General features: G+C 48.1%; 45 protein-coding genes, 1 tRNA gene and 1 pseudogene. 24 read left to right on the forward strand and 23 right to left on the reverse strand.

Features of this window, described 5'->3' with window-relative positions; translation table 11 throughout:
* Positions 1-137: 137 nt before the first annotated feature.
* The 13 genes and pseudogenes from HED67_RS01755 to HED67_RS01815 form a co-directional block, all read left to right on the forward strand.
* Positions 138-221, forward strand: a pseudogene (locus HED67_RS01755) (Maff2 family mobile element protein); the annotation flags it as partial.
* A 20-nt stretch (positions 222-241) separates the two neighbouring features.
* Positions 242-1,111 (forward strand): VirB6/TrbL-like conjugal transfer protein, CD1112 family, encoded by an 870-nt coding sequence (locus tag HED67_RS01760; RefSeq protein ID WP_221717342.1) that lies wholly within the window; start codon positions 242-244, stop codon positions 1,109-1,111.
* 14 nt (positions 1,112-1,125) lie between these two features.
* A complete protein-coding gene (locus HED67_RS01765; RefSeq protein WP_221717343.1) occupies positions 1,126-1,560 on the forward strand; it encodes a PrgI family protein in 435 nt (144 codons plus the stop codon).
* The gene (locus tag HED67_RS01770) at positions 1,478-3,907 is read left to right on the forward strand and encodes a VirB4-like conjugal transfer ATPase, CD1110 family (RefSeq protein ID WP_221717344.1); all 2,430 of its coding nucleotides are present in this window, start codon (positions 1,478-1,480) and stop codon (positions 3,905-3,907) included. Before HED67_RS01765 ends, HED67_RS01770 begins: the two co-directional genes overlap by 83 nt.
* Positions 3,900-4,073: a hypothetical protein gene (locus tag HED67_RS01775; RefSeq protein WP_221717345.1), complete on the forward strand. Its 174-nt coding sequence runs from the start codon at positions 3,900-3,902 to the stop codon at positions 4,071-4,073. Before HED67_RS01770 ends, HED67_RS01775 begins: the two co-directional genes overlap by 8 nt.
* A complete protein-coding gene (locus HED67_RS01780; protein ID WP_221717346.1) occupies positions 4,066-5,088 on the forward strand; it encodes a DNA cytosine methyltransferase in 1,023 nt (340 codons plus the stop codon). The genes HED67_RS01775 and HED67_RS01780 overlap by 8 nt, the downstream gene beginning before the upstream one ends.
* Positions 5,085-7,064 carry a C40 family peptidase gene (locus tag HED67_RS01785; RefSeq protein ID WP_221717347.1) on the forward strand — a complete coding sequence of 660 codons (1,980 nt, stop codon included), beginning with the start codon at positions 5,085-5,087 and terminating at the stop codon, positions 7,062-7,064. Before HED67_RS01780 ends, HED67_RS01785 begins: the two co-directional genes overlap by 4 nt.
* Positions 7,065-7,090: 26 nt before the next feature.
* On the forward strand, positions 7,091-7,363 hold the full coding sequence (locus HED67_RS01790) for a DUF4315 family protein (RefSeq protein WP_119221491.1): 273 nt from the start codon (positions 7,091-7,093) through the stop codon (positions 7,361-7,363).
* Positions 7,353-8,429, forward strand: a complete 1,077-nt coding sequence (locus HED67_RS01795) for a CD1107 family mobile element protein (protein ID WP_246612072.1) — start codon at positions 7,353-7,355, stop codon at positions 8,427-8,429. The genes HED67_RS01790 and HED67_RS01795 overlap by 11 nt, the downstream gene beginning before the upstream one ends.
* Positions 8,422-10,521: a type IA DNA topoisomerase gene (locus HED67_RS01800; protein ID WP_221717349.1), complete on the forward strand. Its 2,100-nt coding sequence runs from the start codon at positions 8,422-8,424 to the stop codon at positions 10,519-10,521. The genes HED67_RS01795 and HED67_RS01800 overlap by 8 nt, the downstream gene beginning before the upstream one ends.
* Before the next feature lie 4 nt (positions 10,522-10,525).
* The gene (locus tag HED67_RS01805) at positions 10,526-10,987 is read left to right on the forward strand and encodes a hypothetical protein (RefSeq protein WP_246612073.1); all 462 of its coding nucleotides are present in this window, start codon (positions 10,526-10,528) and stop codon (positions 10,985-10,987) included.
* Between the two features lie 12 nt (positions 10,988-10,999).
* Positions 11,000-12,826, forward strand: a complete 1,827-nt coding sequence (locus tag HED67_RS01810; protein ID WP_221717350.1) for an antirestriction protein ArdA — start codon at positions 11,000-11,002, stop codon at positions 12,824-12,826.
* On the forward strand, positions 12,823-13,020 hold the full coding sequence (locus tag HED67_RS01815; RefSeq protein ID WP_221717351.1) for a hypothetical protein: 198 nt from the start codon (positions 12,823-12,825) through the stop codon (positions 13,018-13,020). The genes HED67_RS01810 and HED67_RS01815 overlap by 4 nt, the downstream gene beginning before the upstream one ends.
* Before the next feature lie 159 nt (positions 13,021-13,179).
* Here HED67_RS01815 and HED67_RS01820 read toward each other — a convergent pair whose 3' ends face one another.
* The 5 genes from HED67_RS01820 to HED67_RS01840 form a co-directional block, all read right to left on the reverse strand.
* A complete protein-coding gene (locus HED67_RS01820) occupies positions 13,180-14,058 on the reverse strand; it encodes a BRO-N domain-containing protein (RefSeq protein ID WP_176924325.1) in 879 nt (292 codons plus the stop codon).
* 242 nt (positions 14,059-14,300) lie between these two features.
* Positions 14,301-14,633, reverse strand: coding sequence for a DUF6050 family protein (locus tag HED67_RS01825; RefSeq protein ID WP_221717352.1), 333 nt, complete (start codon positions 14,631-14,633; stop codon positions 14,301-14,303).
* A 71-nt stretch (positions 14,634-14,704) separates the two neighbouring features.
* Complete coding sequence (locus HED67_RS01830) at positions 14,705-16,048, reverse strand: relaxase/mobilization nuclease domain-containing protein (RefSeq protein ID WP_221717353.1); 1,344 nt, start codon at positions 16,046-16,048, stop codon at positions 14,705-14,707.
* Positions 16,009-16,338, reverse strand: coding sequence for a MobC family plasmid mobilization relaxosome protein (locus HED67_RS01835; protein ID WP_021632164.1), 330 nt, complete (start codon positions 16,336-16,338; stop codon positions 16,009-16,011). Before HED67_RS01835 ends, HED67_RS01830 begins: the two co-directional genes overlap by 40 nt.
* Before the next feature lie 251 nt (positions 16,339-16,589).
* A complete protein-coding gene (locus tag HED67_RS01840; RefSeq protein ID WP_221717354.1) occupies positions 16,590-16,955 on the reverse strand; it encodes a helix-turn-helix transcriptional regulator in 366 nt (121 codons plus the stop codon).
* 219 nt (positions 16,956-17,174) lie between these two features.
* Between HED67_RS01840 and HED67_RS01845 the strand changes: the two genes are divergently transcribed.
* The 9 genes from HED67_RS01845 to HED67_RS01885 all read left to right on the forward strand — a co-directional run bounded on the left by HED67_RS01845 (position 17,175) and on the right by HED67_RS01885 (position 26,421).
* A complete protein-coding gene (locus HED67_RS01845; RefSeq protein ID WP_221717355.1) occupies positions 17,175-17,867 on the forward strand; it encodes a response regulator transcription factor in 693 nt (230 codons plus the stop codon).
* A complete protein-coding gene (locus tag HED67_RS01850) occupies positions 17,864-18,895 on the forward strand; it encodes a sensor histidine kinase (protein WP_221717356.1) in 1,032 nt (343 codons plus the stop codon). The genes HED67_RS01845 and HED67_RS01850 overlap by 4 nt, the downstream gene beginning before the upstream one ends.
* Before the next feature lie 177 nt (positions 18,896-19,072).
* A complete protein-coding gene (locus HED67_RS01855) occupies positions 19,073-19,738 on the forward strand; it encodes an ABC transporter ATP-binding protein (RefSeq protein ID WP_221717357.1) in 666 nt (221 codons plus the stop codon).
* A 14-nt stretch (positions 19,739-19,752) separates the two neighbouring features.
* On the forward strand, positions 19,753-22,254 hold the full coding sequence (locus HED67_RS01860) for an ABC transporter permease (RefSeq protein WP_221717358.1): 2,502 nt from the start codon (positions 19,753-19,755) through the stop codon (positions 22,252-22,254).
* Positions 22,255-22,258: 4 nt separating this feature from the next.
* Positions 22,259-22,963: a M15 family metallopeptidase gene (locus HED67_RS01865; protein ID WP_221717359.1), complete on the forward strand. Its 705-nt coding sequence runs from the start codon at positions 22,259-22,261 to the stop codon at positions 22,961-22,963.
* Positions 22,964-23,622: 659 nt separating this feature from the next.
* Entirely contained in the window at positions 23,623-24,057 is a 435-nt protein-coding gene (locus HED67_RS01870; RefSeq protein ID WP_005541445.1) for a sigma-70 family RNA polymerase sigma factor, read from the forward strand.
* Between the two features lie 4 nt (positions 24,058-24,061).
* Positions 24,062-24,298: a helix-turn-helix domain-containing protein gene (locus tag HED67_RS01875; protein ID WP_117579798.1), complete on the forward strand. Its 237-nt coding sequence runs from the start codon at positions 24,062-24,064 to the stop codon at positions 24,296-24,298.
* 501 nt (positions 24,299-24,799) lie between these two features.
* Positions 24,800-25,006 carry a helix-turn-helix domain-containing protein gene (locus HED67_RS01880; protein ID WP_005541444.1) on the forward strand — a complete coding sequence of 69 codons (207 nt, stop codon included), beginning with the start codon at positions 24,800-24,802 and terminating at the stop codon, positions 25,004-25,006.
* A gap of 20 nt (positions 25,007-25,026) precedes the next feature.
* Positions 25,027-26,421, forward strand: coding sequence for a site-specific integrase (locus HED67_RS01885; protein ID WP_172680789.1), 1,395 nt, complete (start codon positions 25,027-25,029; stop codon positions 26,419-26,421).
* Positions 26,422-26,607: 186 nt separating this feature from the next.
* Here the strand turns inward: HED67_RS01885 and HED67_RS01890 are convergent.
* From HED67_RS01890 to trxA, 11 genes are all read right to left on the reverse strand, one after another.
* Positions 26,608-26,684 (reverse strand) — tRNA-Arg (locus tag HED67_RS01890).
* A gap of 427 nt (positions 26,685-27,111) precedes the next feature.
* Complete coding sequence (locus HED67_RS16980) at positions 27,112-28,668, reverse strand: helix-turn-helix transcriptional regulator (protein WP_246612074.1); 1,557 nt, start codon at positions 28,666-28,668, stop codon at positions 27,112-27,114.
* The gene (locus HED67_RS01900; RefSeq protein ID WP_215633360.1) at positions 28,646-28,939 is read right to left on the reverse strand and encodes a PqqD family protein; all 294 of its coding nucleotides are present in this window, start codon (positions 28,937-28,939) and stop codon (positions 28,646-28,648) included. Before HED67_RS01900 ends, HED67_RS16980 begins: the two co-directional genes overlap by 23 nt.
* 188 nt (positions 28,940-29,127) lie before the next feature.
* On the reverse strand, positions 29,128-29,904 hold the full coding sequence (gene trpA / locus HED67_RS01905) for a tryptophan synthase subunit alpha (RefSeq protein WP_221717360.1): 777 nt from the start codon (positions 29,902-29,904) through the stop codon (positions 29,128-29,130).
* Positions 29,897-31,081 carry a tryptophan synthase subunit beta gene (trpB, locus tag HED67_RS01910; RefSeq protein WP_215633358.1) on the reverse strand — a complete coding sequence of 395 codons (1,185 nt, stop codon included), beginning with the start codon at positions 31,079-31,081 and terminating at the stop codon, positions 29,897-29,899. Before trpB ends, trpA begins: the two co-directional genes overlap by 8 nt.
* Complete coding sequence (locus HED67_RS01915; protein WP_215633357.1) at positions 31,078-31,719, reverse strand: phosphoribosylanthranilate isomerase; 642 nt, start codon at positions 31,717-31,719, stop codon at positions 31,078-31,080. The genes trpB and HED67_RS01915 overlap by 4 nt, the downstream gene beginning before the upstream one ends.
* Positions 31,720-31,789: 70 nt before the next feature.
* Complete coding sequence (gene trpC, locus HED67_RS01920) at positions 31,790-32,587, reverse strand: indole-3-glycerol phosphate synthase TrpC (RefSeq protein WP_221717361.1); 798 nt, start codon at positions 32,585-32,587, stop codon at positions 31,790-31,792.
* A gap of 62 nt (positions 32,588-32,649) precedes the next feature.
* Positions 32,650-33,663, reverse strand: a complete 1,014-nt coding sequence (gene trpD, locus HED67_RS01925) for an anthranilate phosphoribosyltransferase (protein WP_221717362.1) — start codon at positions 33,661-33,663, stop codon at positions 32,650-32,652.
* Positions 33,664-34,233, reverse strand: coding sequence for an anthranilate synthase component II (locus tag HED67_RS01930; RefSeq protein WP_221717363.1), 570 nt, complete (start codon positions 34,231-34,233; stop codon positions 33,664-33,666).
* Positions 34,230-35,705, reverse strand: a complete 1,476-nt coding sequence (gene trpE, locus HED67_RS01935) for an anthranilate synthase component I (RefSeq protein ID WP_221717364.1) — start codon at positions 35,703-35,705, stop codon at positions 34,230-34,232. The genes HED67_RS01930 and trpE overlap by 4 nt, the downstream gene beginning before the upstream one ends.
* A gap of 424 nt (positions 35,706-36,129) precedes the next feature.
* Positions 36,130-36,438 carry a thioredoxin gene (gene trxA, locus HED67_RS01940; RefSeq protein WP_221717365.1) on the reverse strand — a complete coding sequence of 103 codons (309 nt, stop codon included), beginning with the start codon at positions 36,436-36,438 and terminating at the stop codon, positions 36,130-36,132.
* 198 nt (positions 36,439-36,636) lie between these two features.
* Here trxA and HED67_RS01945 point away from each other — a divergent pair, with 198 nt between their 5' ends.
* The gene (locus HED67_RS01945; protein ID WP_215633354.1) at positions 36,637-38,016 is read left to right on the forward strand and encodes an MATE family efflux transporter; all 1,380 of its coding nucleotides are present in this window, start codon (positions 36,637-36,639) and stop codon (positions 38,014-38,016) included.
* A gap of 47 nt (positions 38,017-38,063) precedes the next feature.
* Here HED67_RS01945 and HED67_RS01950 read toward each other — a convergent pair whose 3' ends face one another.
* The gene (locus tag HED67_RS01950; protein WP_178441853.1) at positions 38,064-38,390 is read right to left on the reverse strand and encodes a helix-turn-helix domain-containing protein; all 327 of its coding nucleotides are present in this window, start codon (positions 38,388-38,390) and stop codon (positions 38,064-38,066) included.
* Between the two features lie 120 nt (positions 38,391-38,510).
* Between HED67_RS01950 and HED67_RS01955 the strand changes: the two genes are divergently transcribed.
* Entirely contained in the window at positions 38,511-38,684 is a 174-nt protein-coding gene (locus tag HED67_RS01955; RefSeq protein ID WP_178441854.1) for a hypothetical protein, read from the forward strand.
* 226 nt (positions 38,685-38,910) lie between these two features.
* Here HED67_RS01955 and HED67_RS01960 read toward each other — a convergent pair whose 3' ends face one another.
* The 6 genes from HED67_RS01960 to HED67_RS01985 form a co-directional block, all read right to left on the reverse strand.
* Complete coding sequence (locus HED67_RS01960; protein ID WP_221717366.1) at positions 38,911-39,786, reverse strand: DUF3881 family protein; 876 nt, start codon at positions 39,784-39,786, stop codon at positions 38,911-38,913.
* Positions 39,787-39,807: 21 nt separating this feature from the next.
* A complete protein-coding gene (gene serS, locus HED67_RS01965; protein WP_330656617.1) occupies positions 39,808-41,154 on the reverse strand; it encodes a serine--tRNA ligase in 1,347 nt (448 codons plus the stop codon).
* A 106-nt stretch (positions 41,155-41,260) separates the two neighbouring features.
* A complete protein-coding gene (dut, locus tag HED67_RS01970; protein WP_178441856.1) occupies positions 41,261-41,704 on the reverse strand; it encodes a dUTP diphosphatase in 444 nt (147 codons plus the stop codon).
* A gap of 18 nt (positions 41,705-41,722) precedes the next feature.
* A complete protein-coding gene (gene nrdG / locus HED67_RS01975) occupies positions 41,723-42,277 on the reverse strand; it encodes an anaerobic ribonucleoside-triphosphate reductase activating protein (RefSeq protein ID WP_221717370.1) in 555 nt (184 codons plus the stop codon).
* Between the two features lie 135 nt (positions 42,278-42,412).
* A complete protein-coding gene (locus tag HED67_RS01980; protein ID WP_246612076.1) occupies positions 42,413-43,531 on the reverse strand; it encodes a DNA/RNA non-specific endonuclease in 1,119 nt (372 codons plus the stop codon).
* On the reverse strand, positions 43,528-43,929 hold the full coding sequence (locus HED67_RS01985; RefSeq protein WP_221717367.1) for a hypothetical protein: 402 nt from the start codon (positions 43,927-43,929) through the stop codon (positions 43,528-43,530). Before HED67_RS01985 ends, HED67_RS01980 begins: the two co-directional genes overlap by 4 nt.
* Between the last annotated feature and the right edge of the window lie 1,206 nt (positions 43,930-45,135).

Here is a 45,135-nt window from a genome sequence, read left to right on the forward strand (position 1 = left end):
ATTTTAATCTCAAACCCATCCCGGAGGTGGAACAGGTCACTGCCTGACCTGTCCCGCCGGGACGGTTCTCTTAAAAACACCATATAGATTTTTTGTACGCCGCCGCCCGCCATCGAGCAGAGTTTTACACCTAATTGGGGATAAAACAGTTGATGGCTGGCGGCGGTGTCGCCCTCATCGGCATCACTCTTGTACCTCTGCTCTCCGGCCTGTTCGGTTGATCGTCCGGCGGTGATCGCTTATGGGCGGCATACTCGACAAACTCGATGAATGGCTCCGAGGGCTGCTCATCGAGGGAATCACGGGAAACCTGTCGGGCATGTTCGATACGGTCAATACCAAAGTAGGCGAGATCGCCGGTGAAGTAGGACAGACGCCGCTGGCATGGAACAGCGGCGTCTTTTCTATGATCCGAAACCTCTCTGAAACGGTGATCGTTCCAATCGCCGGGGTTATCCTGACATTCGTAATGTGTTATGAGCTGATCCAGCTTGTGACAGAGAAAAACAATCTGCACGATGTAGACACCTGGATGTTCTTCAAGTGGATTTTCAAAACATTCTGTGCCGTTCTCATTGTGACGAACACATGGAATATCGTCATGGGTATCTTCGATGTAGGGCAAAGCGTTGTGAACAGCAGCGCAGGCGTCATCATCTGGAATACCTCCATTGATATCAGCAGCGTTATCACGGATATGGAGGCGCAGCTTGAAGCCCTGGGCACGGGAGAATTGTTCGGGCTGTGGTTCCAGTCTCTTTTCGTGGGACTTACCATGAACGCCCTTTCCATCTGTATCATGCTTGTCATCTACGGCCGCATGATCGAGGTGTATTTGACAACTTCCGTTGGACCAATTCCGCTTGCCACTATGACGAACCGGGATTGGAGCCATACAGGACAGAACTACTTGAAATCCCTGTTTGCATTGGCGTTCCAGGCATTTCTAATCATGGTGTGCGTGGGAATCTACTCTGTTTTGGTACAGAGTATCGCCACGGACGGAAATATCTCAGGCGCGATATGGGCCTGCATGGGCTACACGGTCCTGCTGTGCTTCGCCCTGTTCAAGACCGGCAGCCTCTCTAAGAGCCTGTTCGGAGCGCATTAAGGAGGCTTGATAAATTGGCGTATGTAACCATTCCAAAGGATTTGACGAAAGTAAAATCCAAAGTGCTGTTTGGGCTTACCAAACGGCAGCTTATATGTTTCGGATCGGCGGCACTCATCGGAGTACCGCTTTTCTTTTTGCTCAGACGCACGGCCAGCAACAGCGCCGCCGCGTTCTGCATGATTATCGTCATGCTCCCGTTCTTTCTGCTCGCCATGTATGAGCGGCACGGCCAACCCCTGGAGGTGGTGGCCGGACAGGTCATCCGCTGTATGTTCCTGCGGACGAAGGATCGGCCTTATCAGACAAACAATTTCTACGCAGCCTTGGAGCGGCAGGCCCAGGCGGAAAAGGAGGTGAAAGCCATTGTTCAGAAAGCGAAAGCCAGAGCCGCAGGCACGGCAGGCGGCAAAAGCCGCGGTAAAACTGACCGCCGCAGAAAAGCGTGAGATCAGCCGTATCCTGGAAACCGCCAGAGGCGACGGCAAGGTGCATTCCGCACAGGACACCTTACCGTTCCGCCAGATGTACCCGGACGGCCTGTGCAAGCTGGACGATCACACCTGGGCGAAGTGTATCGAGTTCGAGGATGTGAATTATCAGCTTGCAAAGCCTGACGACCAGACGGCGATCTTTGAAGCCCTCTGCGATATGTATAACGCCCATGACGCTTCTATCGGGATGCAGCTATCTCTTGTGAGCCGCCGCATGAACCGGGAGGATTTTGTAAAGCGTATCGAGATCGCGGCACAGGGAGATCACTTCGACCATATCCGTGAGCTTTACACGCAAATGCTCCGCAAGCAGCTTGAACGTGGCAACAACGGTCTTATCAAAACGAAGTATCTGACCCTCACCATCGAGGCACGGGACAGCAAAACCGCACGGGCACGGTTTTCCAGGATCGTCATGGACGCCCTTAACCATTTCAAGGTCATGGGTGCTCTGGCGAAGGAACTTGGCGGCAAGGAGTGGCTGGAAATGCTCCACGGCATCCTGCACCCGGACGGGGAACGGTTTGCCTTTGAATGGAGCTGGCTTGCCCCTTCCGGCCTGTCGGTCCAGGATTTTGTCGCACCTTCTTCTTTCCGCTTCGGTGAAGCACGGAAGTTCACGATGGCGGATAAATTCTGTGCCGTGTCCTTTCTGCAGATCAGCGCACCGGAAATGGATGACCGTATGCTCACCGAACTGCTGGATACAGACAGCGGGCTGCTTGTCAGCCTCCATATCCGCAGCATGGATCAGAACGAGGCGATCAAGACGGTCAAGCGGAAGATCACTGACATTGACAGTATGAAGATCGACGCACAGAAAAAGGCGGTGCGGGAAGGTTTCGATATGGATATCATCCCCACCGACCTTGCCACCTACGCAGGCGAGGCAAAGAACATCCTCCGTGATCTGCAAAGCCGGAATGAGCGAATGTTTTTGATGACCTTTCTGGTGGTGAATTTTGCAGACAGCAAGCAAAAGCTGGAGAATGACCTTCTCCGTGCGGCAAGCGTGGCGCAGAAATATAACTGCTCCCTGGTGCGGCTGGACTTTCAGCAGGAGGACGGTTTCGTATCGGCTCTGCCCCTGGGTGTCAACCGCATTAAGATACAGCGCGGGCTTACCACTTCGGCGGTGGCGGTGTTCGTTCCCTTCACCACACAGGAAATTTTCCACGGCGGCGAAGCTCTCTACTACGGGCTCAATGCTACTTCCGGCAACATGATCCTTGCCGACCGTAAAAAGCTGAAAACGCCCAATGGCATGATCTTAGGTACGCCCGGCAGCGGCAAGAGCTTTTCCGCAAAGCGCTCCATCGTGGGTGTGTTCCTGAACACAAAGGACGATATCCTGATTTGCGACCCAGAGGCGGAGTATTTTCCGCTGGTGAACCGTTTGGAAGGTCAGGTCATCAAAATCTCTCCAACCAGCACGCAGTATGTGAACCCTATGGATATCAACCTCAATTACAGCGAGGATGATAACCCGCTGGCGTTGAAATCTGACTTTATCTTGTCGTTCTGCGAACTGGCGGCAGGCGGACGGAACGGTCTGGAGCCGGTGGAAAAGACGGTCATTGACCGTGCTGTGCGGATCGTGTACCGCCCCTATATCGCAGACCCCCGCCCGGAGAATATGCCGCTGCTGGAAGATTTGTATAACGAGATCAAGCGGCAGCCGGAGCCGGAGGCACAGCGGATCGCGGCAGCGCTGGAACTGTATGTGCATGGCAGCCTGAATGTTTTTAACCACCGTACCAACGTGGATATCAACAACCGCATTGTCTGCTTCGATATCAAGGAGCTGGGAAAGCAGCTCAAAAGCCTGGGTATGCTGGTGATCCAGGACCAGGTATGGAACCGTGTTTCCCAGAACCGGGATCAGGGTAAATCCACCTGGTATTTCGTGGACGAGTTCCACCTTCTGCTGCGCGGCGAGGTTGGTTCCTGGAGCGTAGAGATTTGGAAACGCTTTCGCAAATGGGGCGGTATCCCCACTGGAATTACGCAGAACATCAAGGACCTGCTTTCCTCCCCGGAGATCGAGAACATCTTTGAAAACAGCGATTTTGTGTACCTTCTGAACCAGGCCAGCGGAGACAGAAAAATCCTCTGCGAGCGCTTGAATATCTCCAACCAGCAGGCGGCGCATATCAGCAACGCAGGCCCCGGCGAGGGGCTGATCTTCTTCGGCAATGTGATCCTGCCTTTTGTGGATGACTTCCCGAAGGACAACGAACTTTACAGCATTATGACGACAAAACTTGGTGAAACCGGGAAAGGAGAAAACGAACATGAATGATCCCCGCTATTTGCATACGGAAGAAAAACAGGATGGCGAAACCTTCTTTGATGTGATGAACCGGCTGATTGCCAGAAGCAAGGCAGTTACGGCGGATATGGAGGCGGTCCTTGCGGAGCTGGAAAGTGAGATCGAACCGTTCCGTGCGCCGAAGAACCATGAATAAACTGACCCATGTGAGCCTGTTTTCCGGCATTGGCGGTCTGGACCTGGCGGCGGAGGCTGCCGGGTTTGAAACCGTCTGCCAGTGTGAGTGGGCGGATTTTCCGCACTCCGTCCTCTCCGCACGATGGCCGGATGTTCCCAGGTTCCGGGATATTACTACTTTTACGAAGGAGGCGTTTTTTGAAAAAACAGGACTTGAAACAGTTACCGTTATCTCAGGCGGCTTTCCCTGTCAGCCCTTCTCCACCGCCGGAAAACGGAAGGGCTTTGCGGATGAACGCTACCTGTGGCCGGAAATGTGCCGCGTTATTACCGAGCTGCGGCCCCGTTGGGTGCTTGGGGAAAATGTTGCTGGCTTCATCAATATGGGGCTCGACAAAACGATCTTTGACCTGGCAAAAGCGGGATACGCTGTTCTCCCATTCGTATTTCCGGCTTGCGGTGTCGGCGCATGGCATGAGCGCCAGCGAACTTTTATCGTCGCGGCTGATGTTTCCCACACCCCTTGCCTCCGACAACAACACCGCCAGGGACGCGGCAAGCCTGGATGTGTTCCTGTCGGACAATGGGATATTCCGCAAGAGGAACCGAAACGGGGCGATCTGGAGCCTCAGCCTGTCGGCGGCGGTATTCTATCTGACCCCGGTGGCGTCGGACGGTTTCCGCTCGACCTTGAAGCCATCGGCCTTCGATCCGGCGAAGAAGGACGGGAACCTGTCGGCACAGATCATCTCCCAGGAACAGCCAGTGTCCGAAACGGCGGCGTTGAACCCGGATTGGGTGGAATGGCTCATGGGCTTCCCGAAAGGATGGACGGACGTATCCTCTGGGCCGCCGAACCGGAAGGAATCCCCCGCATGACCGAGCGCATGGATGACCGGGCGCTGCGGCTGAAAACATTAGGAAATGCGGTCTGCCCGCCCCAGGCCTATCCCATTTTTCGCTATATCGCCATGATCGAGAATGGCACCTGCGGCGACTTCTGCCCCTATGGAAAGGAAGGTGACTGCCTATGAGGGAACTGAAAGCAACCGATAAGATCACGCAGAAAATGACCCGTGACGGTGCGGTATCGGAAAACCTTGCCACGGGAGAGGTGGAACATATCAGCAGCCGGGAACCGGAAACGGAGCTGTCCGCTTCTTCGGAAGAATCCGCTGATGCTGCGGCTGACCTCGCCCTGCGTGCGGCGGAACACCATGAGAAGAAAAGCGCACGAAAGGCGGAAAAGGCTGACACCCAGGCGGTGCGGGATGGTTCTGCCGCAAGGCAGCGCCCGTCCTCCCGCCTGCAATTTACCGAGGAAGAACGTGCCGATCCCGTACTTGGAAAGTACATCGACCGTTCCGACCGTGCGGCGGACAGGCTGGACGCGGCAAAAGCCGCTATCCCCACAAAGAAAGTTCTCCGTACCGAGCGTGTTTTTGACGAGACAGCCGGAAAAGGCAAAACGCAGCTTCACTTTGAAGAAGTGGAGAAACGCCCCAATGGACGCCTGCGGCACAATCCGCTTTCCCGGCCGGTCCATGAGATCGTCCACGCTGCCCATGCGAAGGTGCATGAGGTAGAGCAGGAAAATGTGGGTGTTGAGGCTGGACACAAGGGCGAGGTGCTGACGGAGCGTGGGCTTGCCTACGGAAAAGGCAAAGTCCGTGCCGCCGTCCACCATCACCGCACAAAGCCCTGGCGTGATGCGGCGAAGGCAGAGCAGGCTTCTTTTAAGGCAAACGCCGACTACCTTTACCAAAAGGCACTGCATGATGATCCTGCATTGGCGGCTTCTAACCCGGTATCCCGCTTTCTGCAGAAACAGCGGATCAAGCGGAACTATGCAAAGGAGCTGCGACAGGCAGAGAAAACCGCAAAGAACACAGCGGCCACGGCGAAAAGTGCGGCGCAGAAAGCAAAGGACGCCTTCAAGGAAACATTCCTCTACATCAAACACCATAGCCGGGCGGTGCTGTTGGTGATCGGCATTGGCGCCTGTGTTGCTCTGCTGTTTGGCGGGGTATCTTCCTGTTCCATGATGGCAGGCTCCGGCGTGGGCGGTGTATTTACTTCTTCTTATCTCTCCGAGGATGCGGATATGCTGGCTGCGGAGGCGGCCTACTGCGAGTTGGAGCAGGAACTCCAATATGAGCTGGACCACTATGAGGCTCTGCACCCCGGATATGACGAATACCGTTTTGATCTGGATGAGATCGAGCATGACCCTTATGTGCTGATCTCCATTCTCACGGCGTTCCATGAAGGGGTGTTCACCATCGACGAGGTTCAGACGGAGCTGCAAATGCTCTTTGAAAAGCAGTACATTCTGACGCAGACCGTGGAAGTGGAGGTGCGCTATCGGACTGAGACACGGACAGACAGCGAAGGAAACGACTATGACGTGGAAGTACCGTACAACTACTATATTTGCAATGTGAAGCTGGAAAACTTCGACCTTTCCCATGTGCCGGTCTACATCATGGACGAGGAAATGCTTTCCCTGTATGCGGTCTATATGGCAACGCTGGGAAACCGGGAAGATTTGTTTCCTGGCTCCGGCTATGTAGATAAGTACACCAAACCGCCCACCACCTATGATATCCCGCCTTCCGCACTGGAAGATGAAACCTTTGCGGCGCTCATTACCGAGGCGGAGAAGTACATCGGCTATCCCTATGTATGGGGCGGCAGCAATCCGAACACTTCTTTTGATTGCTCCGGCTTCGTATCCTGGGTGCTGACGCAAAGCGGCGTCTGCAACACGGGCAGGCTGGGAGCCCAGGGGCTTTACAATATTTCCACTCCGGTATCCTCTGCCAACGCAAGACCCGGCGACCTGATCTTTTTCGTCGGCACTTACGATACACCGGGCGTTTCCCATGTAGGGATCTATGTGGGCGGTGGAAAAATGCTGCACTGCGGCGATCCCATCCAGTATGCGGATATCAACACAAGCTACTGGCAATCCCACTTTTACGCTTTCGGGCGACCGCCCTACAACTAAAAAACGATATGGAGGTAATTTGATTTATGGCAACGACACAGAAGATCCGCAATGATATTGCGAAAACCAAAGAAAAGATCGCGGAACAGCAGAAACGCCTTCGTGCGCTGGAGGCGCAGCTTGCTGAGGAAGAAAATCTGGAAATTGTCCGCATGGTGAAAGCCGTGAAAATGGACAACAAGGAGCTGACCGCCTTCCTGAAGGCCTATGCCAGCGGTATGATCTCCCTGCCGGAAGGTATGCTGCAGGAGGCCAGCACTGAGCATGAGGAAACGGAGGGATATGAGGATGAAGCATAACTTTATGACAAAAATGGTATCGGCTCTTTTGGCGGTGGTGCTCAGCACTGCCGCTTTTTCTGTCACCGCCTTTGCCAGCGGCGGCGAGGAAACCACGGAGCCCGTGGCTGAACAGGAAACGGCTGGGGATGTTTCTGATCTGCTTTCCGCTCTGGCAGGCAGCCAGGTCACGGTATCCGTCACCGAGAACGGTATCCAGTTCAGTTCCGGTGAAAATGACTCCGGGCAGACCGGTACTGTCACCACGGGCGGCGGCAATTTGAATGTCCGCACGGGCGCGGGAATGGATTATACCGCCTTCACCCAGCTTCCAAACGGAACGACCGTGAAGGTGATCGGCACGGACGGAGACTGGCTGAAGGTCATCCTGCCGGAGAAAGTCGGCTATGTCTATTCCGGCTACATGACGGTAAGTGACGGCGAGGCTGGTTCTGGGGAAGGTTCTTTCTCTCTGGATGCGGAAACGCTGGAAAATCTGCTGGGTATGCTGGGCGGTGGTTTGAATGGCGGTGCCGCCTTGACACCGGATGGGAACCTGTCGCTGATCGACGATATTGGCAGCCCGACAGCCAGTGGCAAACAGTTTATCACAGTAGAAACGAAGGACGGCAATGTGTTCTATCTCATTATCGACCGTGACGACGAGGGCGAGGAAACCGTGCATTTTCTGAACCAGGTGGATGAAGCCGATCTCATGGCGCTCACGGAGGATGGAGAAAAGGCGGAAACACCTATTGTCTGCACCTGTACGGAGAAGTGCCAGGCCGGAGCGGTCAATACCGCTTGCCCGGTCTGCGTAAAAAACCTTAGTGAATGTATTGGCACAGAACAGAAAGCTGCGGAGCCCACCGAACCGGAGAATCCGGAACCCGAAAAGAAAAGCAATACCGGGGCGATCCTGACGGTGCTGCTGATCCTTGCAGCCGGAGGTGGTGCGGCGGTCTATTTCCTGGTGCTGAAACCGAAGCAGGGCAAGAAAGTTCCCGCTGATCTGGATGATTTCGACCTGGAGGATGAAGAAGAATATCTAACCGAGGACGAGGAAACGGAGGAAAAGAATGAGTAAACTGATTATTGCGGAAAAACCGAGCGTGGCAAAATCCATCGCGTCGGCCCTGGGTGCTTCATCCAGGGCCGATGGCTTTTATGAAGGCAACGGCCTTCTCATATCCTGGTGCGTGGGACACCTGGTATCTCCGATGGATGCTGGCGGCTATGACGAGCGTTTCAAGAAATGGCGCTATGACGATCTTCCCATTCTGCCGGAGCCGTTCCGCTATGTGCTGGCGCCGGGCAAGGAGGACACTTTTGAAAATCTCCGCGCCCTGATGGACCGCCCCGACGTGGATACCGTTGTCAATGCCTGTGACGCCGGGCGCGAAGGGAAGCTGATTTTCCGACTGGTGTATGAAATGGCTGGATGCCGCAAGCCGGTCCTCCGTCTTTGGATTTCCTCGATGGAGGACAACGCCATCCGGGAGGGCTTTTCTGATCTGCGCCCTGGCGCCGATTATGAAGCATTGTATCAATCAGCCCTGTGCCGCCAGAAAGCGGATTGGCTGGTGGGGATCAATGCCACGCGCCTTTTCTCCGTCCTCTATCACCGCACCCTGAATGTAGGCCGTGTGCAAACCCCCACGCTGGCAATGCTGGCGGAGCGTGACGCAAAGATCACGCTGTTTCACAAGGAAAAATATCATTTGCTGCGCCTGACGCTGGATGGAGCCGAGGCAGTGTCGGAGAAATTCACCGATTCGGCAGCGGCGGAACAGGCAGCGGCTATGTGCAAGGGTGCGGCCGTCACCTGTACCTCTGTCACGAAAGAGCAGAAAAAAGAACAGCCTCCGAAGCTCTATGACCTTACCACCTTGCAGCGTGAGGCAAACCGCCTGTTCGGATACACGGCAAAGCAGACCTTAGATTACGCACAGAGCCTCTACGAAAAGAAACTGCTGACCTATCCCCGCACGGACAGCCGGTATCTGACCTCAGATATGGCGGAAACAGCCTCCTGCGTCATCCATCTGGCGGCGAACATGCCGCCCTTTGACGGGATCAGCAATTTCTTCCCGCTGGTGGAGACCATGATCTCCGACAAGGATGTATCCGACCACCACGCCATTATCCCCACGATGGAGATTGAAAAAGCGGATATCAAGGCTCTGCCCTTGGGCGAGCGCAATTTGTTCCTCCTGGTCTGCTGCAAGCTGCTGTGTGCATCGGCGGAGCCGTATGTGTATGAGGCAGTCACGGCAATTTTCGACTGCGGTGGCCATTCCTTCACTGCAAAGGGTAAGCACATCCTCTCCGAAGGCTGGCGGGAGATCGACCGCATTTTCCGCGCCTCCCTGAAAGAAAAGCCTGCGGACGGGGACGGCGGTGCGCTGCCGGACTTCATCGAAGGACAAGTTTTTGACGGCGCGGAGGTTTCCGTTACCGAGCATTTCACACAGCCGCCGAAGCCTTATACCGAAGATACCCTCCTGTCCGCTATGGAGAACGCAGGCAAGGATGATATTCCCGATGAGGCGGAGCGAAAAGGTCTTGGCACGCCTGCGACCAGGGCGGCAATCATCGAGAAGCTGGTGGCAGCCGGATTTGTGGAACGCAAGGGCAAGAGCCTGATCCCCACAAAAGCCGGTATCAACCTTGTCACGGTCCTGCCGGAGCCGCTGAGCTCTCCCATGCTGACAGCGGAATGGGAACAGAAATTGACGGAGATCGCAAAGGGCGGCGCTGACCCGGATACCTTCATGGATGGTATCCGCACGATGGTTCAAGAGATCGTGTCCACCTATTCCTGCATTTCCGAGGATGGCAAAAAGCTGTTTGCCCCGGAGAAGGAAGTAATCGGTACCTGCCCTCGCTGCGGCCAGCCGGTTTATGAGGGCAAGAAGAACTTTGCGTGTTCGGATCGGTCCTGCGGTTTCGTTCTCTGGAAAAATGACCGCTTCTGGACGAGCCGTAAGAAGGAGCTGACAAAGAAGATGGCAACGGACCTTCTGAAAAAGGGACGTACCAATGTCAAGGGAATGTGGTCTGAAAAGAAACAGGCTGCTTATGACGCTGCGGTGATTCTGGACGATACGGGTGGCAAGTACATCAATTTCAAGCTGGAATTTCCAAAAAGAAAGGGTGGTGCTGATGGCAGAAAATAAGACTTTGGAACATTTACCCGAAGTGAGGGCGGCGGTGGCTGCCCTCTCCCCGGAGGACCGGGAGCTACTAATGGCGGTGCAGGCATCGCCCTTCAAGCTGACAGCACCGGAGCAGTTCAAGGAGTTTGCGGACAACATCGACTATTTCGTATTTGAGCCCAATATCCACGATCTGAACGATCTGGGCTGGCGGTATCTGGCACAGCACATGGATATGCTGCTGCCACCGGAACTTCTGAAGGCAATCGACCCTGTTCCTTTTGGCAAGTATGCCATGCAGGAGGAACAGGGGCATTTTACGGAACACGGATATATTTCTCTCTCCGGCGACGAGTGGAACCATGAACACCCTGCGGAGCCGGAGAAAAAGCCCTCCATCCGAGAACGGCTGGAACAGGGCAAGAAGGAATGTGCGGAGAAAAACAAGGCGCAGCCCCATAAAGAAAAATCTGCGCCGGAACTGTAAGGAGGTGCTGATATGCCATATTACGATCACGACAAGGATTATCCCTTTGCCGCCTTTATCACCAATCTTGGGAAGTACAATGAGGGCGAGCTTGTGGGCGAGTGGGTGAAGTTTCCCACCACCGCCGAGGAATTGAAGGAAGTGTTTAAGCGTATCGGGATCGGCCAGAAGGATGACTTCGGCCAGCCCTATGAGGAATGGTTCATCACGGACTATGACTGCTATGTGGACGGTCTTTACAGTAAGCTGGGTGAATATGAGAATCTGGACGAGCTGAATTATCTGGCCTCCAAGCTGGATGAAATGGATCAGAGCGACTATGCGAAGTTCCAGGCCGCTATGGAGATCGGTGACTATACCAGCAGCCTGCAGGAGATCATTAACCTCACCGAGAATCTGGATTGTTATGAGATTTACCCCAATATCGAGGATTATGACGATCTGGGGCGTTATTACCTCGAAGAACTGGAGGTTTCAAAAGTTCCCGCCCACCTGCAGAACTATATCGACTATGAAGCCTATGGCCGGGATGTGGCGTTGGAGGAAAACGGCACTTTCACCGATCAGGGCTATGTGTGGGATACCAGAGAAACCTTCCATGAGTATTATGACGGCGAGCGTGGCAGCATCCCCGACGAGTACCGGGTGATGACCTTCCAGGATGATCTTCCCGAAGAAGAAAAATCCGAGTGGGCTATGGATATCGCCTTTGACATGGACGAGTTTTTCCGTCAGAACGATCCGCAGTATGCGGCGGAGCACCCGGAGGCACACGCCGCAAAGGAAGAACTTTACGAAAGCCTGATGGCAGGGCGTATTTCCGCTTTGGATGAAAAGCTGGCGGCGCTGGGTCAAACGCAGGAGGACTATCTCCCTTCGGAGGTCGAAAAATTCAAGGATGCCACGGGCTATGAGGAATTTCTTGATTTTGATCCGGCGGAGGTCAAAGCCGCTTTGGATGCCCCGGAGAAGTCCCATGCGGATGAAATGTTGGCCGCTGCGGAGAAGGTTGCCTCGGAAAAGATGACTGTGCTTGTAGTGGAGCCTATGAAGGAACCCTATGTGAAGGAGATCGACCCCGATCTTCATTCCCTGCAGGCGGAGGTCGGCGGAGACATTGGCGCAACTTATCCCTATTCTGACCCGGTGGCGCTGGTTTGCAATGATGAAGGAAAGCTCATCGGGCTTGATCTGAACCGTGGGCTGCGGGATGAAAATGGAGAAATTTATGATATCGTAGCAGGGACTTTCCTGGTGGTTGGACTTGGTGAGGAAGATTTTGCGTCCCTGTCCCCGGAACTGATTCAGAAATACACGGAACAGTTCAAAACGCCGGAACGATTTATGCAGATCAATGGCAATATCGTCGTTCTCCCTGTCCCGGCAGAGAAACAAGACCTCGCTTTTCTTCCAGACCGTTTTGAAACTGGCGAACGTGTGCAGACACCGAGGGGCAGCTTTCAGGTGACGGCTATGAGCCGGGAGCAGATGGAGGCAGCCGGTTACGGTGTCCACCATATTTCCGATGATAGAAAGTACCTTATCATGGGAAACGGCACACGGGCCTTTGCCGTGGCAGCGGAGCAGCCGGAAAAGGACAATCCTCTCCGCACGGCAGAAATGACGCTGGAGGATGACTACGGCATGATCGACGGCGTTATCAACAACGGCAGACGCGGCGAGGAACTGGAGAAGGCGCAGGAACACGCGGAGCAGACGAAGCCGGAGAAGCCTTCCATCCGTGAGCGGTTAGAGGACGCCAAACGGGAATGTGCCGAGCATAAGCCCCCGGAGGGCAAAAAGCCCGGCCGTGATGTGCCGGAGCATGACTGCCTATGAGCCGAAGCAAGAAGTGGCGGCTGGAATGGGCGTTCTTCCTGGGCGAGAACGGAAGACGGCAGTATAACCATATCTGCAAAAAATGTGTTCACAGCTGCAAGCAGAGTTTCCGGGCGTGTCTGATCGCTTGTCCGCATTACAGTTCCAAACGGTCTAAAATCTGTGAAGATAGGGGTAGAAAAACCGCAGAATAATTTCCTGTATCCGTATTTTCAAAGGGAGCCTTTATGATTTCTCATGTGTCGGTCTGCTTGCTGGCACATGAAAAAAATGCTTGATTTCAAACACTTTCTGTCACGCAAAACGGGAGTACAGCTTTTCGCTTCATCCGATCGGCTGTACTCCCGCTTTTTTTATTTATTTTCGTCATTATCAGGCTTTTCCGTTTCCGCTACACTTTCTATCATGTCAACGACTACGGCATTAAGCTGTGCGGCGTTCTGCGATGTGATGACTGGACGCCCGGTATCCTTTTCGATATCCTGTCGAACCTGACCGGCATAGCTGCCGCCGCGACGGGCGATCTTCTGACTCTCAGAAAAGCCTTCCGGCTGGTGCGCCTTTGACAACTCTGTGGTTGTCGCCTCCGCCAACATATTCAGCACAATTTCCATCGTACTCATATTATCACGGAGGTTTTCTTTTTTCAGACCTTTCAGCTTCTTATATTGCCGAGTAGTCATGCCGGACCATGCTTTGGTGATCTCATCGGTGAGAATGGCATACTCTTTGCCCTGCTGCACACCGCGCTCCTGCCATTCAGCGGTAAGCTCGTTACGGACACGGATGGAAAGGAGCCGCTGATGAATCCAGTCTGTATCATATCCCTTTTTCTGATAGGTCTCTAATGCACGGTCGATTGCCTGTTCCGGGTCAATCGTTTCTTCGATGCGTTCACGGCCGACCTGCGCAAGCCAGAGTTTGAACGGTTCAGCCTTAGGTGATGGGATGGACTGAATAATGCGTAAAAGCTGTTCAGCCGTTGCCGCCAGCACTTTACGCTTTTTGCCTGTTGCGCCCATCATTGCTACCTGGGGACAATTTGTCCCCAGGTAGCTTGCAAGCTGTTCATCACGCTTACGCATTTTTTTGAGATAGTCTGTTGGATTAGAACTATCTGTCAGGACAGCGATAACATCTACAACAGAGAAATACCATTCTTCCTGTTCTTCGTCCCATGCGGTGCGTATTTTTCTATCTTCAAAAAGCTGGATGGAATTATTTTCGTCCATGAGCCTCAACCTCCTTAGAGTATGTATTTTAATTTTAACATGAAAGGGTTTCTATTTCTATAAGAGAAGCAAATTTCGCCGTAGTAGGCGTTGTGGGAATGTGCGTAAACTGCCAGAATTGCGAGGCTGTGGGAAAGTTGTTTGCAGACCTGTGGAAAAGGCTTGTCTTTTTCCATCAGGTTGTGAATGGCTTTTCCATCGGCACGAGCGGCAGTTTTCCATATTTCCATGACGCAAGAAAATCATCCAACGATCAGCCGGTACACCGTCAGCGGCACATACCACACTGCCACGATCAGCCGCCATACCAGAACGAAACCACCGATTACGCCGCCGATAATGAAGTTCAACGCGAACAGGGCGATCCCTCCACCCAGGGAGCCGCCGCCCGGCACGATCCAGAGGCACATCCGATGGAGTCCAAACGGCAACCCGCAGAGTATCCAGAGCCATACATAGTCAACCTCTCCGTTCTTCACGCAGGCGGATTTGAAGATACAATACAGGATCAGTGCCATGGTCACGGGCAATACGCTTTTGAAGAAAAATGCTTTGATTGCTTCGCTTCTTGTCATCGGTAAAATCTCCTTCCGCAGTTCCATTATACAGGATGCCAGGAGCTGCGCCCAGCGTCTTTCAGAGAAAATTATTCCAGTTCATGCCGTCGCTGTTGTTCCTGTTCCTTTGGAACAGCCAGCAGCGCGTCCACATTCTGCTTGACGGTATCGTATTCCTGGGCTTCGGTTCTTGCGGCTTTGTATTCAGCAAGGAGCCGTTCCTTTTCTGCGTTGAGCTTAGCAAGCTCCGTTTTCATGCTTTCAGTTATCGGCAGCGGCACAGCCCCCAGCCGTTTCAATTCTCTGGCGGCCGCTTCAAAAAGGATGATTTCGCTCTCATGCCCCCGCAGAAACTTTTCCTTATCGCCGGATTTACGGTAACGGTCGTAGATCGGTTTCAACTGGCGATAGGTGATAGCGTGCTTCATCACAAGGGAAAGCTCTGCGGCACGGTCTTCTATCCGCTTGATCTCCGTATGAGCGGTATCCCTGCGCACAGACACGGCGGTCAATTTGCGTTCCAATTCCTCATAGCTGCCGATGCCATGCTCCGTCAAGAAGTTCATCGTTTTGGCAGCCTGTTTCAGATTGTCCAGCTTCGCCCAATGGGTGAAGCCTGCGCTCTGTTGCGCCTTGATGTTGTTCTGGATATCAATGAGCAGGCTGATCTTTCCGTCACGCTGCTTCGGCTGCTTCGATGGTCTGGAGCGTCCGGCGATCCGGGCGGCAAGGGCTTCTTCGGTATAATCTACGCCAAGGGTTTTCAGACGGGTGAACCGTTCCTGATCCGGTGCTTTGGCGGAGATATACTTGCCGCGCTTGATCTCATAACCTTCCCTCTGCAGGCGGCGAAGCAGTTCTTCCAGGTTGGAACAGGCTGGCAGGAGCCGGTCGATGGCCGCTTTCAGCTTTGCCTTATAGCTGGTGCCGTTCTGCGCAGCCTGATGTTCAATATAGCTCTTGCCCTTGTCCTGTCCGGGGATGATGACAGACAGACCGTGTTCCTTGCAAAGCCGGTCGGAGGTGCGGCGGACATAGTGATAACTCCGCTTGTTGGAATGATAGTGCTTGTGATCCGCAAAGCTGACCGCATTGAAAATCAGGTGGTTATGAACATGATCTTTGTCTATATGGGTAGTAAGTACAAATTCATACTTGCCGCCCAGGATTTCTTTTGCAAGCTCCATGCCGATCTCATGGGCCTGTTCCGGCGTAACCTCCCCAGGCTGAAAGGCTTGAATCAGGTGACGGCCCAGGTTCGTTCCCTTGTCGATGGCATGGCGGCGGGTCCAGGAAAATTCGATATCCGCAGTTTCGGCGGCACAGCCATAGGAAGAAACAAGCAGCTTTCCGTCCGTCTTTTCCGGGTTACAGATATAGTCAATGGCGGCTTTCAGCGTTGACTTGATAGGATGTGTCTTTGTAACTGCCATATCTCATCCAGCCTTTCCCGTATCTCGTCCATGTCGGCCTGATACGCAGGACCTCCGGCGTTGATCCGCTTGGCAATCTGGTTGATATTCCGACCAATGGCGGAAAGCTCTTTGGTAAATGCCTTGATATCTGCGGTGTCCGTATAGATGATATATCCGTCAATCGCCATCTTGCGGAGGTAAGCGCCATATCTGCGTGTGGGTAACTGGCTCATTTTTTCGTCTATGAGCCGTTTTTCGTCCTCCGTGACATAGAATTTTATTTGAATATTTCGCTTTCGGTTTGCCATGCGCCGCCTCCGTTCCTCATAAGGGTTTGGGACTATCCCAACAAGCATTTTGAATTTTCGGGCAAGGGACCTGAAAATCTCAAAATTCGCAAGCGGGTACTCGCTTGCTGTGCTTGCTACATTACTGTTTCTCCGCTAACAAGACGTTCCCAAACTTCAAAACTACCCGCAAAATAGACCTCTGGACAGAAAAAAGTGCAAAAAAAGAGGGCGCTTGCGCGTCCTCATAAAAAAGAAAACAGAGGATGTTTTTATTCACCCTCCATTTCTTCTGGCTGTTTAATTTTCAAGGCCCCGTCAATGGTACCCTCCACGATTGGTAGATACTGCTCCGGGCAAAGTTTTAGCTTGTGGCTGACCCGTTTCCGATCTTCGCTTTCCTCCCGCATGACTTCTGGATTGAAGTAGTGTTCCACGGGCAGGCCGCAAATCTTGATAAGCTGTATCACGACGGGCAGGCTGGGAATCGTCCCTTCATTCTCGATATTGGCAAGATACCGGGATTCGATGTTTACCTTTTCCGCCAAGTCTTTTCGTGTGAGATGCTTTGCTTTCCGCGCTGCCTTAATGTCTGCACCGAAAGTTTCAAAACCAGGGCAATCTTCGATTTTTGCCATATTGCATCACCCACTTACATTCTATATTTCATAGGTTGCTCACGGAATGCTGCTATATGCGTCCGAATTAAACTTTATAATTCACATTTTCCGCCTTGTATTGTAAAGTGGGCTATCCTATAATGAGGAAGAAAACCTTTTTTGAAAAATCTGTCCGCCGTAACATTTTGCGGACATTTGCCTGTTATACTATCTGCAAAAAGCAAAGGATGTGAGGATATGAAGCAGATTTTAATTGTCGAGGACGACAGTTTTTTGAATAAGATGTTGGCTTATAACCTGACCGCAGATGGCTATGGCGTGACTTCTGCCCTAAACGCCAGAACCGCAGCCGATGCCATCCGCCAACGGGAGTTTGATTTAGTTCTGCTGGACGTCAACCTGCCGGACGGCAACGGTTTTGAACTGTGCAGGCTAATAAAGCCCCAGCACCCGGACACTATTGTAATTTTCCTGACCGCCAACGATCAGGAGAGCGACCAGATACGGGGCTATGAGGTGGGCGCGGTGGACTACATCACAAAGCCCTTTGTGATCGGAGCCTTGCAGCGGAAAATCAAAGCCATGTTCGCCATGCTGGAACACCACAAACCGGCCAAGGACATTTACGACGACGGGCGGCTGTTTCTGGACTTCTCGGAGCAGACGGCTTCCCTAAACGGCAAGCCCCTGACCCTATCCCCGATGGAGTACAAAATGCTGAACCTGTTCCGCAAAAATCCCCGGCAAGTGCTGACCCGTGGGCAGCTTTTGGAAAAGCTGTGGGATATAGACGAGAGGTTTGTGGACGAACACACCCTGACAACCTCCATCAGCCGGATTCGTAGCAAGATTGAATCCGACGGCGGCGCACCCTACATCAAGACCGTTTACGGCATGGGCTATCAATGGACGGGAGGCGAGGCAAAATGAAGTTTCAAAACCTATCGGTAAAGCGGCTGTTTGGCCGGGTGGCAATCGGACTTGTCCTCTCCATGTCCGGGATCAGCATAGCCCTGTTTTTTGTGACGAAACAGACGGCGGTTCTGCTGACGGGCGGGGCGTTGCTGCTGTGCGCCCTTGTGGGGATTTTTGTACTGACGCAGGCGTTTGGAAAGCGGCTGTCGCAGTTTACCGCTGACCTGTGCCAGACCTTAGACCACATGATCGCCGGAAATGAAGTGCCCCAGCGCCGGTCGGACAGCGAAACCCAGCTTGCCAGAATCGGACACCGGCTGGCAAGGCTTTACCAGATCATGCAGGAGAACCGCCGCCGGGTGGACGAGGAACGGCAGGAGTTACAGACCCTTGTATCGGATATTTCCCATCAGGTGAAAACGCCGGTAAGCAATCTGAAAATGGCGACGGACACGCTGCTGGAAAAGCCTATGACGGAGGCGGAGCGTACCGACTTTATCCGTGGAATCCGCAGCCAAACGGATAAGCTGGACTTTCTCTTTCAGGCCCTTGTGAAAACCTCCCGGCTGGAAACGGGCGTGATCCAGTTGGATAAGAAACCGGGCCGCCTCTTTGATACCGTGGCGCAGGCCATGAGCGGAATTGTGTATGCAGCAGAGAAAAAAGAAATCGCCGTGGCTGTGGACTGCCCGGAGGATTTGACCTTTTCCCATGACAGCAAGTGGACATCCGAAGCCCTCTTTAACCTGCTGGACAATGCGGTGAAGTACACCCCGGTAGGCGGGAGAATCACGGTATCGGTGGTGCTGTGGGAAATGTATGCGGAGATCAAAGTAGCCGATACCGGCAAGGGCATTTCCGAAAGCAATCAGGCCGCCATCTTCCGGCGCTTCTATCGGGAGGAAGAAGTACACGATGAGCCAGGCGTGGGCATTGGTCTGTATCTGGCCCGCGAGATCGTAACGCGGCAGGGCGGCTATATCAAAGTGGTTTCGGAGCCGGGGAAAGGTTCAAAATTTTCTATCATGCTTCCTGTAAAATAGAACGCGGTGGACGGCCATTTCCGGCTGCCCGCCGTAAATTTTTTTGAAATGTCCGAGCGTTGTAACATTTCACCCCGATTTTCAATGAAATTTTTTGGCCGCTGTAACATTTCGCGGACATTTGGGTTTCACAATACCCTTATCAACAAACAGAAAGCCTTGAAAGGAGTTTTGAATATGAACATTTTACAGACTATCGACCTGAAAAAGTATTACGGCACAGAGCCGAACATCACCCGCGCCCTTGATGGCGTGAACTTCTCCGTGGAGGACGGCAAGTTTGTGGCCGTTGTGGGAACCTCTGGAAGTGGCAAGTCCACCCTGCTTAACATGATGGGCGGGCTGGATACCCCCACCAGCGGAACTGTGATCGTCCGGGGCGAAGAACTGGCAAAGAAGAACGACGAACAGCTTACGATCTTCCGCCGCCGCAACATCGGTTTTATCTTCCAAAATTATAACCTTGTTCCTATTCTGAATGTATATGAGAACATTGTTCTGCCGGTCGCTCTGGATGGAGACATGGTAGACAAAAAGTTTCTATACGAGATCGTTCACCTGCTGGGGCTGGAAGATAAACTGAAAAATATGCCGAACAATCTTTCCGGCGGACAGCAGCAGCGTGTGGCGATTGCACGCGCCCTGATTACCAAACCGGCTATCGTGCTGGCCGACGAGCCGACCGGTAACCTTGACAGCAAGACCAGCGCCGAGGTGTTGGGGCTTATCAAGCGTACCAGTGCGGAGTTCAGGCAAACTGTTGTGATGATTACCCACAACAACGACATTGCCCGTCTTGCAGATCGGATTGTCCGCATTGAGGACGGCAGGATCGTGGAGTAAGGAGGTGGCAAGTTATGACATGGCCTTTTGAAAATGATACCAGTTTTATCGAGAAAAAGATTGCGAGCAGGAGTTTTCTCCGCGACAGAATGCGTAACCTCTTCGTTGTGACGGCGATTATCCTAACAACTGTTCTATTTACAGGGCTGTTTACACTTGGAGCAGGCATTACAGCGAGTACACAGCGGGCAAATTATATTTTGTCCGGCGGAGATGGACATGCCAGAATTATTGATATGAATGATTCCGAGTATGCTACGATTAGCAGTCATTCTTTGATACGGGAAATAGCATACTGCCGTAAGCTGGCCGATAGCGTGGATAACGGACAACTCTCAAAGAGAGAAACACTTTTCTGGTATTATGACGATGTTGGCATGAAGTACCAGTTTATTGAGCCAACCGTCGGACATAAACCCGTAGCAGAAAATGAAGTCATTGCAGATACCACAACATTGGAACTGCTTGGCGTGCCGGAAAAAGTCGGAGCAGAACTATCTCTGGAGTTGACGATCCACGGTCAAAAAGTAACGCGAAATTTTATTCTCTCTGGTTGGTGGAACAGTTATCCCGGCGTACAATATGGGACGATTGTTACCTCCCGCGCCTATATGGATGCACATGAGGATGAGTTGGTGAATACTTTCTCGCAGGATCATAACGATACTGGCACAATCACCGGCATTATAAAGTTTGAAAACACAAAAAATGTGGAGAGAGATTTAGCAACGGTAATCGCAGACAGCGGTTATTCTTCCGATACGGAAGCCCCAAACTATATCAATGCAGGTGTGAACCCTCTGTATTTGTCGTCAGAAAAGTCAACCGGAACCGGTACAATTCTCGCATTGATCTGTTTCTTGGCAGCATTTTTGCTTACAGGATACCTCATTATTTATAATATTTTTCAAATTTCTGTCCTGCGCGATCTGCATTTTTACGGACTGCTGAAAACCATCGGGACGACAGATCGACAGATCCGTTCTATCCTAAGTAGGCAGGCTTGGATACTTTCTTTGATCGGTATTTCGATTGGATTGGGAGGGGGGTTCTTTATCGGTAAAGCACTCTTACCCCTGCTGATTGAGCAAACGAGTTTTTCCGCAGCTTATGCAACTGTATCCCCTAATCCACTTATCTTTGTAGCCGCGGCACTATTTGCATTGCTTACAGTAAAGATCAGTATCCGAAAACCTGTGAAAATGGCAGCGAAAGTTTCTCCTGTTGAGGCGCTCAGATATACAGATTCCGATACCATTAAGAATGGTAAGAAAAAGAAAAGCATTCATTCTGGCAATTTGCAGAAAAGAATGGCATGGGAAAATCTGGGGCGAAATAAAAAGCGGACAATTCTGGTAATCCTCAGCCTTTCTTTGAGTATCGTTCTTACCAATACCGTTTTTAATTTTTCTAATAGCGTTGACCCGGAAAATGCAATTCAAAATATGCTTAATTTTGATTTTTGCATTGGTCAAAGCAGTCTGTTGGATTATTATCAGGTAGATGAAGCAAGCGCATTGAGTCAGAGCTTTATGCAAGCAGTTAAGCAGCAGGATGGATTTGACTATGGTGGTTGCGAATATGGATGCAAGGCGAGCTATACAAGTGAAACAACGAAGCAGGCATATAATCAACAGGAGGATGGTTCTTTTTCTACATACCTTTACGGCCTTGATTCGGTTCTGCTTTCGCGGGTGCAAGTGGTAGATGGGGAACTGGACATGGAAAAAATTGCATCGGGCAATTATGTTTTAGAGGGTGCCTATGTTAGTACCAGAGGTGAGCTGGATGAAAGCAGTCTCAATCATTCCGTTGGAGATCAAGTCCAAGTATCCTGCAATGGAATCGTGCGAGATTTCACAGTACTGGCTCATGTTGTAGCAAATGAAGCAAACACCTATGATTGGGTAGGTTCTTGCTTCTATCTTCCAAGCGAAATTTATGAAGATTTTACCGGCAACCATTATGTCATGAGTTACAGTTTTGATGTTTTACAAGGCAAAGCCCCCGAAATTGATGCTTTTTTGAATGAGTACACAAGCAGTGTGGAACCCACTATGACTTACAAATCCAAGAGTACAATCATGGCTGGTGTAACGGATATTCAAAATATAGTCGTGTCTATCGGTGGTACAATGGCATTTATTATTGGTCTTATCGGTGTGCTTAACTTTGCTAACACAATGTTGACCAGCATTTTCACTCGGCGCAGAGAATTTGCTACGCTCCAAAGCGTAGGGATGACGGGAAGGCAATTGCTGAAGATGCTTCGCCGGGAAGGCTGCGCCTATGTACTTTTGGCAACCGCTGTTGCCGTCCCGCTATCCTTGGTTGGGGATTTTCAAATTATTCGGCCAATCTGTAAGCAGATTTGGTTTCTGAATTTCAAACTGGAATTCTGGCCTATGCTGTTAATGCCTATACTGCTCCTTTTGTTCGGTTTGGCAATTCCATATATTGCATACCGATTGATAAGTCGTCAAAGTATCACAGAGCGGTTAAAGGCAGGTGAATAATCCAATGCGGCAGAAAGCCAGAAAAAACCGCCGCCATGGGAAACGGATAGTTCTTACCCTACTTGTCCTTATCCTCACGATTAGCGCAGTCCTAGCTGTGGCAAATCAGACTGTTTTACAGGATTTTTTACACTTTAATGCAAGCGTTGCCAGCATGGAGCATGGCTGGAACCTGATCCTTGTTAATGGGGAGTATAAGATACCGAAAGACTGGAAGGTAGAGCTTACGGAGCTATCAAACGGTCAGAGCGTGGATTCACGCATTTATCCGGATTTACAGCAGATGTTTGACGATATGCGTACCCAAGGAGTATATCCAGTCGTTGCCTCTGGTTATCGTACCGCAAAAAAGCAGCAAGAATTGATGGACGAGAAAGTGAACAGCTTTCTCGCACAGGGCTATTCAAAATCAGAGGCAAAATCAGAAGCAAAGAAATGGGTTGCCGGGGTCGGTTATAGTGAACATCAAACGGGTTTGGCTGTTGACATCAATGCAGACGGTGCGAATTCTTCTGGACAGCAGGTATATGCGTGGTTGGCTGATAACGCATGGAAATATGGTTTTATTTTGCGATACCCGGAGGATAAAACAGAAATTACCAAGACGGATTATGAACCGTGGCATTACCGATATGTTGGGAAAGAAGCGGCCAAGGAAATTTATGAAAGTGGCCTTTGCCTGGAAGAATATATCGGTATGATGAACTGAGTAACGATGGCGGGGAAAGCGTGATACGCCCCGCTATCATTTTTGAAAAATAGATTGAAATGTCCGAGCTTTGTAACAATTCAGCCTGATTTTCTGTCGAACGCAAAGTTACCTCGGACATTTGTGTAACATTTGAATTGTATTATAATTCTCAGAAAGACGAATAGTTTGTTATTAAACTGCCGGGCGACGGCAAAAGAAAAAAGCCGCCGTACAGCAGTCCTATCAACACGCCTATATGAAACGGCGGCTTTGAACTTCAGAGCCGCCGTTTCTTTGCGCTTGCACAAACCAATGACGACTTGCAGGGACACGGTAGCCGATTGGAGGTTAATTTACCGTGTCCTTCTTTTTATTTCGCAGTATCCATGATCTGCACCAGCTAAAAAAAGCGTAGCCCCTCCATCGGAGCAGTCCGGCTTTGGATATGAACTATACCATGTAAGCAATCATCTTTATAAAACATTTCTGCGCCCAGCAGGTCCGTTGCGACTTGCTGGGCGCTTTTTGCTGTTTTCTGAGGACAAGCCCGCCTCGAAAAAAATTTTCAAGAAATTTTCAAAAAGGAGGCTTTTAGCGGGTAGCGAGCGGCTTTGCGTTCGCCTTGTTAGCGGAAAGGGAGAAACCCACCTCATTCCCCCAGGAAAGGGGGTGAAAAGATGGATATGATCCCCCGCAATGACTATGGCGAGCGGTGCCAGTTCGATGCTTACTGCAAGCTGGTACTGTACCATGAGGCAATCGACTACCTCCGGGAAATGCAGAGGCGCCGTGACAGGGAACTGTCATTCAGCGACCTTCCGCAAATGGAGATGGACAAGCTCTGCGTTGTAGATCATTACCCCAGTGACAGATTTACATTCTCGTCCCACGGGTATGACCTGCATATCGAAAACGAGCTTGTGGCTGACGCCTTTGCCGGTTTGTCCGTTCAGGAGCAGAGTATTTTGATCCTGCATTTTGTTCTGGACCTGCCGGATCAGGAGGTTGGCCGCCTTGTTGGAATGTCTCGCAGCGCCGTTCAGCGGCGAAGGGCAAAATCATTGACCGAGCTGCGGATCAAGTTGGCCGCACTCATGCCGAAGGGAGGTTGAAGGTATGAAGAACCCCACTTACAAGGGCAAGGAGCTTCTTCCTCTTTCGGTGATTGACGCCGCCCGTGACGGGGACTCTCAGGCTGTGGATCAGGTACTCCGGTATTATGAGGGCTATATCAATAAGCTCTGCACCCGGACGCTTTACGATCCTGACGGCCAGCCCCATGTTCGGGTGGACGAGTACATGAAACGCCGATTGGAGATCAAGCTCATTCATTCCATTGTCAGCATGAGCTGACAAGCCCGGTCTGAAAGCGAAAACAGCTTACCCTTTCCCTGTTTCTCTCTTTCGTGACCGGAGGCAGCACCTTGACAAAGAAAGCCCGTTGGGAGGCCAACGCCGCAGTATAAGGCAAACGGATACATTCCTGTCTGTGTCGAGCCATACGGCCGGTGCGCCACGACCTCCCGCGGGAGCGAGCGATTCATAACGGGCCGCAAAGCAAGCGTGGCAGCTTGTAGGCGATGACACACGGGCAGGGTCAAAGATACTCGCGCATTGAACGCCCACAAAGCATTGTGCGCCGCACCCATCAGCATGGGCCGGGGTTAGACTCCCGTGGAGCTGTGCCAGCAGCCGTCCGTAAGCCTACTTTTCTTTTTTGAAAGTTTATGGATAGATCGTAAACTTTTCAATTAGCAGCAGACAAACATGGAGCAGCACGGTAAAATGATGGTGGAAGTTATATTACCCACACATATTCGTGCTGTTCCTTTTCATAACTGAAAGGGGGTTCTCATGTCTCAAACATGGAACGGCACGAAGAAAGAAACCCCTGAAAGAAGGACGTATACGGTTGACGATATTGCTCAAATTCTGGGCATCGGAAGAACTTCCGCATATATCCTTGTAAAAGAAGGGCACTTCAAAATCGTGCGAATTGGTAACGCCATACGCATTTCCAAGCGGTCATTTGACGAGTGGCTTGACTCCCTCGACCTGTGATCCAAGAAAGGAAGAACGATATGGCATCTATAATCAAGCGAAAGAAAAACTATTCCGTTGTTTACAACTATGTGGATGAAAACGGAGAAACCAAACAGAAGTGGGAAACCTGGCATACCCACAAGGAGGCCTTGAAGCGCAAGGCGGAAATCGAAAATCAGCAGCACACGGGAACTTTTCTACCGCCAAGCAATCAGACGATCACCGAGTTCCTTTATGACTTCGTATCTCTTTACGGAGAAAAGAAATGGGGCGTGTCCATGTATGACAGCCAAACGGCACTGATTGCGAACTATATCAATCCGATCATCGGTGATATGGAGGTACAGGCGGTTACTCCCCGTGCGGTTGACGGTTATATCCAGACCTTGCAGAAAACCAAGTCGGTGTCTACCAAGACCCGAAAGGCCGTTACCACCTATGTCAGCGACAAGACCATTGAAAAGATTATCAAGCTCCTGCGGTGTGCGTTTAAGCAGGCGGTACGCTGGGAAATCATTGCAAGAAATCCCTTTGACAATGTGATCCTCCCTAAAACGGAGTATGCGAAACGGGATATCTGGACGGCGGATATGATCCGTCTTGCCCTGGACAAATGCACGGACAGCAAACTCTATGTAGCAATGAACCTTTCCTTTGCCTGCTCTCTGCGTATGGGTGAAATCCTGGGACTGACCTGGGAGAACGTCCATATTTCCGATGAAGATATTGCGGCGGATAATGCCTATGTCTACATCGACAAGGAGCTGACGAGGGCTTCCAAACGGGCGATTGAAACGCTGGGTGAGAAGGATATCTATTACATCTTCACTCCGCTCATGCCGAACACCAGCACAAGAATTATTCTGAAAAAGCCGAAAACCGATTCCAGCATCCGTAAGGTGTGGCTGCCGAAAACGCTGGCCTACATCCTGCGGGAATGGAAGAAGTCCCAGGACGAGCTGAAAGGCTTCCTGGGCGACGAGTATCAGGACTTCGATCTGGTTGTGGCACTTCCCAATGGACGGCCTTGCGAGGATCGGATCATCCTCAAAGAGTTTGCAAAGCTCCGTGAGGACGCAGGACTGCCGAAGGTGGTCTTTCATTCTCTCCGTCATTCCAGTACAACCTACAAATTAAAACTGAACCACGGCGATCTGAAAGCCACCCAGGGCGATACAGGCCATGCCGAGATCGACATGATAACCAGTATCTATGCTCACATTCTGGACGAGGATAGAAAGGTCAATGCTCAGAAATTCGAGACAGCCTTCTATGCCAAGCCTGATCTTCGCAATGTCCGTCCGCCGGAGGAACCGGCAAAATCGGAGCCTGCGACCTTGGACCTTGAAAGCCTTGTGGAGCAGCTTCAGAAGTCGCCGGAGCTGGCAAGTGCGCTCGCAGCCCTGATAGCAGCGCAAGCCCCGGCAAAGTGATCCGAAAAATCGAATTAGCAAAACGCAGAATTTTCTTAGCAAATTTCTGAAAAGCGTTCGAGTCCAATTAGCAAATATACATCATGCGGCGTATAAGAATCTCCCGGTAACGGAAGTGAAATTACCGGGAGAAGGAGGAACAAAAAACGCTGCAAACCCCGAAAAAAGGCTTGCAGCGGTGCTTTCTGGCGTCCCAGAGAGGATTTGAACCTCCGACCCCACGCTTAGGAGGCGTGTGCTCTATCCAGCTGAGCTACTGAGACATTTATAAGTTTTATGCAATTTTCAAGGCTCGAAGGAATCGAACCATCTGCCGCTTAGGAGGCGTGTGCTCTATCCTGCTGAGCTACTGAGACATTTATAAGTTTTATGCAATTTTCAAGGCTCGAAGGAATCGAACAATCTGCCGCTTAGGAGGCGAGTGCTCTATCCAGCTGAGCTATGACGACACATGCCGCAAACCCTTGATTTTACTGGGTTTCTGGGATTTTTTCCTTCGGCCATATATAAGATTATCAACTCTTTTTCGAGTTGTCAATCTACAGATTTTTCCCCTTTTGGGAATGTCTCGGCTTTCTCTTAGGAGGCACTTGTTTTATCCGCTAAACTAAGAGGACAAACCAGTGCATCTGCTTTTTCGGCGAACACCTCTCAAATATCATACTATTTATAATGTTAAAAGTCAAGTATTCACAAAATATTGAGGGCTTTTGCACGGTTGATGGCCATCACTCTTGACGATACATCCAACTTTCTGTAAATGCTATACACATGTGTTTTGACTGTGGTCAGACGGATATTCATCTTTTCCCCGATCTCCTTATTAGAGTATCCATTTGCAATATACTGAAGTATCAGTACCTCCGTCATTGTGAGAGCTGTTCTTACCTGATCTTTTTCCTCCTGACTTTGTCCATAACGCATTTCTTTTCTGGCTTTTCTCAGCAAAATACTGTGATAACCTTCATAAGAAGCCGTCATTACATTACCATAATAATACTTCTTTTTACGCCCTGCCATAGACAAATTGTCATCCAAGCCTGTCATTTTCCGATAAGCCTCGATCAATCGTACTCCCGTCTGTCCATACTCCGTAAAAATACCTGTATATTTATATTGAATTCCCATTGTCAATGCCTGTGCCGACATCTTCACGGCTTCCTGAGTTTCGCCCTGCTCCCATACCGCAGCCGCCTGTCCAAAAAGGCTGCCGACGCACAGCCACGTTTGGCCGATCAATTCACTGTAAGCTGCCGTACTCTTAAAACATATTCTGGCCCGCTCATACTGCATAACATTCAAATAACCTCTGGCCTGCATAAATTTGATATAAAGATTTGTTGTGTCCACCCATTCATTCTGCAAACTTCTTTCAACTCTCAAATACTCAAGCCATTTGATCAGGGATTCTTTTTCTCCGGTTACCCCCTGCATGACCCTGACGGCTGCCCGTATATTTTTCAAAGCCAGACTATACCCTTTGGCAGTCAAAAATTCCATAACGCTGTGCATAATGGCTTCATACTCTCCACGATGCCGTCCGTTTCTCTGTAGCTTGAAAATAATACCTGCACATCCAAGCCATTCATCTGCTGTGCCGTTCTTCCGATCCACTGACATAAAAATCTCATTCAGCTCTCCTTCAACAGTTTCCTCACCATTTGTCTCAAGCCTGTATTCAATCTCTGCCATCTTAAACAGACGTCTTTCCACTGCACCGAAAATTCGTCGCCAGCAGGCTGTATAATAACCGCCGCCCCATTTATCCTTCAAAAATAAGGCAGACATCTCCTTTATACCAAAACAGATACCCGGACGATTGCCAGCCATAGAATAAAGCCTGATTCTTCCCACAATACTGACATATTTTTCCGCCGTATCTACCCAGTCCAGAATAGAGCACTCCGGATTTTCATACAGTAAATTCAGATAGACTTCTATCCAATCATGCTTTTCTTTTCCTGCCGGCATAAAACGGTACCGTGTATTGATCATACGCATGGTTTCTCTGAAACAAACTCTGTCATCACTTCGAATCTGGGCCAGTCCCCACAGATAATAATACATCGGCCCATCTTCATTCTGCGGTCTGCCTGATGTCTCCATCATCTGACGTAATTCACCAGGTGTTAGTAAACACGAAACTTCCTCTGCATTTTCTGTCAGCAGCATTTTTAGCTTTTCCCATTGTTCCTGCTCATACAATCGTTCAAAGTCTCTCTTTTTATTTTCTTCTATACAGCACATACTCATCCTCACCTATAATCGGTCCATCCTTAAGCCGTTCTATAAAGTCTGCAATATCCTTTCTGGCCGTCCCCTCATCCACTTCATATGTACGCATGACATTACGAAGAAGGCTTTCCTCGGTCTGATCCGTCTTTAACAGCTGCCACAAAAAAGCCTCCGCCTTATTCAAAATAATTAAATGATGAAACCGCAATGCGGTATTTCCCGTTGGTATCATGATATACTCCCCTGCGGCTTCACAGATGACAAATTCCTGGTTTCTCCTCATTTCCTATCATTCATTTCCTTAAAGAACTATATCTTGTTATCTGTATATGCTAAATTTTATCCTCTTTTATTTTCTTTCACAACTATAAATAAAACAGGGAATATGACAGCTTTTAACACTTTCTCTGTCATATTCCCTTTATTTTCAATTCATAATATTATTTTTTGTCACCCACTGTCGAATATGCCCTACTGCATAATAGCTTCTTTCATACTGTGAACGTAGTCAGCAATCGGTTTGACCGCATCACATCCGTATTTTGCGCAAAGCCGTACAATGGCACTGCCCACGATGGCACCATCAGATACAGCTGCCATCTTTGCCGCCTGTTCAGGTGTTGAAATGCCAAAACCAACAGCACATGAAACATCCGGATTGGCTTCTTTCACCAATCGAACCATTGCACCAATATCTGTGGTAATCTCACTTCTGACACCTGTCACTCCCAAGGATGAAACACAGTAAACGAATCCTTTTGCCTCTGCCGCGATCATTTTGATACGATCATGGGATGTCGGCGCGATCATAGAGATCAAATCAAGTCCTGCTGCTTCGCACTGCGGGGCAAATTCCGCCTTTTCTTCATATGGTACATCCGGAAGAATCAGGCCATCAATGCCGACTTCCGCCGCTTTTGTCAAAAATCGCTCTGTACCATAAGAAAATACAACATTGGCATAAGTCATAAATACCATCGGAATCTTTACCTTTTGACGCACCCTACGGACCATATCAAATACTTTGTCTGTGGTCACACCGCCGGATAAAGCCCGAAGATTCCCTTTCTGTATCACAGGTCCCTCTGCTGTCGGGTCAGAAAACGGAATGCCAAGCTCGATTAAATCAGCACCCGACTCTGCCATGGCCTCAATAATTTTTTCTGTTGTTTCAAGATCCGGATCACCGCAGGTGATAAACGGAATAAATGCTTTTCCTCCGGCAAATGCCTCTTTAATCTTACTCATGGATATCCTCCCCTCTGTATCTTGCAATAGCTGCACAATCTTTGTCACCACGTCCTGAAATGTTGATCACAATAATCTGGTCTTTTGACATTGTCGGTGCCAATTTCATGGCATAACTGACGGCATGAGCAGATTCAATGGCCGGAATAATGCCCTCTGTACGGCTCATATATTCAAAAGCTTCCACTGCTTCATCATCTGTCACCGCCACATATTCCGCACGCCCACTGTCATAAAGCATTGCATGCTCCGGTCCGATTCCCGGATAATCCAAACCTGCTGAAATGGAATAAACCGGTGCGATCTGACCGAATTCATCTTGACAAAAATAGGATTTCATGCCATGGAAGATCCCCAGTCTGCCTGTTGCAATGGTAGCTGCTGTCTCCGCAGTATTCACGCCCCGGCCTGCTGCTTCACATCCGATCAGTCTCACCTCTTTATCCTCAATAAAATTGTAAAAAGCACCGATGGCATTGGAACCGCCGCCCACACAGGCCAAAACGGCATCCGGCAGTTTTCCCTCAGCTTCAAGGATCTGTTCTTTGATTTCTTTGGAGATAACTGCCTGAAAATCTCTGACAATCGTCGGAAACGGATGTGGTCCCATTACCGACCCCAATACATAATGGGTATCATCAATTCTGCTGACCCATTCACGGAAAGTTTCTGAAACAGCATCTTTTAATGTCGCTGTACCACTCTCTACCTCATGGACTTTTGCACCGAGAAGCCGCATCTTATAAACGTTCAGTGCCTGCCTGATCGTATCCTCTTTGCCCATATAAATCTCACACTCTAGCCCCATCAATGCGGCTGCTGTAGCTGTTGCCACACCATGCTGTCCGGCACCAGTCTCGGCAATGACACGGGTTTTCCCCATTTTCTTTGCCAGCAGACACTGACCCAGTGCATTATTTACCTTGTGAGCACCTGTGTGGTTCAGATCTTCTCTTTTCAGATAAATTTTGGCGCCGCCCAGATTTTCAGTCATACGCTTTGCATAATAAAGACGTGACGGTCTGCCTGCATAATCATTTAAAAGTGCTGTCAGCTCCTGATTGAATTCAGGATCATTTTTATAAAAATCATAGGCTTTTTCCAGTTCCAGAACCGCATTCATCAATGTTTCCGGAATATACTGTCCGCCGTGAATGCCAAATCTTCCTTTTGTCATTGCTTATTTCCTCCTGCTCTCCCGGCTGCCTGCACAGCAGTCAGAATCTTGTTTCTGTCTTTCTTCTTATCTGTTTCAACACCGCTGGATATGTCGATGCCACACACATCCAATCGATGGATAGCCTCTTCTATATTTTCCGGTGTCATACCGCCGGCGAGAAAAACTTTTCTTCCCTCCATCATTTTTCCTGCATCTTCGATAATAGACCAGTCAAATGTCTCGCCTGTCCCGTAACCATTATCCAGCACCACTGCATCTACACTGCTTGCCATGGCACTTTCGAGATCTTTTCTGCTGCGTATTTTAAAAGCTTTCCATATTGATCTGTCTCTGCATTTCAGCAGTTTCCTGAGCTGCCGAATATACGTCTCATCTTCCTGCCCATGGAGCTGGATCACATCTACAACGCCCTCATTCAAAAGCATTGCCGCTTTTTCGACAGGCTGATCCACGATCACTCCCACCGGAATAATCTCCGGTCTGAGTCCTGTTCGCAATTGTCTGACTCTTTCCACTGTTACATTACGGTGACTTTTGGGAAAATTAATGATAAAACCGCAGTAATCTGGTTTCGCCTCATTGACAGCCGTGATATCCTCTTCCCTGCTTAATCCGCATATTTTTATCAATGCCATTATTCACTCCCATTTCGCATCAGCTTCACTATTATATCCGATCTGCACAGCTGTTGTTTGCTTTAAACATTTAAATTTCCGCAGCAGCTGCTTTCATCGCAGTCAGCATTTCTTTTTGATTCTTTGCTCTCATCAGCACTTCCCCCATCAGCACCGCGTCCGCACCTGCCTGTCTGAGTACTGCCACATCATTGATCTGACTTACACCAGATTCTGCCACATAAACAGCCTCTTTCGGTATCAGATGCCGAAGCTTGACCGCATTGCTGAAATCCACGCTGAAATCCTTTAAATTACGGTTATTCACACCGATCACTTTTGCACCCGCCGATACTGCCATTTTTATCTCTTCTTCATCATGGGTTTCCACCAGTGCATCCATCCCTAATAGACTGCATATTGTCAGAAAGTGTGACAGCCTTTTTCCATCCATCAGTGAACAGATCAACAGCACTGCATCAGCTCCCATGCATTTTGCCTGATAAATCTGATAATCATCCACCGTAAAATCCTTTCGGATCATCGGCAGCTGAATATTTTTTCTGACTTCTTCAAATATGGCGTCTGATCCAAGAAACCATTTTGGTTCTGTCAGACAGGATACACAGTCTGCACCTGCTGCCTGATAATTGGCGGCGATTGTTTTGTAATCAAATACCGGATCGATCAGCCCTTTGGATGGAGATGCCTTCTTTACTTCACATATAAAAGCCATTTCTTTCTTTTTCAGTGCTTGACTGAATCTGAATGTGCCTTTCGGAAGTGCCAGTGCCCGCTCTTTCATCACCGCTTCCGGCACATTTTCTTTATCCTTTGCTGCCCGCTCTTTGGCATAAGCGGCAATTATTTCAAGTATTGTTGCTGCCATATTTCCTTGCTCCCTGCTGTCTTACTGCTTCTTTTTCTGAATCCTTCATTGACAGGACATCCTTAGCGCTTATTTGAAAATTCAACAAATTCTTCTAATTTCTTCATTGCTGCACCGGAATCGATCAGCTGCTGCGCCAGCTTGATGCCCTCGCCGATACTGTCCGCCTTGCCACCGATATAAAGAGCTGCACCTGCATTCATGCAGACCGCATCTCTTTTGGCTCCCTGAATCCGGCCGCTTAAAATACCTTTTGTGATCTCTGCATTTTCTGTAGCCGTACCACCCACCAGTTCATCCTTCGTGCAGCGTTTCAAGCCAAAATCTTCCGGCTGGATCACATAGCTTCTGTAATGACCGTTGTTAATCTCACATACCGTTGTCGGTGCACTCATAGATATTTCATCCAGTTTGTCCTGCCCGTAAACCACCATGCCCCGTTTTACACCAAGGTTTGTCATCACTCTGGATAATGGTTCCACCAGAGATTCATCATAAACACCCATCAGCTCCATGGTTGCACCTGCAGGATTGGATAATGGTCCCAGAAGATTAAAGACAGTTCGGATGCCAAGTTCCTTACGAACCGGTGCCACATACTTCATAGACGCATGATAATTCTGTGCAAACAGAAAGCAGATACCAATACTTTCAAGTAATTTTGTACTCTGTCCCGGAGTAATCATAATGTTGACACCAAGTGCTTCCAGACAATCTGCCGCACCGCTCTTTGACGAAGCCGCCCTGTTGCCGTGCTTTGCCACCGGCACACCGCCTGCTGCAATAACAATGGCTGATGTGGTAGAAATATTGAAGGAATTGGACTGGTCACCGCCAGTGCCGACAATCTCCAGTGCTTCCACATTATGCAGCAGACGAACACCTTTTGCTCTCATAGCTGCTGCACATCCTGTGATTTCTTCAATGGTCTCCCCCTTCATTGCCAGTGCTGTGAGAAAAGCAGCGATCTGTACCTGGGTTGTCTCCCCGCTCATCATCTCATTCATCACCTGTGATGCTTCATCATATGTCAAATTCTGCTTATTTGACAGTTTAATAATCGCCTGTCTGATCATTTATCTTACCTCCAGAAAATTCTTCAAAATTGTCATGCCGTCCGGTGTCATAATGGACTCAGGATGAAACTGAAGTCCGTAAACTGCATATTCTTTATGTCTGACTGCCATGATCTCACCATCTTCTGTCTTCGCTGTGATTTTTAAACAATCCGGCAGTTTTTCTTCCACAGCAGAAAGAGAGTGATACCTTGCCACCGGAATCTGCTCCGGCAGTCCCCGGAATATCCGGCAGTCTCTGTCAATATCCGACACGGACTGCTTGCCGTGCATCAGCTGTTTTGCATAAGAGACTTCACCGCCCAGGGCTTCGCAGATAGCCTGATGCCCGAGACATACACCGAGGATCGGTATCTCTCCTGCCAATTCTCTGACAACTGCTTCACAGATACCGGCATCCTCCGGCCGTCCCGGCCCCGGTGACAGGATAATGTGGCTCGGCTTTAATTGCCGAATGTCTTCAATTTCCAGCGCATCGTTTCTTTCCACCCGGATATTCGGGTCAATGCTTCCCACCAGTTGATACAGGTTGTAAGAAAAACTATCATAATTATCAATCAGCAATATCATAAACTGTCACCTCCCTGAGCTATTTTGAGCGCATCCATCACTGCAGCAGCTTTATTGATACACTCCTGAAATTCATTTTCCGGTACAGAATCAGCCACAATACCGGCCCCGGATCTGACAAATACTTTGCCGTTTTTCTGAAATGCCAGACGAATCGCAATACAGGTATCCAGATTGCCTGTGAAGTCCAGATAACCGACGGCCCCACCGTAAATACCACGCTTATTATCTTCCAGCTCATCAATAATCTCACAGGCCCGAAGCTTCGGTGCCCCGGACAATGTTCCTGCCGGAAGAACCGCATCAACGGCATCCAGTGCTGTCTTGTCCGATCTAATCTGCCCTTTAACCGTTGAGCCGATATGCATCACATGTGAAAACCGCTCAACAGACATATATTTTTCCACTTCTACGGTTCCGAAATCACTGATCTTGCCGATATCATTTCTTCCAAGATCCACCAGCATGTTATGCTCTGCCCGCTCCTTCTCATCTGCCAGAAGTTCTTTCTCAAGTTCCAGATCTTCCTGCTCCGTTTTGCCTCGCTTTCTCGTTCCCGCCAGCGGAAATGTATGCAGCACACCGTCTTCCAGTTTCACCAGCGTCTCCGGCGAAGCTCCCACCATCTCAATATCATCACTTGAAAAATAAAACATATACGGCGATGGATTAGTTGTTCTCAGAACTCTGTAGGCATCCAGCAGGGAACCTGCAAAATCCGCCTCCAGGCGATTGGAAAGTACCACCTGGAAAATGTCCCCCTCTTTGATGTAATGCTTTGCCTTTTTCACCATCTCGCAGTAAGCTTCTTTGTCAAACAGCGGTCTGAAATCACTTGTGAGTCTTCCCTGCTTCGATGGCTGCGGCTTTCCGGAGCGAATCAGCTCTGTCATATTTTTCAGTTCTAAAACTGCTTTGTTATACTCTCTGTCTATATCCTCAGTTTTCGCATTGACGATACATACAATTTTCTGTCGATAATTGTCAAAAGCAATGACCTTGTCAAACAGCATCAGATCCACATCTTTGAAATTCTCCTCATCCTTTGCCTGAAGCTTCAGGGAAGGCTCCGCATAACAGATATAGTCATAAGCAAAATAACCGACCAGTCCTCCTGTAAAAGGCGGAAGATGTTCAAGCTTCGGACTCCTATAATCCGCCAATATTTTCTTGATCATTTTGCCTGGATGACTAATATCCATTTCGATGGTCGTTCCGTTCTTAATCGTCATCTTTCCCTTAACGCAGGCCAGTTCCAGCTTCGGATCATAGCCCAGAAATGTATAACGTCCCCATTTTTCATTATCCTCTATTGATTCCAGCATATAAATGTGTCTGCTGATATTCTTCAGAATCCGAAGCACCTCGATCGGTGTCTTTACATCCGAAAAGATCTCACAGCTGATGGGAATCACTTTATAATCGCCTTCTGCTGCTATTTTCTTTGCCTCATCCAATGTCAGATTGATCATTCTTCCTGTCCTCCTTGTTGAAATACATTCCGGTGCAATAATTCCTATGCATAAAAAATCCCCGGCAATGTAAATAAATACATTGCCAGGGACGATTGGAATTCACTTATATCGCGGTGCCACCCTGCTTCACAGAATAGAAAGATCCTGTGCGCTCGTTAAAGAAGTACTAACATACTCCCGACAATTAACGCCTGCCCCGCGTCATAGAATACTTGAACAGCTCTGCTGCCTTTCACTATGCCCTCAGTGGTCCATTTGCCTATCTGCGTTCGGCCCGGCTCTCATCCTCCCGGACTCTCTGTGCGTGCACAATAAACGTTATCTCCACATCATCGGTTTAATTGGTTAAATTATTCTCTGACTATTACTATAACTGCTATGGAAATTTCTGTCAAGAATTTTTTCAAAAACCCTTGTCTTTTTATTTGAGTGCATCCTTCAGTTCTTCTTTGGATGTCACGCCTACCATACGTTTCACTTCCTGACCATTCTTAAATACGATCAGTGTCGGAATGCTGACAACACGGAACTGGCGGGCCAGCTCCATCTGTTCATCCACATTAACTTTGCCGATCTGAACATCCGGTACCTCCTCTTCAAGCTCATGAAGAATCGGTGCCATCATCTGACACGGGCCGCACCATACAGCCCAGAAATCTACCAGTACCGTTTTGTCGGATTTTGTAATCTCTGCCTGAAAATTTTCTGTTGCTAAATCTATGATTGCCATAATAAGTACCTCCTGAAAATAAGACTCATCTGAAAGTCTCAAGTTAAAATACGATATCACATGTTCAGTATAGCAGACCTTCAGGCAGAATGAAATATCTGATTTCATGAAGTTTCTTTACTTTTGCTGATCCAACCGCTATACTTATTCTTGCAGGTTAAATCAAAAACAAAAAGTAACACGATATAAAGGACTGTGATGAATTTGAATCAGACAAATGTCTCCAATGAGCTTGCCACTGCACCGGTGGGAAAGCTCCTTTTTAAACTGGCGGTACCAACAGTCATCGCCCAATTTGTGAATCTTCTCTACAATATTGTGGACCGAATTTACATCGGCCATATGCCCGGAACCGGAAGCGCCGCTTTAACCGGTATCGGTCTTTGTTTCCCGATTATTTATCTCATTTCTGCATTTTCCGCACTGATCGGTCAAGGCGGTGCCCCAAGAGCTGCCATCTACATGGGACAGAATAAACATACAGAAGCCAATCGGATCATGAATAACTGTTTTGTTGTTCTCATCCTTGAAGCCGTTGTTCTGACTGTTTTTTTCTGGTTTTTCGGAGAACAGCTTCTCTGGCTTTTCGGGTGCAGTGAACAAACCATTGTCTATGCTTTGCCTTATATGCAAATCTATGTTTCCGGATCAATTTTTGTTATGCTGGCCCTGGGTATGAATCTTTTTATTACCACTCAGGGATTTACCCGCTTCAGTATGACATCTGTCCTGATCGGTGCCGGTGCCAATATTATTCTGGATCCGATTTTTATCTACGGACTGCATATGGGCGTCCGCGGTGCCGCTCTGGCAACAATTATTTCACAAGGATTATCCTGCATCTGGATCCTGAAATTCCTCACCGGCACAAAAACACGTTTAAGATTGAAACAATCGGATATGCAGCTTGACAAAAGAATCGTTATTCCCTGTCTCGGACTCGGACTTGGTCCCTTTGTCATGCAGGCCACGGATGCTTTGCTGAATATTGCATTTAACTCTTCTCTTCAGCATTACGGCGGAGATATTGCTGTCGGATGTATGACGATTTCCAGTACCATTCAGCAGATGGTGTGGATTCCCGTACAGGGTATCGGTCAGGGGGCACAGCCCATCATCAGTTATAATTACGGTGCCGGCAATGCCGACAGAATCCGCAAGGCTTTCAAATGCATGCTGACCATTTCCATGACTGCACTGACTGTTTTCTGGCTTATGGTCCAGCTGTCGCCTACAACATTTATCCGTATATTCAGCAATTCTGAAGAAATTATTGCAACTGCAGGATGGACACTGCGTGTTTATATGGCTGTTTTCTGCATGTTTAGTATTCAGATGTCCGTTCAACAGACATTTACGGCCCTTGGCAAAGCCAAAGCTTCCCTTTTTATTGCCTGCCTTAGAAAAATTATCTTACTGATTCCGCTGATATTTATACTGCCGCATTTCTTTGACAACAAAGTATTTGCTGTTTTTCTTGCAGAACCTGTATCAGACTCCATCTCCATTACCGCGTCCATCATTACCTTCAAAATTGTGTTCGGACGCACAATGTGTCAGTTAGATAAATCTGTTTGACAGAACTAAACAAAAATAGGCTGCCATGCTATTTTCAGCATGACAGCTTATTCTATTTCATCTTGTTGCTTAATAATATCTATAATTTTCAGAATCTTCTTTTTATCTGCCGGTGAACATTCTGCTAATCGACCAAGAATTTCTTCATCCAGCAGCTCATTCATATCTTCTTGTCCCATCAGATACCCGGATGTAACTCCCAAAGCCTTTGCCAAACGAAATGTAATCAGGACACCGACATTTTTTATCCTGTTATTCTCAATTTTACTCAGATAATTGATGCTGATTTCAGCCATCTCCGCCAGTTTTTCCTGTGTCAGTCCCCTTTCTTTTCTCAAGGCACGTACTTTTACCCCTATATTATCAAATTTCATCTACAAATCAGTCCTTTTTTATAATAAGACCATTGTATATTTTTCATTTAGATATTATAATCAACTATAATACATATTTTCTTTTATTATATTACATATTTGAACTAAGGAGGGTTACATATGTATCATAATCACAAAGATCGCTCTCATGTATCTGAATTATCCGCTTCCATCCATGAAAACCACTTTGATTCTGTCCCAATCGAGTACGTGCCTTACAGTGAAGAGGAAATGGCTCTGCTTCAACTTCTTGCCAAACGTCAGGAAGAAGAATTTATGACACTTGAAAATTAACTTTAACTATGAGCAACACGCTCCGCGAGTTTCTCAAGTTATCGCAGCCTCTACACTCCGTTTCGGTCGTTGCTAAGCGCCACTGGCGCTTAGCAACGCCAAGGTCTCGTGCAAGTACGGACTTTGGCTCGTTGCTCGCGTAAATAAAAAATGCTGAAGAACTGTCAACAACAGCCTTCAGCATTTTATAGTTAATCATCAAACTTGCGAGATGATCTTCCCTCTGTTATACGTAGTCCAAATGCCCCTGCAACCATATATTGCCGCGGAATCTTCTTCCTTCTGCCGGTTCTCCCAAAAGATCTTCTGCATTCATGCACAGATCAATCAGAATATCATTGCATTCAATCAGCATTTGATATAATTTCTCACCTGTTAATTGATTATAAACTTCTTCTACACTCAAAATATCACCCATCACCGAATATTGGTCACAGGCAATACCATACGGCATAAAATAGGACTCCACAATTGTGAGAACATCCTCGGATTTGACACGTTTTGAAATCGAGGTATACATATCAATATCCTCAATTGTCAAGTTCTCCAGTGCATCCTGATCCCCCTGTCTGGCAGCAGCAATCATGCCATTGCGGGATTCACTCTCACGAAGACGCTTCAATCGCTCCGAATCGTTCTTCATTACAGGCAGAATGACCTTTCCGGAAATAGACAATGCCGACAATCTCACCGATACTGATGAAATCTTGCGCTCCTTCGGATCCATATCCGCATAATCCATCAGATGATTCATATGGAAAATCAGAGATACACCCAAATTCACCACATCACAAAGACCGTCATACTCTTCTCTCTCAGAAATCTTCTCAACACTGATATCATCTGTAAGAGAAATCTGATGACCTGTATAATGCGGAAAATAGTACTCATAACTGAACATGCCATGTTCATCTACTTCACCGCGTACCGTAATCCCGGCATTTGATACAAAATCACGGCACTTCTCCGCATACGGCAGACCACCGCCGCAGCTGGACGCAAACTCACTGTCAGGGCTTCCCATGACCATATCAAGCAGCCGCTGCAAATCTCTTTTATGTTGAACCTTACTAAAACCTACCGCTCTCAAATAATCATGCATATCATCACCTGCAAATGACCTTTATTTTGTGATGACTTCAATGCCGCCAAGATATTTTCTCAGCACTTCAGGTACAACGATAGAACCGTCTTTCAGCTGATTCTGTTCAACCAGTGCAGGAAGTACACGAGATGTAGCCAGACCTGAGCCGTTCAGAGTATGCATGAACTGGATAGATCGGTCAGCTCTTCTAACACGCATGTTGCCTCTTCTTGCCTGATAATCTCTTGCATTGGATACGGAAGATACCTCTTTGTAACCATTCATAGATGGGATAGAAATCTCGATATCATATGTTCTTGCCATAGATGCAGAACAGTCACCTGCTGCCAGTTTAACAGTTCTGAAATGGAAACCAAGTCCTTTAACCAGATTCTCAGCTTTTGTCACAAGTTCTTCAAAAGCTTCATCTGATTTCTCAGGCAGTGTATACTGGAACATCTCTACCTTGTTGAACTGATGTCCTCTGACCATGCCTCTTTCATCCGCTCTGTAAGAACCTGCTTCTCTTCTGAAACATGGTGTATAAGAGAAAAACTTCTTAGGAAGATCAGCCTCTGTCAGGATCTCATCTCTGTAAACAGATGCCAGAGCAGCTTCAGCTGTAGGCAGCATATAATGAATTCTGCCTTCATCCGTCGGATTGGCGATCTTATAAACTTCATCTGCAAACTTAGGGAACTGACCTGCTGTCAGACCACACTGATATTCAAGCATGTAAGGAGGCATGATCATCTCATATCCATCAGCCAGATGTGTATCAATGAAGTAATTCAGTAATGCCCATTCAAGACGTGCACCCATGCCTTTGTAGATCCAGAAACCATTACCGGCCAGTTTAACACCGCGCTCATAATCGATCAGACCAAGATTGGTACAAAGATCCACATGGTTCTTTGGTTCAAAGTCAAATTTCTTAGGCTCACCAAAGTAACGCAGAGGCTGGTTGTTCTCTTTGCCGCCCGGTAAAAGATCATCATCCGGCATATTCGGCAGACAATACAGATCCTGCTGATACTCATTCATAACTTCTCTCAGCTGTCCGTCCAGTTCGGAAATCTTAGCTTTGATCTCACCCATTTCCTTGAAGATAGCAGTTGTATCTTCTCCTGCCTTCTTCAGTGCAGGAATCTGTTTGCTCACTTTATTCTGTTCAGCTTTCAGTGCTTCTGTCTGCTGAAGGAGTGTTCTTCTCTGTTCGTCTAATTCAAGAATACGGTCGATCAATTCATCGCAGTCAACCTCTTTTGCCTTCAAACCGGCTTTAATCTTATCCGGATTCTCTCTGATTAATTTAATATCAAGCATCTTCGTCACCTCATCATCACTTACCGCCGGACGGCGGATCCATTCAATCTTATCGAGCATTAATTATACCATTGTAAAAATACTTTTTCAATACTTATGCCCGCCCTTTCTTTATCAGCATACGCTTTTTCGCGGCCGCATATACTGTGAAAGAATATCTGTTCAGTTATTTTGTTCCTGTAGAACCGAAACCGCCGGTGCCGCGCTCTGTTTCATCCAGCTCATCTCTTTCAACAAATTCTGCTGTCAGAAATGGTGTAATGACCATCTGGGCAATACGTTCACCGTTATCAATTTCTGCAGGCTGTGCAGAATGATTGTGCAAAGCAACCATAATCTCACCTCTGTAATCGGCATCTATCACACCGACCTTATTGGCCGGGGCCAGGCCTTTTTTGGTAGCAAGGCCGCTTCGTGCATAGATCAGACCGGCATAACCCTCCGGAACAGCCACACTGATACCCGTATGCACCAGATAGGTTTCTCCCGGTGCAATTGTCACCGGACCATCCATACAGGCATACAGATCCGCTCCGGCTGAAAAAGCAGTTCCATAAGTCGGGATCACCGCTCTATCGTCTAGTTTCTTTATATTCACCTGCTGCTTCATTGCTGCATCCTCCTGATTTTAATTTTCTTTTATTTCAACATGGACATATTCCTTTGGCTCCCAGAGAACAATATGGCCTGTCTTTAATGAAGACGGTACTTCTATAATTCTCTGGTTAGATGAGCCCTTAAACTGCAGACTCGGGCTCTTAAGCGCCTCTTTAAATTCTCCATCCACAAGGATATCTATATAGGACAGCATTTCTTTTGTTTCTTCCCACTGCTCAGTCATTCTCCCGAGAATATCTTTTTCAAAATCATAACCTGTATAACACCAGATATTCTTCTCCGGGAATCGGGCTTTTACTTTTCTTAAAAGCGGAAGAATTCCCTGCTGGTTCACATGCTCAAATGGTTCTCCTCCAAGCAGACTTAAACCGGCAATATAAGCCTTGTCCAGATAATTCAGAACCTGTTCCTCTGTCTCCTCAGTAAAAGGTTTTCCATAATGGAAATTCCATGTTTCCTCGTTAAAGCAACCTTTGCAGTGATGCGTACATCCGCTGACAAAAAGTGACACACGTACACCCTTGCCATTGGCCACATCGCAGTATTTAATATCTGCGTAATTCAAATTCATCAACCCTCTGTTCAATCAATATATTTATTCAGACTTCACTTACGCAAGGCCCGGTTAAAATTCCGTGTCTGCTGTTCAGACACATATCCTTATCATTATATTGGAAAATATCATGAACCGCAAGCAAATTTACGGATTACATTTCTTGCATGGGTCATATCCCTGTGCAATCAGGTCATCTCTGGAGCCCGTAAATTCCTGTTTATTTGAGTTCTTCATCTGCTTGACACTGGAACAGGAAGGATAATGAAACTTCTTTGTATTGGTATTCAATATGTACTCTGTTCCCGTACTTGCCGGTGCTGTTGTCTCTGCTTCATAAGCTTCTGTCTGCACAGCTGCATCATGATGTGCATCTTCCTGATGCTCATCCTCATGCTTTGTCACCTGACTGCTGCCTGTATTGCTGCCGTTTGAACTGCCTTCCCCGGAAAGCCAGCTGTCTCCGGTTGCATAATCAATAGTAATTCCCGGCTGGACATTATATGCATAAACACAGAAGCAGATGCCGTCACCCTCATCCTCAACAGAATAACCTTCCATTAAAACACCATCTGCCACCAGATTATCACCTGTAAAAATCGGCGTTACTCTGTAAAGAACATGGTTATTTGTTTCCTTGACGTAGTCGGCAACCATATTTTCAAAAGGCAGCATGCCATCTACATTCAGATAACGTGTGCCGGTGATCAGATTCTGTTTGTTGGCATTCTCTGCCGTCAGCTGATATCCAATCAAATGGCATCGGTTATATAAAGATTTTCCATCCACATTATCATATTTGACAGAATGCCATCCTGTCGGCTTCACTTCACTGATGCTGCCTCGTTTTTCCGTTGGCATTGTCTCAAGACAAACATTGGCATAAGCTGTACCGCAGCGTCCCAGTGCATCCAGTTCACTATAATTCTCAAATGCCTCTGTTGTCAGATCGTCTGCTGTAAAATAAGGCTCATTGTTATTGACTGCTATATAAGGATCACCGGAATAATCCGGTACATCTGCAGGCTCAAAGTCTGACGGACTGTCTGTGCTTGTCTGTTTCTCCGTATCATCCGCCTGTGTTTGTTCTGCTGTACTCTCATTCTTATCAGTCTCAACAATCTCTGTATGATATTCTGCCGCAGCATTCCCGGTCTGTAATGTCTGAGCAGTGTCTCTCGAGCCGCATCCCGCCAACATACACAGACACAAAATCATCGTCAGAAAATAACGGACACTCTGTTTCATCTTATGATGTTTACTCATTTTTCATAAACCTCCATTGTAATTTTTTCGTGGGAAAATCCCACAAATTCCTCTTCCTGTACTTTTGTCATCTTTTCCGGATCAATATCCAGATACTGATCTGCCGGATATACACGGTTCCACTTAAAGATGATCAGTTTTTTTATTTCATTTTCATACGCCTTCAAAGGCTCCTTTTCAACAAAGCAAAAATCTCCTCCTGAAGCTTCCTCAAGATAGTTTTCCGAAACAACAATCCTGTCATCTTCTGAAAATAACTTGGCAGAATAAGCACTCATATACACTTGATGGCCTTCACTCAGCCTCATGACATACTCACATAATACCCTATCACGGCTTTGTCTCCGTTTATTAAACATCATGCCGCCATTGTCATCCACGCAAACAATTACCTGCATCCCCGTACACCTCCGTCATTTTTTCCCTGAAAATCACATGCCATAAGTATACAATAATATCTAACTTTTGGCTACATTAACCCACCATCTAAAGCCAGTGGGATTGCAGCAGCCTTATTTCAAATGTAAGGAAATAGCGGGTATTGGGTTGCAATTAGATTATAATGGCTTGTACACCAAATTGTTATTTGAACCGCCTTCCAGAGCATTGGATGTATTATATTATCAGCTGGAACAGATGAAGTATATCATTCCTGTTCTTGAAACACACAAAATCCCATTGATTAGCTACAACAGCTCAATACAAGACATATAATCATATATTCGATAAAGAGATTACCTTTAAAATGAATCACTGCTTATAGGCCAAAAGACGGCTATCACAGTTTTGCCTGCGATAGCCGTCTTTTATCTCTTTTTTCAAGTTTCCCTTTACCAATACATTTTTAAAGAAAAACTGTTTTGCCTATATTATTCTGTACCCATTCAAGATATTCCCGTTTTGGTATACGATAAGTGTTCCCTATCTTAATTTTAGGAAAAGAGTCAATTTTTATAAGCTGGTATACCCTGTTTCTCCCGAGCTACAAATGTTCTTGAACATCTTTAATTGTCAGTAACTTTTCCATATCATCCATATTTGTGCCTTTTTGCATTATATGCTGACTAACAATACCCTTCATATTTATTTTAGCATATATTACGGCTCGCGTATTGAACTTATCGTTCAATTTTGAATGCACAGTTCATAGTAAAAAATAAAAGGCATTTTTACTAACCTGCCAGTCAGTAGTCTTATTGTACTCTGAGGTATTTTCAATTTTCAACGTCTAAGCTTTTTATTATACAGGAAGCTCCATCTTGTAGTAATTTACTCTAATTGTAGATGGAAAAAGATTAGGGTGCAATCCGCATCATTATTTGGTGCTTACACGCCGAGTATCAGCGGATCAAAGAACTATATAAAATCTATAGATTGCTAAAAAGCTAATCTCCTATATTACACAAAATGTAAATATAATTTTTTTGACATTTTCAGAAATGCATGCTAATATAATTATATAAAAAGAGTGCTACCGATAGACGGTTAGTCCAATAAAGTGAATTTCAAAAATAACCGCTTAGTTTATGATCTGACCCCAAAAAGTTAGACAAATTTGAGAGCTAAGCTACAAGGGATTGAATCCTGTATTGTACAGGACTCAG

Source organism: Pseudocoprococcus catus (genome assembly GCF_019734885.1).
GTDB classification, from domain to species: Bacteria; Bacillota; Clostridia; order Lachnospirales; family Lachnospiraceae; genus Coprococcus_A; species Coprococcus_A catus.

Coding starts and splice junctions, on each gene's coding strand:
- HED67_RS01760 (WP_221717342.1), top strand. CDS start 242: ATGGGCGGCATACTCGACAAACTCGATGAATGGCTCCGAGGGCTGCTC.
- HED67_RS01775 (WP_221717345.1), top strand. CDS start 3,900: ATGAATGATCCCCGCTATTTGCATACGGAAGAAAAACAGGATGGCGAA.
- HED67_RS01780 (WP_221717346.1), top strand. CDS start 4,066: ATGAATAAACTGACCCATGTGAGCCTGTTTTCCGGCATTGGCGGTCTG.
- HED67_RS01785 (WP_221717347.1), top strand. CDS start 5,085: ATGAGGGAACTGAAAGCAACCGATAAGATCACGCAGAAAATGACCCGT.
- HED67_RS01790 (WP_119221491.1), top strand. CDS start 7,091: ATGGCAACGACACAGAAGATCCGCAATGATATTGCGAAAACCAAAGAA.
- HED67_RS01795 (WP_246612072.1), top strand. CDS start 7,353: ATGAAGCATAACTTTATGACAAAAATGGTATCGGCTCTTTTGGCGGTG.
- HED67_RS01800 (WP_221717349.1), top strand. CDS start 8,422: ATGAGTAAACTGATTATTGCGGAAAAACCGAGCGTGGCAAAATCCATC.
- HED67_RS01810 (WP_221717350.1), top strand. CDS start 11,000: ATGCCATATTACGATCACGACAAGGATTATCCCTTTGCCGCCTTTATC.
- HED67_RS01815 (WP_221717351.1), top strand. CDS start 12,823: ATGAGCCGAAGCAAGAAGTGGCGGCTGGAATGGGCGTTCTTCCTGGGC.
- HED67_RS01820 (WP_176924325.1), bottom strand. CDS start 14,058: ATGGACGAAAATAATTCCATCCAGCTTTTTGAAGATAGAAAAATACGC.
- HED67_RS01825 (WP_221717352.1), bottom strand. CDS start 14,633: ATGACAAGAAGCGAAGCAATCAAAGCATTTTTCTTCAAAAGCGTATTG.
- HED67_RS01830 (WP_221717353.1), bottom strand. CDS start 16,048: ATGGCAGTTACAAAGACACATCCTATCAAGTCAACGCTGAAAGCCGCC.
- HED67_RS01835 (WP_021632164.1), bottom strand. CDS start 16,338: ATGGCAAACCGAAAGCGAAATATTCAAATAAAATTCTATGTCACGGAG.
- HED67_RS01840 (WP_221717354.1), bottom strand. CDS start 16,955: ATGGCAAAAATCGAAGATTGCCCTGGTTTTGAAACTTTCGGTGCAGAC.
- HED67_RS01845 (WP_221717355.1), top strand. CDS start 17,175: ATGAAGCAGATTTTAATTGTCGAGGACGACAGTTTTTTGAATAAGATG.
- HED67_RS01850 (WP_221717356.1), top strand. CDS start 17,864: ATGAAGTTTCAAAACCTATCGGTAAAGCGGCTGTTTGGCCGGGTGGCA.
- HED67_RS01855 (WP_221717357.1), top strand. CDS start 19,073: ATGAACATTTTACAGACTATCGACCTGAAAAAGTATTACGGCACAGAG.
- HED67_RS01860 (WP_221717358.1), top strand. CDS start 19,753: ATGACATGGCCTTTTGAAAATGATACCAGTTTTATCGAGAAAAAGATT.
- HED67_RS01865 (WP_221717359.1), top strand. CDS start 22,259: ATGCGGCAGAAAGCCAGAAAAAACCGCCGCCATGGGAAACGGATAGTT.
- HED67_RS01870 (WP_005541445.1), top strand. CDS start 23,623: ATGGATATGATCCCCCGCAATGACTATGGCGAGCGGTGCCAGTTCGAT.
- HED67_RS01875 (WP_117579798.1), top strand. CDS start 24,062: ATGAAGAACCCCACTTACAAGGGCAAGGAGCTTCTTCCTCTTTCGGTG.
- HED67_RS01880 (WP_005541444.1), top strand. CDS start 24,800: ATGTCTCAAACATGGAACGGCACGAAGAAAGAAACCCCTGAAAGAAGG.
- HED67_RS01885 (WP_172680789.1), top strand. CDS start 25,027: ATGGCATCTATAATCAAGCGAAAGAAAAACTATTCCGTTGTTTACAAC.
- HED67_RS16980 (WP_246612074.1), bottom strand. CDS start 28,668: ATGTGCTGTATAGAAGAAAATAAAAAGAGAGACTTTGAACGATTGTAT.
- HED67_RS01900 (WP_215633360.1), bottom strand. CDS start 28,939: ATGAGGAGAAACCAGGAATTTGTCATCTGTGAAGCCGCAGGGGAGTAT.
- trpA (WP_221717360.1), bottom strand. CDS start 29,904: ATGAGTAAGATTAAAGAGGCATTTGCCGGAGGAAAAGCATTTATTCCG.
- trpB (WP_215633358.1), bottom strand. CDS start 31,081: ATGACAAAAGGAAGATTTGGCATTCACGGCGGACAGTATATTCCGGAA.
- HED67_RS01915 (WP_215633357.1), bottom strand. CDS start 31,719: ATGGCATTGATAAAAATATGCGGATTAAGCAGGGAAGAGGATATCACG.
- trpC (WP_221717361.1), bottom strand. CDS start 32,587: ATGGCAGCAACAATACTTGAAATAATTGCCGCTTATGCCAAAGAGCGG.
- trpD (WP_221717362.1), bottom strand. CDS start 33,663: ATGATCAGACAGGCGATTATTAAACTGTCAAATAAGCAGAATTTGACA.
- HED67_RS01930 (WP_221717363.1), bottom strand. CDS start 34,233: ATGATATTGCTGATTGATAATTATGATAGTTTTTCTTACAACCTGTAT.
- trpE (WP_221717364.1), bottom strand. CDS start 35,705: ATGATCAATCTGACATTGGATGAGGCAAAGAAAATAGCAGCAGAAGGC.
- trxA (WP_221717365.1), bottom strand. CDS start 36,438: ATGGCAATCATAGATTTAGCAACAGAAAATTTTCAGGCAGAGATTACA.
- HED67_RS01945 (WP_215633354.1), top strand. CDS start 36,637: ATGAATTTGAATCAGACAAATGTCTCCAATGAGCTTGCCACTGCACCG.
- HED67_RS01950 (WP_178441853.1), bottom strand. CDS start 38,390: ATGAAATTTGATAATATAGGGGTAAAAGTACGTGCCTTGAGAAAAGAA.
- HED67_RS01955 (WP_178441854.1), top strand. CDS start 38,511: ATGTATCATAATCACAAAGATCGCTCTCATGTATCTGAATTATCCGCT.
- HED67_RS01960 (WP_221717366.1), bottom strand. CDS start 39,786: ATGCATGATTATTTGAGAGCGGTAGGTTTTAGTAAGGTTCAACATAAA.
- serS (WP_330656617.1), bottom strand. CDS start 41,154: ATGCTCGATAAGATTGAATGGATCCGCCGTCCGGCGGTAAGTGATGAT.
- dut (WP_178441856.1), bottom strand. CDS start 41,704: ATGAAGCAGCAGGTGAATATAAAGAAACTAGACGATAGAGCGGTGATC.
- HED67_RS01980 (WP_246612076.1), bottom strand. CDS start 43,531: ATGAGTAAACATCATAAGATGAAACAGAGTGTCCGTTATTTTCTGACG.
- HED67_RS01985 (WP_221717367.1), bottom strand. CDS start 43,929: ATGCAGGTAATTGTTTGCGTGGATGACAATGGCGGCATGATGTTTAAT.